This is a genomic window from Streptomyces sp. Ag109_O5-1 (genome assembly GCF_003814875.1).
Lineage (GTDB): Bacteria > Actinomycetota > Actinomycetes > Streptomycetales > Streptomycetaceae > Streptomyces > Streptomyces sasae.
The window spans coordinates 1,190,951-1,247,794 of sequence record NZ_RKQF01000001.1; the positions used below are offsets into that span (position 1 = coordinate 1,190,951).

Here is a 56,844-nt window from a genome sequence, read left to right on the forward strand (position 1 = left end):
TGCCTGGTCGATCCTGAACTCCAACACCAACGGCAACGTCTCCACCCTCGCCCACGGCAATACCGCGGCGCTGGGCACCAACCGGTGGCACACCCTGGCGCTGACCTTCTCCGGCACCACCCTGACCGCCGTCGTCGACGGTTCCACGGTCGGTTCCGTCAGCGACCGCACCTGGGCCGGCGGTCAGGCGGGCTACGCGACCAGTCAGGGCGAGACGGCACAGTTCGACAACCTGTCCCTCACCCCCGGCAGCGGCGGACCCGGCGGCGGCACGACCGCCGCGATCGTCGGGGCCGCCTCCGGCCGGTGCGTGGACGTGCCGAACCAGTCGCAGACGTCCGGCACCCAGGTGGAGCTGTGGGACTGCAACGGCGGCAGCAACCAGCAGTGGACGAGCACCTCGGCCGGTGAACTGCGGGTCTACGGCAGCGCCTGCCTGGACGCCTCGGGCGGCGGCACCAGTCCCGGCACCAAGGTCGACATCTGGACCTGCGACGGCGGCAGCAACCAGAAGTGGACGCTCAACGCCGACGGAACGATCACCGGTGCCCAGTCCGGCCTGTGCCTGGACGCCACCGGCGCGGGAACGGCCAACGGCACCCTGCTGGAGCTGTGGACCTGCAGCGGCGGCAGCAACCAGAAGTGGGCGCGCAACTGATCCGGTGACCGCTGAGATCCGAGACCACCCACCCCGTCAATGATGCTGAGAGGCCCGCATGACCTCCTCCCCCCATCCGATCAGCCGGCGCCGGCTGCTGGCGGCGACCGGCGCGGCCACGGTCCTCGGCCTGCTGCGGTTCGCCCCCGAGGCCGCCGCGACCGACGGCCCCGCGAGCTACACCGCGAGCTGGTCCTCCGTGGACCAGCACCCCCCGGCTCCGGCCTGGTTCAAGGACGCCAAGTTCGGCATCTACTACCACTGGGGCGTCTTCAGCGTCCCCGCGTTCGGCAACGAGTGGTACCCGCGCAACATGTACGTGGGCGGCTCGGCCGAGAACCGGCACCACATCGACACCTACGGCGACCCCTCGGCATGGCCGTACAACAACTTCATCGACGGAGCCCGCGACAAGGCGGGCAACTTCGTGCAGTTCGCCCCCAAGCTCGCCTCGCAGGGCGGCCACTGGGACCCGGACGCCTGGGCGCGGCTGTTCAAGGCCGCGGGCGCGCGGTTCGCAGGACCGGTCGCCGAGCACCACGACGGCTTCTCCATGTGGAACAGCCGCGCCAACCCGTGGAACTCCGTCCGGCACGGCCCAGGACTCGACCTGGTGGGGCTGCACGCGCAGGCCATCCGCGGGCAGGGCCTGAAGTTCATGGCGTCCCTGCACCACGCCTACCACTTCAACGGCTACTACGACCACGTGCCGTCGCAGTCGGACCCGGCCCTGCGCATCCTTTTCGGCCAGCAGGGCTCGGCCGCGGAGAACAAGCTCTGGTACGACAAACTGGTCGAGGTCATCGACACCTACCAGCCCGACCTGCTCTGGCAGGACTTCGACCTGAACCTGGTGCAGGAGTCCTACCGGCTCCAGTTCCTCGCGCACTACTACAACCAGGCCGTCTCCTGGAACAAGGACGTGGCCGCGACCTACAAGGACGGCCTCGACAACAAGGGCGAGGTCTTCGACTTCGAGCGCGGCGGCCCGGCAGGACTGCTCACCCCGTACTGGCTGACCGACGACAGCATCTCCTCCTCCAGCTGGTGCTACACGGCGGGCATCGGCTACTACTCGACGCAGGCACTGCTGCACTCGCTGATCGACCGCGTCAGCAAGGGCGGCACCATGCTGCTGAACATCGCCCCGATGGCCGACGGCACCATCCCCTCCGGACAGCAGTCGATCCTGCTCGCCATGGGGGACTGGCTCGGCCGCTTCGGAGAGGCGGTCTACGGCACCCGCTCCTGGACCAGTTACGGCGAGGGCCCCACGCCGATGGGCGGAGGCTCGTTCAGCGGCCCGGTGGCCGGCACTCCGAAGGACATCCGGTTCACCCGCAGCCAGGACAACAAGGTGCTCTACGCCACCACGCTGGGCTGGCAGGGCGGTACCACGACCATCACGACGCTGAACTCCAACCGGATCAACCTCAGCAGCCTGACCGGCGCCCAACTGCTGAACAACACCACCGGCACCTACCTCAACCTGCCCACCCCGACGCAGGACGGCACCGGCCTGCACCTGGCCATGCCCTCGTCGAACCCGCCGTTCAGCGCACTGGCGTACACGGTCAAGCTCACCTTCTCCGGCGAGATTCCCGTCCTGGGCGCACCGGGCGGCTCGACGACCTGGGTGAAGATCGCCAACGTGACCAGCGGGCTGGTGCTCGACAGCGGGGGCAATGTCGTCTCCGGTTCCAACCTCAAGCAGTGGAACTACGACGGCAGCGCCAACCTGCAGTGGCAGCTGATCGACCTCGGCAACGGCTACTACCGCATCATCAACCGCGCCAACGGCATGGCCGCCGACAGCTGGGGCAACTCCGCCAACGGCGCTCCCGCCCGGCAGGAGACGTGGAACGGCGGCAACAACCAGCAGTGGTCGCTGGTCGGCGTCGGCGGTGACCGCTACCAGATCGTCAACCGCGGCACCGGCACCGCGCTCGACGGCAGCGGCAGCACCGCGGTGGGCTCGACCGCGGTGCTGTGGACGCCGAACTCCAGCACCAACAACGCATGGACCATCACCGGCGTGTGACCGCCCCGGCGACCGACGCGCCCTGTCCACCCCTCCCCCCACCACGGAAGAAGGAGTGCATGAAACGCACACCATTCTTGACGTCCATCGCGGCTGCGTTACTTCTCGTCCTGTCGGCTGCGGGCTCCTCGTTCAGCAGCGGCCTCGGGACGCCCGCGTCGGCCACGACCACCGGCGCCCTCCAGGCGACCGCCGGCTGCGGCAAGGCCCCGGCCCTGACCAGCGGCACCCACACGATCCAGAGCGGCGGCCAGACACGCAGTTACATCCTGCGCGTCCCCGCCGGGTACGACAACAACCACCCCTACCGGCTGATCTTCGGCTTCCACTGGCGGGGCGGCACGGCAGGCGACGTCGATTCGGGCGGAACGGACGGGTACAACTGGTCCTACTACGGCCTGCGGCGCCTGGCGGACAACGCGAACAACGGCACGATCTTCGTCGCCCCCCAGGGCAACGGCAACGGCTGGGCCAACCCCGGCGGCCAGGACGTGGCCTTCGTCGACGCCATGGTCAGCCAGCTGGAAGCAGGTCTGTGCGTCGACACCACCCAGTTGTTCTCCGCCGGCTTCAGCTACGGCGGTGCGATGTCCTACGCCCTCGCCTGCTCCCGGGCGACGGTCTTCCGTGCGGTCGCGGTCTACTCCGGCGCGAACCTCAGCGGGTGCAACGGCGGCAATCAGCCCATCGCCTACATGGGTCTGCACGGCCTCAGGGACAACGTGCTGCCCATCGCGTCGGGACGGGAACTGCGCGACACCTTCGTCCGGACGAACGGCTGCACCGCGCAGAACCCGCCCGAGCCGGCCTACGGAAGCCTGACGCACATCATCACCACCTACTCCGGATGCCGGTCCGGATACCCCGTCGTCTGGGCCGCGTTCGACGGAGCGGGCCATGACCCCGGTCCCATAGACGGTTCCACCGGTGACGGCTGGCGCACCTGGACGTCGGCAGCCGTGTGGCAGTTCTTCACGCAGTTCGGCTCGAACCAGCCGCCGCCACCGCCCTCCGGCAACCAGGAGATCGTCGGGCAGCAGTCGGGGCGCTGCCTCGACATCAACAACTCCACGACGGCCAACGGCACGCAGGCACAACTGTGGGACTGCAACGGCGGCTCCAACCAACGGTGGACATACGCCACCGGAAAGCAGCTGACGGTCTACGGCAACAAGTGCCTGGGCGTCGGCCAGTCCGCGGGCAACGGCACCCCCGCGGCGATCTGGGACTGCACCGGGCAGCCGGACCAGCAATGGAACGTCAATCCCGACGGCACGATCACCGCAGCGCAGTCGGGGCTCTGCCTGGACGCCAACGGCCAGGGGACCGTGAACGGGACGAAAGTCCAGCTGTGGAACTGCACGGGCGGTGCGAACCAGCACTGGCAGCTCCAGAACTGACCCGCCGGGGCCAGGCACGACCCCATGCCGGCCTGGCCCCGTGCCGTGCTGCCGAAACACGGCACCGGGGTGGGGGAGCATCTGCTCAGCCTCCACCCGTCTTCTGACGGGATCGGCCTGCGTTCTGGCAACCATGCCGTGCGATCTCGTGCCGCCCGTCCCCGTCCTGTTCGCCTGCCTGCTGCTGGCGGGCTGCCGTGGACGTTCGCCGTCGACATCCCCGCCCCGCACCACCGGCGGACGACCGTCCGGCGCGGTGGCTTCACCAGCCCCGACGGCGCCGAGGCAGCGCTGCGGACGTTCCTGGAGGGTGAGGCGGGCGGGTTCAACGCCGACCCGAACCAGACCGTCGCCGGCTACCTGAACACCTGGCTGGCGGCGAAGGCACCGGCGCTCAAGCCGACGACCATGGCCCGCTACCGGGACTACGTCCACAACGATCTCGTCCCCGCCTTCGGCAGCCTCCGCCTGGACGACCTCCGGCACCGGCACATCAGCGCCTTCGTCACCGGCCGGCTCGCCGCCGGCCGCGGCCGCACCACCCTCTACCGGTGCTCCAGCGCACTGGGGGATGCCGTCCGCCAGCACCGCCTCGCCCACAACCCCGCCAGCCCACCGGCCCTGCGCCGACCGCTCGCGCCGGAACGCCGGATCTGGACCGCCGACGAGGCGGTCCGCTTCCTCCGGCACTGCCACCAGGCCGACCCGGACATGGCCGACCTGTTCGAGTTCCTCATCGGCTCCGGCCTGCGCAAGGGCGAGGCGCTCGGCCTGCACTGGGACGACGTCCACCTGACCGAGCGCGTTCTCTACGTGCGGTGCACGCTCTCCGCGATCGACACCAACCACCTCGTGATCACCGCACCCAAGACCCTCTCCAGCAAGAACTGGGTGGCCATCTCACCCCGCGTCGCGTCCGCTCTCCGACGCCGGGCCCGCGCCACAGACCGCACCCACAGATGCCCAGGCGATCCGTTCGCCGGACTCGTCTTCTGCCGACCCGACGGCCGGCCGCCGCGACCGCACTCCGTCCTCGACCGGCTCCGGCAACTGTCCGAGGAAGCCGACGTTCCCCGAGTGACCGTTCACGATCTGCGGCACCTGGCCGCCACCCTCACCATCACCGCGGCGTGCCGCTCACCGTGGTCTCCAAGACCCTGCGCCGCTCCACTCTGTCGACCACGGCCAACATCTACAGCCACCTCACCCGGCAGGCCGACCGCCGGGCCCCGCTGGCGCGGCTGCGATCACCGCGCGACCACATCCACCGGCTCCGCAAGGCCCTCAACCGACTGCGCTCCCTCACACCGCCGCCCTTCAGCGCCACCGCAGACCGGCCCCAACTCCGGCCTGCGACCATACTGCGACCACCAGCCCTCTCAGAACACGAAAAGCCGCCCTCCCGCAAACGAGAGAACGGCCTCCGACCTGCATCAAAGCTGGTCGGGACGACAGGATTTGAACCTGCGCCCCCTTGACCCCCAGGAGTAGGGCAGCACGCCGCTTCGCCCCGTTATCGGTGATATAGCGGATCGCGTCGACGACGCGCCGTCGGGGCCACTTCTCCGGGGCCCCGCCCTTGGAGGTCTGGCAGGCGGGGGTGGGCAGGAGCCGTTCCAGGAGGGCCCATTCGAGGTCGCTGGTGTCGGAGGGGTAGCGGTATCGGGGCAGCAGCATGACGGGGTGCCGGGCCGCGACCTGAAGGGGAGCCAACTGCGGAGCGGTCGCGGCCCGTCGCCTTTCCAGGGGGTTCACTCCAGGTTGGCGAGAAGGTGCAGGGTGGACTCGATCGCGCCCATCTGCGCCATGACCGTGCGGATGCAGGGATCGTCAGGCTTCTTCTTCTGGTGCGGCAGTAGGATCCCGGCGATGAAGTTCTCCACCCGGTGGTGGACCGACTCGAAGAACGCCCGCTCGTTGCCGATCCAGACCTCCGGCGCGTCCTCCAGCATTCCGTAACCCCACGTCTTGTCCCAGGTCACCGGCGGGAGCCCCTTCGCCGCGGCGACCTGGCGCAGGTGGGCGAGCCCGGTGTGGACCTGCGCACGAGTGCGCTCGGTGGCCGCCGTCAGCTGGACGGTCGTCAGACCGGCGGGACGAGCCTCCATCAGGGCGGACAGGACGGCTTCAGCGTGGACGTGAGCGGGAACGCCCCGCCCCATCGCTACTCGCCCGAGCCCTTCAGCAGCTTCTGAAGCTGCTCGTCGAGGTCGACCTCGCCGCGGGTGACCGCGTTCTCGATCCAGTCGGCCGACGCCCGCACCCGCGCAAGTCCCCGCCCGATCGTCTCCCGCTCGCCGTCGTCGTAGTGCTCGCCGCGCAGGTTCGGCACGATCCTTCCGGCGGTGACAGTGAACTGAGTGCAGGCCGCGACCAGGTCCATGAACTGGGTGTTGTGCGCCATCTGCCGCAGCTGGTCCAGCTGCGGCGCGGCTTCCTTCCTGCCCGTACTGGACCTGCTGGCGGAACTGGTCGAACTGCGCCTCATTCACGGCATGCCTGGCCGTGTCGTCGGCCATGGCCTTCGAGGCGACGGCGGGGCGGCGCAGGAAGTCGGTGGCCACCCGCGCGGCCACCTGGTCATCGGCGGCCAGTTCGTGGATCGCGTCCACCTTCTCCTGGACGCTCTCGGGGGTGTCGACCTTCCAGCCGACGATCCGCTTCGCGCTGTCATGCGTCCAGCGCGCGGGCCCGCCGCGCGGGTTGGGCGGGGGTTGTCGACCGCCTCGAACCGTTCCTGCTCCTCGGGGATGGAGGAGAGGATCTTGTGGATGGTGTGGGAGACACACGCCCGCCGGCATTCCTTCGGCCAGCGCGAGGCCACCCACCGGTAGTTCCGGACGGTCGAATAGGCCAGGCCGATGTCCTCGGCGAACATCCGGATCGCCTCGCTGACGGTGAACAACTCCTCGCTCCCCGACGGGTTCGTGCCCCCGTAGGAGCGCATCGGCTCGATCTCCAGGCCAGCGTCCCCAAGCTGCCACTGGACACCGCTCATCGTCTCGACCCAGTCCCGCCCCTGCTTGACCAGCTCGTCGTAGCGCTGCCGGGTCACACTGCCGACCATCCCGGTCATCCGGACGCCCCCCCACGAGCCCCGGGTGCGGCACCTGACCTTGCCGTCAACTCGCCCTGGGCATTCGTCACTTCGCACCATCCGACCGCCTCGCCCGACAGAGAAGGGCGTATCGGCCCGGCGCCCGAAGCGGCCCAGCTTCCATCAGACGCGCAGGCTCACGACTCGCCGGACCGTGCGCGCCGCGTATGCCAGGCTCGTTTACGGCACGCGGGAGAGCAGTACGTTGCTGAGGCAGGATGCTCGACCCCCACCGTCCACGACGCCCCACACTCCGGGCAACTGGACGTCACGTCGGCCTTCACCGCCTCGGTCCTCGACCGCACACGCCGCATCCGCCGCCCATGCCTCGACCGGCAAGAGGACGAACAGAACACCGCCGTCGCCCTCGCCGTCGGCATCAGCGGACCACCGCATCCGCGACACAGTCGCGGCCCGGAGTCGTCGGCTGCGAGTACGATCAGTCTCAGCCGGGGCACCCCCTCCTCCATGGCGCCACCATAAAACCAGCCGGCTTCGGCTACCCGGTGGTGAGCGCCTTGCTATAGACCGTGGAACTGCGCTGGACCGTCATGCCAATCCGCTCGTACAGCGACAGCGCACCGGTGTTCGAGTGCGTCCACAGCGTGCAGGTCTGCTTCCCTTGCCGGTAGAAGGCGTGGAACGCTGCCTGCAGCAGCATGCGAGCGATCCCTCGGTTGCGGTGGTCGCGTCGTACCGCGACGCGCTCGACGTACCCTTCGTCGTTGCCCGGGACGTCCAGCGACAGCACCGCGCCGACCATCTGATCGCCAGCAAACGCGACCGGTGATGCCGCAGGGGCGAACGTTGCTCGTTCGACGGTATGCCGGGCCCATTCCGCGTAGGTCTTTCGCCGCTGCTGCCACTCGTCGAACGCGTCCTCGGTGACCTGGTATGCCGCTTGCTCGTCACCGGGCCGAAACAACCGGACCGTGATACCGCCCTGCGGCTCAGGCACCTCTGGTTCGACAGGCATCGCGATCTCCAGCAGCCACTCAGTGACAAGCCGGCGGTACCCACTGGACCGCAGGAGCGCGCCGGCCGCGTGATCGCTGTCGGAGACCGTCTGGGCAAGCGAATTGCTTCCCAGCTGCCGGGCCCGCGCCTCGGCCCAGGCGAGCAGCGAACTTCCAAGGCCCCGCCCCCGGTGATCGGGGTGCACGTGGACCGTAGCCCGCCGGCCCTTCACCCACCCCCAGCCGGCCAGCCCTCCCGCAGAGTCGGGCACGAGCACCGTGTCGGACTTGAGCTTCAGGCCAGGCAAGCTGAGATCAGCGGCGATGCGATCGGAGCCAGTCACTGCACGGCCGTACAGCTCGTACTCGCACGCTGTGACCAAACGGTGAACTGCGTGGGCGTCAGCAGTGGTAGCCGATCGACTGCGGTAACCGATCGGCAACAGCATCGAGGAAGGAACAGACATGGGGTGAACCCTGCGCCATCCGTTCTTCCATGTCGACCGACAGACGGAGCTCAATATGTACAACGCTCAACTTCTTACGCCACGCTCTTACCGGTAGCAATGGTCTGCCCTCATGGATGTGCCCAGCGACGTGATCGCGGCCATGCGCCCGCCCGCCGGTTGGTTCGTCCTTGCCGGCCCGTGGTCAGCCCTCGGACGACAACGGCTCAGCACATCAGGTCCGCCTTGGAGATGCGGCCGTGGACGCCCTTGACGGTGTCGACCACCTGGGAGACGTGGAAGTCGGCGGCCGCGCTGAGGTAGGCCAGGCCGACGGGGCCGGGGACGGCGAACCGGTGGGTGAGGAGGGTGAGTGCGTCGCGTACAGCGTTGCGCAGGGCCTCGTCGAGGTCGCGGTCGAGGCCCAGCACGATGTGCTCGGACGGCGTTTCCGCGAACGGTGCGCGCAGCCGGGCGGCCAGAGAGCGGGTGGCCGGGTCCGTGTGGAGCGTGAGGCGGAGGGTGGCGCGCAGGGGGGCCTCGAAGGCGGTGAGGGCGACTTCGCCGTCGCCCTGGGAGAAGTGCGGGTCGCCGACGTAGAAGAGGGCCCCGGGGACCTGGACGGGGAGGAAGAGCCGGGCGCCGGTGCCGAGGTGGCGGACGTCGATGTTCCCGCCGTGCGGGCCGGGCGGGACGGAGTGAACGGGGGATTCGGTGGCCGGGGCGACGCCCATGATGCCGAGGAAGGGGCGGAGAGAGAAGCCGAGTTGGCGGCCGTCGCCGACCGGGAGCCGGCCCCGGCCGTCGTCTCCGACGGTCGCGATGATGCTGGCCGGCTCGCCCTGGGGGGTCTGCGGATATTCGCCGGGGAGGGCGCCCTTGCCGTGCCGGTTGCTGATCACCCCGTAGGGAGCCCGGCGGAGCAGGGTCAGGACTTCGACCTCCAGTACGTCACCGGGCCGTGCGTCGTGCAGTGCCACGGGTCCGGTGACGACGTGCGGGCCATGTGTCTGCGGCAGGTGTTCGCGTGCGGAGGCGGCCAGTTCGACCGCGTCGTTAAGCAGGCCGTTCGCGGCGATACCGGCCGCCCCGAAGAAGGCGGCCGGATCGCGGCCCTGGTCTTCGAGGATGCCCTCGTGGCTGATGGTGTCGAAGGTGACGGTCTCGCCCGAGCGGACGGTCAGCGCCGGTTCGGCGGTGGCGTTGGGCAGCAGGCCCCAGTGCACCCGGGACGGGTCGGCGGCCAGGTAGTGGTCACCGTCCAGGGGGCCGAGTCCGGGTTGGAGGAGCTTCACTTCAGGGCCTCCCGCAGGGCCCCGGCGGTGAGGGTGAATCCGAAGCACTGGCGGACGTTGTAGAGGGTGGCGTCCATGCAGTACGCGGGCGAGGTGGTGGCCACCGCGTCCTGGACCATGACGACGTCGTAGCCGAGGTTCGCGGCGTCCATGAGGGTGGCCAGGACGCACTGGTCGGCGTTGACGCCGGCGAACAGCACGGTGTCGACCCGCAGGTTGCGCAACACGCTGTCCAGTTCGGTGTCCTGGAAGCCGCTCATCCGGTACTTGGAGACATGGAGGTCGCCGTCCGCGGTCTCCAGTTCGGCGACGATCGCGGCCGAGGGGCTGCCCTGCTCCAGTACCCTGCCGCCCGGGAGCGGGGCGCCGATGCCGCCGCCGGTGCCGTCCGGGTCGTAGACGTGCAGGACGCCGGGCGGGAGGTTGGCCCGGTCGGGGCGGTTGCCCCAGTTGAGCCAGATGACGGGGACGCCCGCGGCGCGCAGCGGAGGCAGCAGGCCGGCGATGACGGGGACGGGGGCGCGCGCGGGGGCCACGTCCACGCCGATGGAGGCGAGCCAGCCGTCGGGCGAGCAGAAGTCGTTCTGCATGTCGACGACGATCAGCGCGGTCGCGGCAAGGTCGGCGGTCACGGCCTGTGGCAGTGCCTCGACGGTGACGGGGTGCGGGTCGCGGTGGGGGCGGGCCAGTACGACGGTCTTGCCGTGCGCCCGCCAGGCGTTGCGGGAGTTGGGCCCGATCAGGCCGTGGGCCTCAGGCATGCGCGGGGTTCCTCGAATCGGTGACGAAGTCCAGCAGGGCTCGGTCGGTGCCCCGGGCGCCCAGCACGCACAGGCCCACGGGCAGCGAGCGCACCCGCAGCAGCGGGGCGACGACCGCCGGGAGTCCGGCCAGGGAGGCGAGGCAGGTCAGCCGGAGGGTGGCGGCACGGACGGCCTCCACCTCCTCGGGCGGCGCGTCGGCGAGAGGGGCGGGGCCACTCGTGGCGGGCAGCAGCAGGGCGGTCCCGGGCGGAAGTACGGCGTCCAGCGCCTTCCGCGCGTCGGACAGGACCTGTTCCGCCCGCGCCCGCTCGGCCGCGCTCACCCGGCGTCCGTTCTCGAAGCGTGCCGCGACGTCCGGGGCGAGCGCGCCCGGGTGACGGGTGATCCACGCGCCGTGCTGCTCCCAGGCTTCGGCGGCCTGGACTGTGCGGAAGGCGGCGAACCACTCCTCCAGGTGTTCGGCGGCTCCGGTGCGGGCAGGCGCCAGGGGCAGCGCCGTACGCAGGGTCAGTGCCCGGCAGGCGGCCTCGAAGGAGGCTCGGACCTCGGGTTCCGCGAGCGGCACCAGTTCCTCGTCCACCATGCATTGGGTGATCGGCGCGGTGGTGTCGCCCGGCGTCAGCAGCGCCTCGGCCGCCGTCCGCAGCAGGACGGGGTCGTGGGCCAGGAGTCCGGCGGTGTCGAAGGAGGGGGCCAGCGCCAGCAGGCCCCCGTCGGGGGTGGCGCCGTGGGTGGGCCGCCAGCCGTACAGGCCGCAGTAGGAGGCGGGCACACGGATCGAGCCGGCGGTGTCGGTGGCCAGCCCCAGGTCCGCCCAGCCGCGGGCCACGGCGGCGGCAGGGCCGCTGCTGGAGCCGCCGGTGATCCGGCCGGGTGCGGCGGGGTTGGCGGGGGTGCCGTAGTGCGGGTTGGTGCCGGCGAGGCTGAAGGCGAGTTCGTCGGTCTGGGCGATGCCGGTGAGTTCGGCGCCCGCGTCGAGCAGCCGCCGTACGGCGTCGGCGTGAGCGGTTTCCGGGCGGGCCTCGGCCAGCCAGGCGGGGTTGCCCGCGCCGACGCGCTGTCCCGCCACCGCGAACAGGTCCTTCACCGCGAGGCGGACATGGGACAGCGGGCCCTGTCCGCTGGACGCCACGAGCGGCCCGTCGGCCACCCGCCACACCGCCGGGTCAGGGCGGTCGTCCGGCGCCGGCGCGGATACGGCGCTCACGTGCGCGGCGGCGATCCGCCACCCGGCGTCGGTGTGCCGCCACACCTGGGTCTGGAGTCCGCGCCCCCCGTCCTGCCGCCGGGTCTCGGCGGTGACGACCGCGACCCGCGCGGCCGGCCGGACCACGTGTACCCGCTCCACGACCCGCGCCGGAGCCCCGCCCCTCCCCCGCCGGAAGCCGGCGATGGCGGCGTGGCCCACCAGCACGGTGTCGCCCTCGGCGCGCAGGGTGTCCGGTGCGTCCAGGAACCAGTGGTCCAGGCCGGTCAGGTCGTTGACGGCGAGGGCTTGTTCGTATGCCCAGAAGGCGGCGAGGAGGTCCGCGTTCACGGCGTTCCCGCTCGCAGGACGGCCAGGTCCGGCTCGTCCAGCGTCGTCACCGGCCCGCGTTCGATGAGGTCGGCGAAGCCTTCGTCGGGGGACATGACGGTGAGGGTGTAAAGGCGATCGGTGGCGGACGTGTTGACGATGCGGTGTTTGGACCCGGCGGGCAGAACCAGTACGTCGCCGGGGGCGAGGTCGCGTTCGTGCTCGTCGCTGGCGGCGCGGCCGTGGCCGGCGAGCACGACGAACGTCTCGACGGACTCGGGGTGCCAGTTGAGGGGCTGGGCGCCGCCCGGTTCCCAGACCTCGAAGACGACGGTGGTGGGCGAGCCGTCCCGGGGGCCGGTGAGCACGGCGAGCTTGACGGTGTCGCCGGCGGTGATGTGGTGGGCGGTGATGTCACGCAGCGGGGTGTGCAGCGGGGCGTCGGTCATCGCGGGCTCTCTCAGGAGGTCAAGGGGCGGTCGGGCAGGAAGCGCGCGCATTCGCGCAACGCGGCGGCGGCCGCCGAGACGGACGCGTCGACGAGCTTGCGGCCGAGTTCGGGCGTGGCTCCCGTGGGATCGCCGATGAGGCCGTTGCCGGTGGCGAAGTCGTCGCTGGTCCAGCCGAAGGACACCGGCTTGCCGAAGCCGATGTGCTCGTACGAGGTGAGATGTTCGGGGACGCTGCGGCGCGCCTGTGTCATGTCCACCAGGTCCGGGTGGAGGTGGAGCATGGCGGCGGTTTCCTTGAGTCCGCCGTGCACGCCCATCCCGAACTCCGCGGCCGGGGACGTGCCGCCCTGGTCGGCGGGGAGGGACGCGTGCAGCAGGAAGGTGCGCAGGCCGTGGCGGGTGCGCAGTTCGCGCAGGGCGACGCCGAGCAGGGCGCTGTTGCCGCCGTGCGCGTTGAGGAAGGCCAGTCTGCGTACGGGGCCTGCGGCCAGGGAGCGGCCGAGGTCGTCGAGGACGGACAGCAGGGTGCGGGCGCTGAGCCACAGCGTGCCCGGGGACCAGGCGTGTTCGTCGGACTTGGTGTAGGCGAGGCCCGGCAGCAGCGTGATGTCGCAGCTCTCCCCCGCGAGCCGGGCGGCGCCCTCGGCGACCGCCTCGGCCATGTAGTAGTCGGTGGCGACGGGCAGATGGGGCCCGTGCTGCTCGATCGCGCCGACCGGCAGCACGGCGACGGTGTCCTCGCCGAACCGCTCGATCTCCGGGCCGCTGAGGTCGATGAACCGGGTGAAGGTCACGGCGTCTCCTCGGAAGCGGCGGGGATCTTGCCGGGGTTGAGCAGACCGAGCGGGTCGACGGTACGGGCCGTCTCCCGTACGAGGTCAAGGCGGCGGTCGACGTACCAGTTGTGCGGGCTGTGCACACGGACGCCCAGCGCCTGAAGGGCGGCGATGCCGTCGTAGACGGTCTGTTCGTCCTGGTAGCGGGCCATGAGCATGCCGACCGTGCCGGAGCGCATGCCCTCCAGGTGGAGCAGGGTGTCCGGGAAGACCTTCCGGATCTCGGTGGTGTCGCCAAGCAGGACGTCGCCGCCGATCTCCAGGTGGAACCAGCCGTCCTCGGCCTTCATCAGGTGGTAGGTGGGGTGGTTGAAGGACATCGAGCTGATCAGCGCGGGGCCGTCCGGTGCGGGCCGGATGTCGAGGACGCTGCCGCCGTGCGACTGGACGATCGCCCGTGCCTCGTCGACGGCCTCCTCCTCGATGATCGCGCGCACACTCAGGGCCGTCGGGTCCAGCGCCGGGTCGGGCCGGTAGACCCCCACGAGGCCGGCCTCGTCCAGCGAGGCCAGGCGCGGTGCCGGTTCGAGGCGTACGAGCGCCGACAGCGCGGCGGTGGCGGACGCCCAGTCGGCGAAGGCCGCGAACAGGCCGGTCCAGGTGCGGGCCCGCTGGAGCCGTACGGTCGCGGTGGCGATGATCCCGGTGGTGCCGTAGGCGTGGATGTACGGCAGTGCCTCCGCGTCCCGGACGGTGAAGGGCTCGGCGTCCGCCGTGCAGGGCACCACCGTCAACTCCTGCACGAAACCGTCGCTGTTGGTCTTGTGCACGAGAGAGCCGGTGCCGCCGCTTCCGCCGGAGAGGAAACCGCCGACCGTGGTGCCGAAGGTGGACGGGAACATCCACAACTCCTGGCCGAGGGTGCGGGCGTGGCCTTCGAGGTCGGACATCCTCGCCCCGGCCTCGGCGCGGATCCAGCCGTCGCCGGCGTCGAGGATCCGGCCGCAGCCGGTGAGGTCGAGCACGGCACCGTCGTGGAGCGGGATCGCCTGGCCGTAGTTGCCGGTGCCCTTGCCACGCGGGGTGAGGGGGATGCGGTGGCGGTGGGCCAGGGCCAGGATGCCCGGGATCTGGTCGTGCGCGGAGGGGCGCACGACGGCCTCGGCGTGTCCGGCGGGAAGGCGCGCGGACAGGATCGGCGACATGTGCGCCCAGTCGCAGGAGGCCTTCTCCCGTGCCGCCAGGTCACGGATCACCCCGTCGGTGCCGAGGAGTTCGATGGCCTCGGCGCAGAATTCCTCGATGCCTGGCGTGGGCCGGCGTTCCGTCATGCCCGGAGCCCGTCCGTCGGGGACGAGTTCGGTGAGTGCGGTCAGGTTCGCGGTCGTCATCACTTCAGTCCTATCGAGGGGTCGATGAACTCGTCGGTCGCCAGGTCCTGTGCGGTCAGTCCCGCCTTGACCTTGGCGCCGCTCTGCTCGACGAGGGGGGTGAAGGTCTTCAGGGCGGAGGCGACGCGCTTGGTGTCGAAGCTCCCGACGCTTCCGTCGGCCTCGTTGCCGAGGATGCCGAGCTTGACCATCTGCTTCGCGGCGAAGGTGCCGGTGCCCTCGGAGTAGACCCAGCCGGTGTTGTACTGCTGGACCAGGTCGGCGATGAGCTTGACGGTCGCCGACGGCTTGGCCGCGAAGTCGGCGGCCGACTGCTGCAGGACGGGGACGAGCTTCTTCAGGCAGGGGCTGAGGGACGTCAACTCGCCGCTGCGCACCGAGAGGGCTTCGGGGTAGACGTTGTAGCCGACGTCCGCGAGGAGCTGGTACCTGATCGGCTTCTTCCAGGCCGACACCTCGTGCTGGTAGATGTACGGCTCGGCGGTGGCGAAGCCCTGCTGGGCGATGCCCGGGTTGGACACGAAGCGGGCGGGCGCGCCGTCGTAACTCCCGTCCAGCTGGCTCTTCTTGATCAGGCCTTTGGAGACCAGCAGCGAGGCGTAGGTGCTGCCGTTGACGTAGACGACCTTCGCGTTCGACTTTCCGATGTCCGCGATCGTCTTCCAGTCGGGGTGGGTGGCGGGGTCCCACATCAGGACCTGCGGGCTCTTCTTCATCAGTGCCGCGACGGCCGTGACCGGCTGCTTGGCGGACGCCGTGATCGCCACGTCGGTGGTGACCGTGCCGAGGGTGATGCTCTTGTCGACGTACATCTGCGAGGGGACGGTCTGGTAGCCGATGGCGGAGCCGCCGGCCCGGATCTGGATGTCGACGCCGGTGTCCTTGCCGCCGATGACCAGCGGTCCGGTGATCCGCTTCTTGTCGCTGTCGACGGTGTAGCCGGGGCCGACGAGGTTGTAGAGGGGGCCGTGTTCGGCCTCGGGCTCCCAGTCGACCTGGACGACGACCGTCTTGGGGCAGACGCCGGCCAGGTTCTGCGCGGCGGGAGCCGCCTGGAGCTTGTCGGCGGAGCCGGTGGAGGCCGTGGAGCCACCGCCACAGGCGGTGACCGATACCAGGGCGATTGCTGAGGAAACGCCCGCGATGGCGGCGCGTCTGGCGCAAGAGGGCATGACTGAACTCCCTGACGGACGGGCGGGGACGAGGGAAAGGCGGGGGCGGCCTACGGCCGATCGGCCGAGGCGTGCCAGGAGCCCACGGCGAGTCGCGCCACGAGGGTGAAGACGGCGAAGACCACGACGCCGAAGAGCGAGGCGAGGATGATCGCGGCGAACAGGTCCTCGGACTGCAACCGGGAGCGGTAGACGTCGAGCAGGGTGCCGATGCCGGGTTCGCCCTGCTTGAAGAACATGTCGCCGACGATCGCACCGATCACGGACAGGCCGGACGAGGTGCGCAGACCGGTGAAGACCGAGGGGAGGGCGGCGGGCAGTTCGAGCTTGCGCAGCCGGGCCCACTGGCTGGCCCGCTGGAGGGTGAACAGGTCGTGGTGGGCACGGTCGACCGACTGGATGCCGAACAAGGTGTTGGCGATCATCGGGAAGAGGGCGATCAGGACACAGACGACCACCCGGCTGGTGAAGCCGAAGCCGAACCAGAGGCCGATCAGCGGCACGATCGCGAGGATCGGCACGGTCTGCAGGACGACCGCGTACGGGTACAGCGAGCGCTCCAGCCAGCGGGCCCTGCTCATCAGCACCGCCGCCGTCACCCCCAGCACGGAGGCGATGAGCAGCCCGACGAGCGCGACCTGCGCCGTGAGCCACAGGGCCTGGAGCATCGGCTGCAGATGGGTCCAGTCGAGGAAGGACACGGTCAGCACCTGCTGCGGGGGCGGGACGAGGAAGCGCCGGTCGGGGCTGAGCAGCAGATAGCTCGCGGCGTACCAGACGCCGATGGCCGCGCCGAGCGAGCCGAGCGGGGTGAGCACGGTGGCGGGCCGGATCCGGCGCGGGCGGGCCTGCCGCGCGGTCTTCGTCAACTCCGATGCCGTTACGGCCACTTCGGCCGGGGCGGTGATGTCGGCGCTCACTGGAACCCTCCACGCAGTGCCGCGGAGACCTCGCCGGCGATTCGGCCGAACTCGGGGTCGTAACGCAGCTCGGCCGGGCGGGGATGGGGGAAGGGGACGTCGAAGGAGGCGGTGATCCGCCCGGGGCGTGCCGACATCACGACGACCCGGCCGGCCAGGAAGACGGCTTCGGTCACCGAGTGGGTGATGAACAGGGCGGCGAAGCCGGTCTCGGCGTAGATGCGCTGGAGTTCCTCCTGCATGCGCAGGCGGGTCATCTCGTCGAGGGCGCCGAACGGTTCGTCGAGGAGGAACAGCGAGGGCCGGGTCATGAGGGCCCGGGCCAGGGACACGCGCATCCGCATGCCTCCGGACAACTGCCCCGGCAACTGCTTCTCGAAGCCCTCAAGGCCGACCAGCCGAAGGGCGTCCAGCGCCCGCTCGCGCCGTTCGGCCTTCGGGGTTCCGGTGAGTTCCGCGGGGAGTTCGACGTTGGCGAGGACGGTACGCCAGGGCAGCAGGGTCGGGTCCTGGAACACGTAGCCGACCGAGTCGGTGGGGGCGTGGACGGTGCCGCCGGAAGCGGTGTCCAGGCCGGAGGCGAGGCGGAGCAGGGTGGATTTGCCGCAGCCCGAGGGGCCGACGACGGCGACGAACTCACCTATGGCGATGGAGAGTTCGAGGCCGGTCAGGGCGGTGGTCCCGTTGGCGAAGTGTTTGTCGACGCTCTCGAATCGCAGCGTCGCGTCGAGCGTCTCTTCGGCGATGGTCGGCACATCAGCTCCCTTCAGTGCCACAGTACGGAATGTTGATAGCATGAACATTGATTATTTCCGGCCAGTGTCACGGCGGTATCCATTCGTCAGGACCGGGCGGTGGGCCGGTCTCAGTAGAGTTCGCGGACCACCGACGTACGGCTGACCAGCCGCCCGCCGGCGAAGACGAGCCGCTCGGGACAGGACGCGCCGAGCACCTCCGACACGGTCTGCGCACGCACCGCCAGAAGATCGGCGACAGCGCCCTCGCACGGTCCTGCCGCAGGCAGGCCGAGGACGGCGCGGGCGCCCGCGGTGACCGCGTGCAGTGCCTCGTCCGGGGCGAGATGACCGGCCGTGACCAGCAGGGACGCGGTCTCCAGAGGATCCGCGCGGCCCACGGGGTTGAACGGGTCCCTGATGTTGTCAGCACCGGCCGCGACCTTCACGCCGGCGTCCAGCAGCGCGCGTACGGCGGTGAGGCCGCGCGGGGTGGACGACGGGTGGCCGCGGCCCTGGAGGTAGAGGTTCGTGAGCGGGAGGGCGACCACGCCGATCCCGGCGGCCGCGACCTCCTTGGCCGTACGCGCCGCCTCGTCCGGTTCCACCGCGCCCAGGCTGACGCAGTGACTCGCGGTGACGCCCGGGACGAAGCCACGCTTCCGCACGGCACGGGCGAGCAGGCGCAGGTCCCCCGCACCCGGATCGAGGGTCTCGTCCGCATGCAGGTCGACCCCGACATGGTGCTCCGCGGCGATGCGCAGGGTGCGTTCCACGGACGCGGCCGGGTGGGCGGACAGGTGGGGGCAGCCGCCCAGCAGGTCCGCGCCGAGGTCGAGCGCCTGGTGCAGCAGCTCGTCCGGGGCGTCGATGTGCAGGACGGCGATCTGGAGCCGTACCCGCCCCCGGAGCTGGCTGCGCAGCCGGAGAAGGGCGCGCAGGCCGCGCAGCGGATCACCGGTGCTGTGACTGCCGTCGTCCGTCAGGAGATCCACGTGGGTCCTGACGGCCGTCACACCGTTCGCACAGAGCTCGTCGACGGCCCGCCCGGCGCGCTGGAACACGTCCTCCTCGGTGACCCGCGCGGCGTACGCGCGCCAGGCGGTGACGGCCGAGGGCAGGTCTCCGGGCAGGGCGCCCGCCAGGTCCCAGGTCAGGGCCTTGTCCAGGTGGGCATGCGGTTCCGCGGGGGCGGGCAGGAGCAGATACCCGGTCAGGTCGAGTTCCTGGGGGCCGGGGGGAAGCAGGCCGGGTGGGGCGACCCGGGCGACGAGACCGCTGTCCGGGTCGAGCAGGAGGTCACGGACGTCTCCGTCGGGCAGCCGCGCGCCGCGTAGCAGCAGAGGCGGCATGTCAGCGGTCCGTTCCGTGCGGCGCGGTGAGCACCGCGAAACCGTCGAAGTCATGACGGCGTACGGGGACGCCGAACATGTCGGTGGAGGCGTACGGGAGGGTGCGGCCGTCCCGTACGGCCGCGAACGCCTCGGCGACCCGGCCCACGAAGTCCGCCGACTCCCGGTGCCGCAGGTTGTGGCCGAGCAGCGCGGTGGTGACGGGCAACTCCGCGAGGCGGCGTGTCGAGCCGGCGAAGGCGGCGACGTCGGCGCCCGGCACATGGGCGAAGAAGGTACCGCTGATCAGCGTGTCCCCGGCCAGCAGCAGCCCGGTCTCCGGCTCCCACAGGCAGATGCCGTCCGGAGAGTGCCCGGGGGTGTGGAGGACCTTCAGGCTCCGGCCGCCCAGGCCGAGGACGTCTCCTTCCTGCAGCAGGCGGGTCGGGCGTACGGCTTCGACGCGCCAGTGGGCCAGGTCGGGGACCGGCCGCACCTCGACGCGGGAGTCCGTCAGGAAGAAACCGCCGGCGTCCAGGGCGTGGAACTCCTCGTACCGCTTGCGCAGGTCGTGCGCGAGGTGCCCGTACGCCTCCAGCCACTCGTACGGGGCCGGAGTCGTGTGCAGGGCGGCTCCGTCGGCGTGTACGGCGATGTCCTCGGCGTACGCGGCCAGGGAGGCGTTGCCGCCGCGGTGGTCGAAGTGATGGTGCGAGTTGACGACCAGCAGCGGCAGCCTGGTCAGCCGCCGCACCTGCTCGCCGATGTCGGCGATGCCCATTCCCGTGTCGTAGAGCAGGGCCGTTTCGTCGCCGAGCAGGAGGTAGCTGTTGACGTGGCCGGGCTCGCCGATCACGAAGGCACCCGGGCCGGTCTCGGCGACCTGGAACCAGTCGGGGCCGCTCACGCGGCACCGAGCGCGTGGTAGCGGCGGTCATGGTGCACGAGCGCGGTCGGTCCGCCGGTTCCGGTCACCACGTCCTCGACGGCCGCGACGATCAGGTGGTGGTCCCCGGCCGGGAGGTCACGTACGACGCGGCACAGCACCGTGTACGAGCTGTGCGCGAGCAGCAGCGGCAGCCCGCCGCACTCCTCGGCCGACCACTCCAGGTCCGCGAACCGGTCGGCGGTGCGGTCGGCGAAGCGCCGGGAGACGTGCTCGCCGCCGGAGTGCAGGATGTTCAGCGCGAACCTGCGGCCGCCGAGCAGCGCGGGCAGCGAACGGCCGCCGCGGCCCACCCCGATGGCCAGCAGTTGCGGTTCGCGGCTCAGACTCATCACGGCGGTGCTGGTGAAGCCGACCGGGCGCCCCTCGGAGGTCAGGGCGGTGACGACACAGACACCCCCGGCCAGAGCGGCCATGGCGTCCAGGAAGGCGGAGTCCGGCGGGCAGGCGACAAAACGGTCGGAGGTGGCCGCGGCCATGGGGGCTCCCTTGGAACTGGGCGGGACGAGGAGGCACGTACGACCCGTGCGACTCGATGGACTCGGTGGAACTCGACGACACCTAGAATGTTCGTGCCATCAACATTGAGGCTAGGACCTCGGTGTTTCACCGGCGTAAAATCTCTCCCTGGCCGCCTCCGGGACCTTTAACGGCCCGCCGACCTCGCCCCTTAGGATTCCTGCCATGGCAGCCCAACCCGCCCGCAGCACGTCGCCCGCCACCGGGGACACGGACGCGTTTCTGCGCGCCGAACTCGGCAGCGCGATCCGCAAGTTGCGCAAGGAGCGGGGCCTGACCCTCGTCCAGCTGGCCGAGCGCGCCACGCTCTCCCACCCGTTCCTCAGCCAGCTGGAGCGGGGGCTGACCCGCCCGAGCATGTCATCGCTGCACCGCATCGCCCGCGCCCTCGGCACCACCCAGCAGGCACTCATGACCGTGGCGGCGGTGCAGCATCCCGGCACCTCGGCCGGCTCCGTCCACCTGGTGCGCTCGGGCGAGGGCCTGCCCGTGGCCAACCGTGGCGGCACGGCGCGCATGCTCGGGGCCCCCTCCTACTCCGCCCACCCCGTGGAGTACACCGGGGTCGGGGAGCGGTTCGACGAGTACTACGACCACCCTGGTGACGAGTTCGTCTACGTCGTGGCCGGCGAGATCGAGATCGACCTGCAGACCGCGGAGGGGCCCCGTCTCCACGTCCTCGGACCGGGAGACAGCATCTACTACCCTGGCGGAACTCCCCACCGTTGGCGCGCCGTCGGTGACGGTTCACGGGTACGGCTCCTCACCGTCCAGAACGCGACGGGCGAAGCCGACCGGCATCCGTGACGCAGACATGGCCGAACGGGTCACAGGTGTCCGACCGCAGGGCATCCGGCTGAGGGAGGCGGACGACCCGTGTCGCCTCGGTTCGGCTCGCCGCAGCGAGGCGTGGAGGATCCTTGCGCAGAAACTCCGCGAGGCTGTGGGTAGCCGTGTTGCGGTCCGTCGCGGCAACAGCGGGTCCAGGTGGTTCATGCCGTTGCCCGACTCGTAGACGCCGTACAGCACCCTCCGTTCGATATGACATGAACGGCTCAGACACAGCTTCTGACAGCACAATGGAGGGCGTGGCTACGGTGCAGACGGCAACACCGCGTGCTAGCTGACGCCCTCTGAGTGGGCGTTTAGTGATGATTGGTAAGGATGTGTCCACTTTAAGGTCTGCGGCTTTCGTGAGGCTTTGACCTGTAGGAGCGCATTCGCGCGCTCCGAGGTGGCGATCGGACCGCCCGTTTGGTTCGCACGTGCCGCTCAAGTTCCGTCTGGTTTAGCAATGGGATGGAAGACCCCTACCAGTAGAGATCTTCCAGGTATTTCATGCCATGACATTGGCAATAAAGTCAGGCAAAGTGCTGCAAAACGGTCGGTGCAAATCAACATCAAACGCCCACTGAGAGCGCGGGCGCACAGCATGCGATGGCCCCGGACGCAGAACGAAGCGTGCGGGGGGTCTCAGTAGCCTCGGTCGATCCACTCTGGAGATGCAGGGCTTCGGTGCCGATGGCGGTCGACTCGCCGTGGCCGGTGCGGACCACTGTCTCGGGCGGCAGGACCGGCAGCCGGTCCCGGATGGAGCGGATGACGGCCGGGAAGTGGGAGTACGACCGCCCGGTTGCCCCGGGGCCGCCGGCGAACAGGGTGTCGCCCGTGAACACCGTGCCCAGTTCCGGGGCATGCAGTGAGACGGCACCCGGTGTGTGACCGGGGGTGTGAAGCACCGGTACCGCCGTTCCAGCACTGGGCTGGCGGGCTGGCTGCGGTCGATCGCGATCGAGCTGGGCGGCCGTCCCGCCGCACGGCTGTGCCGCCGCCTGCGGCTGACCGCGGGCCGGACGTGGCTGCTCAGGCTGCTGACGGCGCCGGCAGTGCCGGACCGTGCCCCGCGAGTGCTGGGGGTGGACGAGTTCGCCTTCCGCAAAGGCTGTACCTACGGCACCGTGCTGGTCGACGTCGGCGTCGAGGCCGGCCGGGTCGTGGACGTACTGCCCGACCGTACCTCCGAGACGTTCGCGGCCTGGCTCAAGGACCATCCCGGCGCGGAGATCATCTGCCGGGACCGGGCGACCGCCTACACCAAGGCGGTCAGGGAAGCCGCCCCCAACGCCCGAAGTCGCCGATAGATGGCACCTGTTACAGAACCTGTCCGCCGCGGTGGAGAAGACCTGCCACCAGCACCGCGACTGCCTTCGCAAACGAGCCGAGGAGGAGTCGGCGGCCGAAGTGCCCGAGGTGACCCCGATGCTGTTACCGCCCACGGAACTGCCCCGCACACAGATCATCGAGCGCACCCGCCACCGCTACGAGGACATCCACCGCCTGCTGGAGAAGCGCTGGACGATCAGCGCGATCGCCCGACGCCTTTAACCGCGACCGCAAGACCGTCCGCCGCTTCCGCGAGACCAACCTCGACCAGCTGCTCGCCTCCGCTCGCGAACGCCGCCCCGACGGTGTCCTGGAGCCGTTCAAGGCATACCTCAGCGCCCGCTTCACCGAGGCGCAGGGCCAGGTCAGCGGCACCCGGCTGCTCCTGGAGATCCAGGCCCGCGGTTACCGGGGCAGCCGCCAGGTCGTCCGCAAACACCTCGCCGCCCTGCGCGCGGGCACCGCAGAACCGGTCCGGGCAGACATCCCCAGCCCGCGCAAGGTCACCTCCGGCCCCGTGAGACCCACACCGACAGCCAAAACGAGCGCCTCCATCAGGTTCGTCTCGCCTGCCCGGACATCACCCGGGCCTGCGACCTCGCTAGGGCGTTCGCCGAACTGGTCCGCCACCAGCGCGGATACCTCCTGCTGGAGTGGATCCCGCAGGCCGAACATGACGCACCAAAGCCCATGAAGGGCTTCGCCGGCTTCCTCCGCCAGGACCTCGACGCCGTCACCGCCGGACTCACCCTGCCCTGGAGCTCCGGGGTCGTCGAGGGACACGTAAATAGGGTTAAAACGCTCAAGAGGGCTATGTATGGCCGAGCCTCGTTCGGTCTCCTCCGCACTCGCATCCTCACTCAGCCGTCGATGCACCTTCAGCGGGCTTCCGGTGCGGAGGAAGGTTGAGCTGTTCATGCAGGAGTGCCGCAGCCTGGAGGTCATTGGTGACCATCACCTGAGCCAACCTGCCCGCGACTGCGATCACGGTGCCCCAGGCTGAAGCGTCTAGATAGACCTCGTCCGGGGCACCACGACCTACTTCTTCCTGCACGGTCGAGTAGACCTTGCCCAACTCCTTCATGAGCGCGACTTCCTCCTCCGTCCGCAGGCTCTTACCCAGCCACGGCGCGGGATCGTCTGCGTTGCAGAAGTCGTCGAACAGAACAGTGACCACGTAGTCCAGGCCGGCCCGGCTGCCGCTCGGCCAACCAGCCCCGCGCGACCAGGCGTTTCGCCTTCGACCGCAGCGCCTCCACCTTGGCCGGCACCGCGTCCAGGCCGAACAAGGTGGCCAACTCCTCGCAGGTCAGCGGCCCTTGACGGAGCCGGTGCCGGTCCGCCAGGGCCTCAAGGATGCGCTGATAGTCCACCGACAGCACCGACCAGGCCAGTCCCTCACGCCACACCGGCACCTGCGACTTCGCCTTCGCCGCCTGTCCGGGCGTCGAGCGCACGTCCGCGTCCCGCGGGCCGGGCGCGGCATCCATTGACGGTCGGCGCGATCACGCCGAGCAGTCCGGCGCTGGCCAGGGTGGCGACAGCAGTGGTGCCCCGAGCCGGCTCCCCGGTCGTCGTGGAACTCGGCCCGGGCACCGGCGCCTTCACCCACGCACTCCAGCGGCGCCTCGCGGGACGCGGTCGTTACATCGCGGTCGAGGTCAATCCGCGGTTCGCACAGCGCCTGGCCGCGCTCCCTCCGGCGGTCGAGGTCGTGGACGCGAACGCCACCGACCTCGCCGTGGTCCTGGCGCAGCGGGGCCTCAGCCAGACCGATGTGGTGGTCAGTGGACTTCTGGACCTAGAGTTCGACGACAGGGAACTCGCGGCCAGCAAGGTCGGCACGGGTGAATCCGATGAGCTGGCGCACGGGGCGGGTGACCGAGGCGACCAGTTCGGTGAGGTGGCGCGGTCGTCACCGGGTGGGGGATGTCCGCTGCCGCCGCCTCCCTGACTGCCCGGACGGGCGGCTCCACGAAGGTCTACGGTCACCGGCGCGGAGTCAGCCAGCCGCGCTCCTGGGCGAGCAGCGCGATCTGGAAGTGGTTGCGCGCACCCAACGCCGTGCCGATGTCGCTGATGTCCTTCTGCACGGTGCGCCGGCTCACCCCCAGCGTGCGGGCGATCGAATCCTGCTTCATGCCGACCGAGAGCAGCCGCAGGACCTCGCGTGCCCGCGGGTTCGGCGTGTCGGAGGCGGGCGCCGGCGGCACTGGGCGTCCCTCCTGTCCCCAGGGCACCCCGTGCGCCCACAGGCTCTCGAACAGCGCTGCCAGCACGTGCAGCAGCGTCGGGGAGTGCACCAGCAGTGAGCCGGCCGCCGCGTCTTCCCGCCGCAGAGGCATGATCGCGGTGGTGCCGTCGAAGATCACCAGCTTCATCGGCAGGCCGCTGGACAGTCGCACCTCGCCACCGATCTCCACGCCGCGCCGCACGGTCTCCAGCGATATCTCGTCGGTGAGGGTGTCGCTGTCGTACACCGACCGGAAGCGGACCCCCGTGCGGATCGCCGCCGCCTGTACGGCCAGCCTGTCCGGCACCCCGTCGACCGCCGCCACGTACGGCGGCATCACCAGGTGCAGCACCTCGCGCCGGGCCGCTCTCAGCTGATGGGCGTAGCGAGCGGTGACCCGTTCCTCGGTGTCGAGGATCTCGAACTGGTCCGAAGCGAAACGGTGGTTGGTCACCGAGATGTGCATCTCGTGCAGCAGCTCGGCGTGGGTCTCCAGACTCGCCAGCTCCTCGCGGCGGCGGGCCAGGAGGCTGCCGAGCGCCGGGCGTGGCGGGCTGGCGCTCCAGCGGTCCGCGTGTCCACTGGCGCGGACGGCGAGCAGTTCGGACTCCAGCAGCCGAAGGGCCTGGGCGGCATCGGACGTCGACGCGCCCAGGGCCGCCGCCGCCTCGGCGGGGGCCGTCTCCGGGTGCGCGACCAGGTACTCCAGGACTCGCCCGGCCAGCGGCGGCAACCCCAGGCCACTCCAGGGCACCTGCGGGATCTGCGGCTCCGCGGCCATCGGGCGGCCCCTGCTGTCGTTCGCCGGGTGAAATTGGGGTGATCTTAACCCCGTACCGCGCGCTCCGGACCGGCGAGGGAGCGTTCCCACGCCGTCACGACCGGGTCCGTAAACCTGCCCCAACCACATCATTCCTGGGCCAACTATCGTCCGGCAGACCGCTGCCGCGTCGCGCGAAAGTGCAACTGCGCTCAGCCGCACCGGCATTTCCTTGTCCCCGTCGGCACACCCGTCCCAAGGTGATCAGCAACTCCCTGCCGCGCACCCCGGTACACCGCCACACCAACCCGATCGGCCAGGCGTTTCGCGGCGGCGGGAACCGGCAGGAGCTGCCCCCGCCGGGCAGACCCGCACCCGCGCCGCCCCGAAGTCCCCGCGCGCAAGGAGCATGTTGATGCACCGACACGTAAGACAGGCAGCCGCCGCGCTGGCCCTGCTGGTCCCCCTGGTGGCGGCCGGCCCAGCCGTCGCCGCGCCCGCCGGCGCCCCCGCACCGCCCGCGCCCGCGCACCACAGCCTGACGCTCGCGGACGGCTCGAAGGTGGTCTGGGCCGACGACGGCACCGGCACCCTCACCGACCCGCAGGGCCGCACCCGCGCCTTCCCGGTGCCGCGCTCGGCCGGCCGCACCGGACTCGGGGCCACGATCACCCCCTCCACCACCGCGCTCACCGCCCGCGCCGCGGCCGCCCGCGGTGCCTCCTACACCCTCGGCACGAAGCAGGGCGCCGCCGCGCAGCAGGCACCCGTACAGCCGATGAACACCGGCCCCGTGAAGCTGCCCGCCGCGGCGAAGGCGGCGCTGCGGCAGGACGCCCGCAGGGCTCCCCAGCCCGGCCCGGCCACCGGCCTGCCCGCCAACGACGGCCTCAGCACGTCCTTCCAGTCCTACCTCAACGCCCAGGGCGTGGATGCCGCCGGCGCCTTCGCTGACGCGGCCGCCTACCTGCACGCCCTGCCCGGCGCCGGACAGATCGTCACCAACGTCTCCATCGGCGATCTCACCGACCAGTCGATGGCCGACGGCGGCGACGACTACGTACGGGTGTACGGTCCCACCACCGTCGTCAAGAACGGCCGGCGCTACCTCGACGAGCCGTCGATGCCGCTCATCCCCACCTACACGGCTGACAACGAGGGCAAGTTGAACCCCCTCGGCTCGACCGAGGGGCAGGATCCGAACCTCGGCGAGGTGCTCCTCGACTTCTCGATGATGGCCCCGCTCCCGCACGACCGGCAGCGCCCCGGCGCCACCGGCAGCGGCGCCACCGACCTGCTCGGCATAGCCCCCGGCGCCCAGTACCGTCTCGTCGTGCCGCAGGAGGCCAGCTACGAGGGCATCACCGCCGCGCTGAAGGCCGCCGCGAACCAGAAGCCCCGGCCGGACGTCATCACCGCCAGCCTCGGTTTCGGCACCGACGAGCAGATCGGCTTCCCCGGCCGCTACCTGGAGGACGACCCGACGATCCGGGCCACCCTGGCCTCCATCGTGAAGTCCGGCATCGCCGTGGTCGTCTCCTCCAACGACGGCACCCGGCTCGCCCTGCCCGTCTCCGTCGGCCCCGACGGCGGCAGCACCCCCACCGACACCACCACCAAGGCGAGCGCCCAGACCGACATCGACGACGTGGAGCCCACCAGCACGCCCTCGAAGGTGGTCGACAGCGGTGTCATCGCGGCCGGTGCCACCACCACCGACGACACACTGAGCTCCGCCGACACCCGGCAGGGCGTCTACCCGACGACCCGCTACAACGGTTCGGCCGCCTACTCGTCCGGTTTCGGCACCCGCATCGACCTCGCCGCTCCCGGTGACGACCTGCCGTCCCTCATGCACGTCTGCACTTCCAGCCCCTGCAAGGCGCAGGATGTGGAGGTCGTGCTGAACGGCGGCACCTCTGCCTCAGCCCCTGAGATCGCCGCCGCGGTGGCCGACGTGCTTCAGGCCGCCAAGGCCACCCACCAGAGCCTGACCCCGCGCCAGGTCCGCGACCTGCTCGTCTCCACGGGCAACTCCATCGCACAGCCCCCGCAGGCCGATCAGCCGCTCACCATGGGAACCCAGCTCGACGTGACCCGCGCCGTGGAAAGGGTCCTCGCCAAGACCTACCGCATCGCGCCCCGGCCCGTGCGGCTCTCGGTGGCCCAGCGGCAGCTGCTGCCCACGCAGTACGGGACCGCCTTCACCGAGTCCACCGACCCCACGGCGATCGACCTGGCAGGGCCCGCGGACGGCAACGGGATGCCGACCGGCCAGAACGCCGTCTCGCCGATCACGCTCGGCCTGGACATGACCGGGGATCTCAGTGGCCTGACCTACCGGGTCAGGGTCGGCGACAAGGGCGTGTTCACCGCCAGGACGCCGAGCCTGCGCCTCATGCCCGCCCAGCTGCTGGGCGCCGCCGGGCTGCCGCTCGCCTCCGACACCACCCGCAGCGTGCCCGTCACCTTCCAGGCGCTGCGGGGCGGCAAGGTGGTCGGCGAACTCTCGCAGCGTCTGACCTTCCTCGCCGGCGACGGCACCTACGCCCAGGCGCTCGCCCCGGCGGCCGCCGGTACTGCCCCGCTCGGCCGGTCCGTCAGCGTCTCCTATGACCTCACCGGCCTCCGCGGCGCGGACAGCCCGCGCCTGGTGCTCTCCTCCGTCGGCCACTACTCCCCCAGCGCTGCGGTGGACGACTTCAACGTCCAGTGGTCCACGCCGCTCACCCGGACCAGGGGCACCGTGACGATCCCCGCCTCCGCCTTCACCGCGGGCGGCGCCGGACTCTACGGCGTCGGCATCCGGCAGGCCGATCTCTACGGAGTGCTCCCCGTCTACGGCGACTTCCGCGCCCTGCGCATCGGGCCTGCCGCCGACGAACGGCCCGATGCCCCGCTGCTGACCACGCAGGGCCACACCCGTGCGCACGCCGCCGACACCGCCCGTAGCGCGCCGAGGGTGACCGTGAACTGGGACGCGACCGGTGTGCACGGCGCGGACGGCGCCGAGTTCGAGGTGATGTCGCCCGGCCCCACGCTGTACGGCTCGCTGAACACGGTCACCAACCAGAACGGCAGCCGCCGCGACGACGACGGCTTCAACCATCCGTCCACGCTCACCGTCAGGCTGCCCGCGGTGAAGGGCCACACCGTACTGGACCTGTCGGCGCTCAAGCTGCCGACCGGGCTGCAGTACCCGGTGCGGGTGCTCGCCACCCGGCACGGCTCGCCGATCGGCCAGGCGTCCCCGACGTCCTTCCTGCAGTACCGCGACGGCGACCAGGTCCCCGGCACCGTGGAGAGCTTCACCGTCTCCGGCGGCAAGGCGCTGGTCTCCACCGACACCTTCACCCTGACGGGCGGCGACGAGGTGTACCACCTGGACCGTTCCGCCACCACCGGCTACGACCTCACCACCGGCACCGCCGGTGACTCCTTCGCCGAGTCCACCGACGGGCAGACGATGCAGGAGGTGCTCGGTACCGACCCGGCCAGCGGCCACGCCCTGATCATCCACACCCCGTTCGCCGGTTCGGACGCCCGGATCGACGTGGAGAACCCCGCGACCGGCGCCCCGGTGAAGATCACCGCGCTCTCCGACCTGATCAGCGGCACCGCCTACCTTGAGGGCGGCACCGTGGACACGGCCCGTCACCGCGGCCTGGTCACCACCTACGAGCCGGACAGCGGCCTCAGCCGGGTCTGGCCGGTCGACATGAGTACCGGACAGGTCGGTAAGTCGCTGGCGCTCAACCCGAACAACCTGTACCGCTCCTACAACAACGTCTCGGTGGACGCCTCCACCGGCGAGGTGTTCGTCGCCACCGCCGGAACGATGGGACCGTGTCTGGGCGGCCGCGTCTCCTACGGCGCGGTCGGCGTGGACTTCGGCACCGGCACCGTCACCCCCGTCACCTCGCTGCCGCAGTGCGTCTCGGCGTTGCTGCCCGACGGCCGGGGCGACAAGGTCTACGCCGCCGTCGGCGCCGCCCAGCCCAATCCCGAGGGCGGCGATTTCCCCACCAGCACCTGGCTGACCGCCGACCAGAAGACGCTCACGCCGTCCGCCACGGTCGACACCGGCACCCGCGGCCCGGTCTGGCCGACCCTGGACAGCACCCACCAGGTCGCCGTGGAGGCGAGCCTCTACGAGAGCGAAGTCGAGACCGACAACAACGCCATGAGCGAGATCACGGTGCTGAACCCGGCGACCGGCGAGGTGCTGGCGCGCCACGCGGTGGCCAACCTCGTGATCTCCACCGTCGCCGGCTCCAACTTCGAGTTCACCGGCCGCCAGGGACTCTTCCTGGATCCGCACGCCCGCACGGGGTGGGTCGTGAACGGCTGGGGCACGGGGCTGGAGCAGTTCTCCTACTGACGTCCGAACCAGGGCGAGTTGCGAAACCCCCGACGGGCCCTCGCCCTTCGAGCGGACGACGCCGCTTCCAGGACACGCCGGGGCGGGAGCACGGCCCCGCCCCGGCCCGAGACGCACACCGGTGCCCGCGCCCGCGAGGTCCCGCCGTACCGGCGGCCACGTGTCTGACGTCATCGCGGGCGCGATGGCAGCCGCCGGACTCAGGCAGGTCCTGACTCCCCGTCCGGTCACGGACGGGGACCGGTTTCTCGGGCGCGTCCGTGACGATGCCAGATCCGGCGGCCGCCGCGTCGTCCCCAACTGCTCTGGTCCAGCTGCCGTAGGAGCCTCGGCCCTGCGCGTGTCCACACACGCGACAGCCAGGTAATCCAGATTTCAATTACTTGCTTTTCCTTGTGCCGATGATCAGATTCGGCCCATCAGTGATCCAGGAGTGAGTGTGCATTCTCTGTTCACGCGAAAATCGGGCGCTTGGGCGGCGGCAGTCCTCGCCGCCGCGCTGACCGCCCCCGGGACGGCCCACGGAGCGACTCCTCGTCCGGCCCCGCACGCCGTCGGCGACGGGTCCCCCGGAACGCGGGGCCTGCCGGTCACGGTGACGCTGATCACCGGCGACAGGGTGACGGCGATTCAGGAGCCTGACGGATCGGTGTCGGTGGACGGCGTCTCAGGCGTGACGGGAGCGGACGCCTCGGCGCGCGTCGTGGTCGAGGGCCGGGACACCTTCGTGTATCCCGACAGCGCCATGCCCTACATCGCGGCGGGACGGCTCGACAAGCAGCTCTTCGACATCACCCAGTTGACAGCCCAGGGTTACGACGACGCCCACATGAGCGCCCTCCCGTTGATCGTCACGCACGCTCCGGCCGGGAGCGGTGCCCCCGGCGGGCGGCTGCGGTCCGACGGTCCGCTGCCGGGAGCGAGAACGACCCTGGCTCTCCCGTCCGTCCACGGAGAGGCCGTCGAGGCTCGGCGGTCGACGGCACCCGTCTTCTGGGACGCCCTGACCGGCGACGGCGGACGGGCCGCCCTGCGGACGGCGGGGAGGATCGACGCGGCTTCCGGCGGAACGACCGGACCCTCCTTCGCGGCGGGTGTCGACAAGGTGTGGCTCGACGGCAGGGCGCGGGCGGACCTCGCGGACACCACGGCGCAGATAGGCGCCCCCGCGGCGTGGAAAGCGGGGGCGACCGGCGCGGGCGTCCGGGTGGCGGTGCTCGACACGGGCGTGGACGCCACACATCCGGATCTGGCCGGCCGCATCGTGGGGGCCCGTAGCTTCGTCGAGGGAGAGGACGTCGCCGACCGCAACGGACATGGGACGCACACCGCGTCCACGGTGGCCGGAACGGGAGCCGCCTCCGGCGGCAAGGAACGCGGAGTCGCCCCCGGCGCAGACCTGATAGTCGGCAAGGTCCTGGACGACAGCGGATCGGGCCCCATATCGGGCATCATCGCCGGCATGGAGTGGGCGGCACGGACCGAGCACGCCAAGGTCATCAACATGAGCCTGGGCACGCCGGCGTGGCACACCCAGGACGACCCGCTGAGTCAAGCGGTCGACCAGCTCAGTGCGGAGACCGGCGCCCTCTTCGTCATCGCCGCGGGCAACTCCGGGAACAACCCGTACAGCGTCAGCGCACCGGGAACGGCGGACGCCGCCCTCACCGTCGGTGCGGTGGACGCCGCCGACCACCTCGCGGACTTCTCCAGCGCGGGACCGCGGATGAACGACGACGCTCTCAAGCCCGACCTCACCGCTCCGGGGGTGGACGTACTGGCCGCCCGCTCGCAGCTGATGAGCTCGGGCGAAGGCTACTACCGTACGGACAGCGGCACTTCGATGGCCGCACCGCATGCCGCCGGGGCAGCGGTGCTGCTGGCCCAGAAGCATCCGACCTGGACCGGCCGGCGGATCAAGGACGCCCTGATGAGCACCAGCGCCCGAACCCCCGGCTACAGCCCCTACCAGGCCGGCACCGGCCGACTCGACGTGGGCGCCGCCTACCTGCAGGACCAGGTCGTCGCGAGCGGGTCTGTCGACGCAGGGCTCGTCCCCTGGTCGAAGGACCGGAAGCCGAAGCCGGTGAAGCGGCAGATCACCTACACCAACACGACCGGGCACCCGGTCACCCTGCGCCTCCAGGTGGACCGCGCAGACACGCCCGCAGGGGTGTTCACCCTCGCGGCCGACCGGGTCACGGTGCCGGCGCGCGGAACCTCGACGGTGACCCTCGTGGCAGATCCCCGGGGGCTGCGGCCGGGACAGTACGCCGCCCAGGTCACCGCCGGCTTCGCGGGCGGCACCGTGCACACCGCCGCGGGCCTGTCCGTCGAGTCCGAGAAGTACGGTCTGACGGTTCACCTCAAGGACCGGGCGGGCAAGCCCGTCAGCGGCGACGTCGAGATCACGGGAGCCGACGGGAAGACCACGATCATGTGGGTCCCGAACGGCACTCTCACCAGCCGCTTGGCCCCCGGCTCCTACACCGTCGTCTCCACCTTGGACGTGACGGGCCGCAACGGACCGCACTCCCTGGGATACGCCGTACTCGCCGCTCCCGAGCTGAAGCTGACGTCCGACATGAACGTCGACCTGGACGCGTCACGCATCCGCCGGATCAAGGTGGCCACGCCCAAGCCGACTTCGGTCACCACCGCCAGGATCGACCTCTACCGTTCCTTCACCTCCAGCCTGCCGACGCCCGCCGACGACCGGGCGCTGCACGAGATCCTCATGCCCTCACCCGCGTACGACAGCCTCTGGGCGCTTCCCAGCAAGGGCGAGGTGACCCAGGGCTGCTTCGTCTTCACCACCAGGATCCGCGCCAAGCAGACGCCGCTGAACATCACCTACGACGGGCACCGTCTGGATGACGCATTGCTGGTTCAGCCGGGATCCGCGTCGTTCCACGACGGCTCCACACACGTGGACGCGGTCTTCGCCGGCAACGGCGCGCCCGCCGACTACACCGGCCTGCACGCCCGCGGCAAAGCCGTCGTCGTCCGCCGCAGTGACGAGGTGACGCCGGCAGACCAGGCGGCCGCGGCGCATGCGGCGTCGGCGGCCATGCTCCTCGTCGTCAACGAGGGCAACGGCCGTGGGTACGACTGGTACGGCGATCCGGACCAGAGGACACCCGGCCCGCTCCCGGTCGCCTCGGTCGCCCAGGACGACGGAGAACGCCTGATCCGCACCCTCACAGCCACCGGAAAGAGGGGGACCGGTCTGGCAGTCGAAGCCCATCCCGCACCGGCGTACCTGTACGACCTGGCCGACTATCATCGGGGAGGAGTGCCGCAGGACCCCTCGCCGGACACGGACCCCGGCAGCCTCGCCCGCATCGACAACACCTTCTCCGCGCCCGCCGGCAAGCAGATCCTCGAGAGCCGGGAAGACAGCCCGTCGTACGAATACTGGCCTGCCGCCTACCCCTACTCCGTGTACGGGGGAACGCGCGTTCCTCCCTTCCCGCGGGAACCGGTGGCTACCCGGCACCGCACCGACTGGGTCTCCGCCAAAAACGGCGTCAAATGGCAGCAGTACGCGTCCATCGACGGATGGGCGACCTTCACCGACATCACGAGCTACCGGCCGCGCAGCGTCCACGGCGAGCACTGGTTCGGCCCCGTCACCCGGCCGCGGATGCTCAGCTTCGAGGTCCCGCACCGTGTCGGAGACGCCATGGGCGGCACACTCGCGGGATTCGGCGACGGGGGGTCCGCCCACAGCGGTGACACGGGCCTGATGTCCCGGAGCTTCGCGCTCTACCAGGGCGACAGGCTCCTGATGCGGAACGGCCCGCGGCCCGACTTCGGGGTCGGCGACCTCGCACCCCAAAAGCTGTCGTACCGGCTCGTCGCCGACACGCAGGGGAACACCGACCTGACCCCCTACTCCTCGACCACGCACACGGAGTGGACGTTCGTCTCCGGCAGCGTCGATGATCAGGCCATCCCTCTGGCCCAACTCGACTACGGAACGGACCTGGACGGCAGGGGGCGTGCGGCACGCCCCTCGGACTTCTCGGTCGACCCCGTCGTGGTCGGAAGCGACGCCGCGAAGGACGCCGTCACAGCGGTCGCACTGGAGGTGTCGTACGACGACGGCGCCTCCTGGCACCGGCAAGTCCTGAAGGACGACCGGGGCTCATGGCGGACCCGGCTCCACGCCCCGGCCCGGGCGACCTACGTGTCCATCCGTGTCACGGCCGAGCAGCGAAACGGCGGCGGTGTCCGGCAGACCATCAACCGGGCCTTCGGCCTCAGGTGACCTTCACGAGCGGCCGGGGCCCACGCCTACGACGGCATCCGGGCACCGGCCGCTCCAGAGGTCCACACGAAACGCACGGATGCCCGTGCCGGCGGGCCGGTGTCAGCGCGTGCAGACGAAGCTCGACGCGCTGTCCGGATCGCCGGCTCGATACCTGGGCCAATCCGGATACTCACAAGTGGACGAGTGCGGTCCTGGGCCGTATCGATCACGATCGGGTTCGTAGGAGCCTGCCCTCCTTCGACCCAGCGCTCGAGCGCGGAGAGCGAGTCCGAAGCAGCGGCGAACGCCGGGGGGCGAAGTGTCGCCGCGGCGGGCCAGGGTGATGAAGCGGGGGGTCTGCCGCACGATCGGGTGACAGCTTGGCCTGCCCCACGGTTTGGGTTCCAGCTGCGGTGGCTAACTGGCAGCGTGGGTGGTGTCTTGTGAGAGTAGTTCGTACTCGATGGGGGTGCGGTAGCACAGTCCGCTCACGCCGCCCTGGAGCACGCCCTGACCTGCGAGCATACGGGCCTGTATGGCGATGAGGACCTCACCCTCGGCGCCTACCTGAGCGAGTGGATCCGCACCAAGGAGGAGTCACTCAAGCCCACCACGTTCGTCCGCTACCGCGACTACGTCCGCTCCGATCTCATCCCCTCCTTCGGAGGCGTCGCGGTCCAGGATCTTCGCCCGCGGCACATCGTCGCCTGGCAGGAGGCCGAACTCGCTCGCGGCCGGGGCGCACAACCGTCTACCGGATAGGCGCCACCCTCTCCAGCGCGCTCGGCTCCGCGATGCGCGCGCGGCTGATCGCGGACAACCCGTGCCGGCACGGGTTGCTGTCGCGGCCGGCGGCTCAGAAGCGGATCTGCTGGAACCCCACCCAGGCGGCCGCGTTCCTGTGCCACAACCACACCCACTACGGCGATCAACTGCCGACCTGTTCGAGCTGCTGCTCGGCACCGGCATGCGCCGCGGCGAGGCCCTCGGCCTCCACTGGACAGACGTCCGCCTTCCGGAGAAGACCTTGCTGGTGCGCTGGAACCTCACGGCCGTCAACAACAACCGGCTCTACCTCAGCCACCCCAAGACCAGGGCGAGCCGGAACTGGGTGAGCCTGTCCTCGCGTGTGGCCGACGCTTCAACGCAGATCCGTGCACCAACCACTGGTTCCCAGGCCAACGTCTCCGATACCTCGGCCCAGTTGGAGGAGTAGACACTTGTGCCAGCGCTCGGGACATCTGGCCCAGGCCCCCGCCCGCCCCGATCGAAAGCACGCTGCCGACTGAGCATTGCGGCGTGGGAGCCTCGCGCGGACGCGCGTGACAGAGCCCAGGCTGCAGCTGCTGGGCGTGTATCTCGCGGCGTACAGCGATCCGGACTCGGGAGCGGGACTGCGTGAATACGACCGGGTCGTGCACGACCGCGGCATGCCCGAGCACGGCCTATCTCTGGTTCTACACGACCTCGCGGACAACGGTGTCCTCAAGACGTGGCAGATCTCCCTGACTCGGGGGACCTGCAATGGACGCTTTCACCGGGGATACGGTGAGCGTCCAGACCCTGCGGGCCGAGGCCGCCCTACGGGAGGTCCGAAGCATCACGGATCCCTGGTACCCGGCGCACCCCCGCCCCGGTCACGTCCGATGGAGTGGTGTACCGACGGCCACTCCACGAGACGGGCCCCGCCGCCATCATCTGTCCGGGACGCACTAGAAAGTCACAGGTCAGAGCATGTACCCGCGCCACCGGCCTGCCATCTGTGGCGCACCTTGACTGGGTCAAGGTGCGCCACAGCCCCTTCAAAGTGCACTGGTCCCCAAGCGGTCCCCAAGAATGATCAAAGGGCCACTTCAGATCTCCTCTGAAATGGCCCCTGACCTGCGACTTCGTAAAGTCGGGACGACAGGATTTGAACCTGCGACCCCTTGACCCCCAGTCAAGTGCGCTACCAAGCTGCGCCACGTCCCGGTGCCGTTTGACCTGGGGTTTCCCTGATCGAAACGTGCAAGGAAACAATACCGCACTCCGTCAGGTGGTCGCGCACGCCTTTTACATGGGGCGGAGCGACGGCTTGACCTCAAGTTTGGTCGAGGTTGCACGATCGTCGGTATGACGATCACCGAGCACCCCATGGACACCTACGCCGCTCTGCCCGCCCTGATGAGCCTCATGACCGGCGACGAGAAGCACGGCCCGGCAGCCACCTCCACGCTCGACGTGCTGTGGGTGCTCTACGACCGGGTGCTCCGGGTCACGCCCGGCCGGTTCGACGATCCGGCCCGGGACCGGTTCCTGCTCAGCAAGGGGCACGGGCCGATGGCGTACTACGCGGTGCTCGCCGCCAAGGGCTTCGTGCCCGAGAAGTGGCTGCCGGGCTTCGGCTCGTACGACTCCCCGCTCGGCCACCACCCCGACCGGACCCTCGTCCCGGGCGCCGAGATCGGCAGCGGCTCGCTGGGGCACGGGCTGCCGATCGCTGTCGGGGAGGCCCTGGGGCTGCGCATCCAGGGGCTGGACGAGCCGCGGGTGTGGGTGCTGATCGGGGACGCCGAACTGGACGAGGGCAGCAACCACGAGGCGATCGCCTTCGCCGGGCCCGCCGGGCTGGAGCGGCTGCACACCGTCGTCGTCGACAACTCCTCGGCCCGGCACGCCCGGCCCGGCGGGATCGCCGCCCGCTTCGGGGCGGCCGGCTGGTCGGCGGTGACCGTCGACGGCCGTGACCACGAGGCGCTGTACGCCGCGTTCACCGCCCCGCATCCGGGCCGCCCGCATGTGGTGGTCGCCCGCGTCGAACCCAAGTCGGCCTGACCACAGCCCCACGACGCCAGAAAGGCAGTCATCTCCATGGACACCATGCGTGACCGTTTCGTCCCCGTCGTCTCCCGGCTTCTCGACGAGGACCCGCGGGTCGCGGTCGTTCTCGCCGAGATCGGCGCGGCCACCCTGGAGGAGGCGCGGCGCCGTCACCCCGACCGGGTGATCAACGTCGGCATCCGCGAGCAGCTCCTGGTCGGGGCGGCGGCCGGGCTCGCGCTGACCGGGCTGCGGCCGGTCGTGCACACCTTCGCCAGCTTCCTCGTCGAGCGGCCCTTCGAGCAGGTCAAGCTGGACCTCGGCCACCAGGACGCCGGCGCGGTGCTGGTCAGCGCGGCCGCCTCCTTCGACTGGCCGGCCGGCGGCTACACACACATGGCGCCCGGCGATGTGGCCCTGCTGGACACCCTGGACGGCTGGACCGTGCATGTGCCCGGGCATCCCGACGAGGCGGAGACGCTGCTGCGGCACGCGGTCGCCGCGGGCGACGACAAGGTGTACGTGCGTCTCTCCCTGCAGTCGAACCGGCGGCCGCTGCCGGTCGACGGGCGGCGCTTCCACACAATCCGCGAGGGCCGCGCCGGTGTGATCGTCGCCGTCGGACCGATGCTGGACGCCGTCCTGGAGGCCACCGATGGCCTGGACGCCACCGTCCTGTACGCGACAACCGTACGACCCTTCGACGCGGCCGCGCTGCGCCGGGCCACCGGGTCCGCGGGTACCGACGTCGTGCTGGTCGAGCCGTATCTGGCGGGGACCTCCACGGCCGCCGTGAGCGAGGCGCTCGCCGACGTGCCGCACCGGGTGCTCGGGCTGGGCGTGGGACGGCACGAACTGCGGCGCTACGGCACGGTCGAGGAGCATGTGGCCGCGCACGGTCTGGACGCGGGAAGCCTGCGGGAGCGGATCAGCCGGTTCGTGACGGTGCCGATGCGGGTGTGACGGGTACAGTGCCGCTCCCGGCGTGATCGGCACGCTGCCGGTGTCGGCGGGATCAGCTCTCGTCCGGCAGCCCCAGCTCCGGGTAGGAGTCCAGGAGCCGGGGCGGCGCCGCCTGTCTCCAGGAGTCGGCAAGGATGTCCCTCAGTTCGGCCTCGTCCTCCAGCTCGGCGAGCCGCACCCGGACCCAGGCGAACTGGGCCTCGTGGTCGGCGATCCAGAACTTGCCGGGCTCGGCGAGCACCAGTTCGTCGCGTTCCTCCTTGGGACAGCGCACGGCGATGGAGGTCTCGTCCTCGGGCAGTGTGGCGAACATCTTCCCGGCGACCCGGAAGGTGGGCATGCTCCAGGCGGTCTTTTCGGTGGTGTCCGGCAGGGACAGGGCGACACGGCGTACGTCTTCGGCTTCCGGCATGCCACGAACCGTAGTCCCTGCCACTGACAGTCAGCAGGTCAGAGCTCCGACCTGCTTGTAGTACAGGGTCGTCGGGCGGAGCAGCCCGGCGGGGTCGGCCGCGTAGTCGGGAATCACCCCGGCACGGGTCCAGCCGGCCGTGCGGTAGAGGTGCTCGGCGGGACTGTCCGTCTCGGTGTCGAGGTGGAGCAGGGTGATCCCGGCGGCGGCCGCGGCCTCCTCCGCGACGGTCAGCAGCGCGCGTCCGACGCCCTGGCCGCGGGCATCCCGGTGGACCATCAGTTTCACCAGCTCGGCGCGGTGCCGGCTGTTGGGTTTACCGGGGAAGGCGAAGGCGAGGCCGACGGTCCCGACCACCCGGTCACGGCCGTCCAGGGCAGCCCAGACGGCGAGGTGTCCGGCGGCGACGGCGGCCACCCGTCCCTCCCACCAGGCGACGGCCTGCGCCTGGTCGAAGGGCACGAGGAAACCGATGGACGCCCCGCCGCTCACGGTGTCGGCCAGCAGCTCCGCCAACTCCCCCACCCGGTCCGACAGTTGCTCCACGCTCAGGCGCAGTGCCCTCACGGCCGCACCACCACCAGCACATACCGCGCCTCCCCCGTCCCGGCACACCGGAACCGCGTCGGCCCCCACACCCGCAGCCGCAGACAGTCACCGACGTCCAGGAGATGCTCGACGTCCTGCGCGGTCACGGCGATCCTCCCGTCGAGGACCCAGATGTGCTGCTCCAGGCCGGGTACGGGCGGCCGGTCGTAGGCGATGTCCGCGCCCGCCGCGAGCCGGCCCTCGACGAGCTCGCCGCGCAGTCCGCCGTGCGGCGGCGACACGGACCGCCGTACGAAACCGGAGGCGCGGTCCTCCCACACCTGCTGTTCGGCCGCGCGCAGCACGGGGGCGGGTTCCGCCTCGACCTCGCTGAGCAGCTGGGACATGGTCCGGCCGTAGACGTTGCAGAGCCGGTTGAGGAGTGCGGCCGTGGGGCTGGTCTCGGCCCGTTCGGCCCGGGACAGGGTGGACCTGCTCACCCCGCTGCGGTCCGCCAACTCGCCCAGGGACCAGCCGTGTTCGGCCCGCAGTTCGGCGAGGCGGCTACCGAGACGGGCATCGACGGGGTCGGGAACGACGACGTCTTCATGTCTCATATCCGGGACGATATCCCTGATGTGAGACGTGCGTGTTAAGGACGGCTCACGGCCGGGCCGCCTCGCCCAGCGCCTCCAGCACCGGACGGATCAGCGGGTGGTCCTCGGCTCCGCGCCGTACGGCCGCGAAGACACGGCGGGTCGGGGCGACGCCGTCGACGGGGCGTACGACCACGCCGGTCAGATCCATACCGCGCAGCGCCGAGCGCGGGACGAGCGCCACGCCCGCATCGGCCGCGGCCAGGGCCACCACGGCACGGAAGTCGTCGGAGGAGTGTTCGAGGCGGGGCTGGAAGCCGGCGCTCTCGCAGGCCAGGACGACCACGTCGTGGCAGGGGTTGCCGGGGTACGGGCCGATCCAGGTGTCCTTGGCGAGCTCGGCGAGGGGGACTTCGGCGGACTCCGCCAGTCGGTGGCGGAGCGGGACGACCGCGTCGAAGGGCTCGGCGTACAGGGGCGCGTGGGTGAGCCTGGGGTCGTCGGCGGGCGGGGCACCCCGGTACTCGACGGCGACCGCGACATCGACCTGCCGGTCCAGGACCATCGGAAGGCTGGCGTCGCCCTCGGCGTCCTGGACGCGGATCCGTATGCCGGGTGCGGTGCGGGCGAGACGGGCCACGGCGGGGGCGACCACCTGCGCGATGCCGGTCGCGAAGGCGGCGACGGTGACCGTGCCGGCCTCGCCGGAGCTGTAGGCGGCCAACTCGGCCTCGGCGCGCTCCAGCTGGGCGAGGACCGCGTTGGTGTGGCCGAGCAGGATCTCGCCGGCCGGGGTCAGCCGTACGCCCTTCGCGCCGCGTTCGACCAGGCGGTGGCCGGTCTCCTGCTCCAGGGCGGCCAGCTGCTGGGAGACCGCCGAGGGCGTCAGATACAGCGCGGCGGCAGCCGCCGTCACCGTGCGGTGGTCGGCCACCGCACGGAGGATGTGGAGCCGCCGCGCCTCGATCATGGGGTTGATTATTGCAATATGTCGGGGCCACCCACCCGACCGGTCCCACTCGGCCCGCCGGTGCCGGTCAGCCCACCGGTCCCATACGGGCTGCCGGTGCCGGTCAGCCCGCCGGTCCTACCCAGTCCACCGACCCGACCCCGGCCGACCCCACCCGGCCCGCCGGTGCCGGTCAGCCCGCCGGTCCTGCCCAGCCCACCGATCCGACCCGGGTCGTCCAGCCCGCCGGTCCCGGCCGACGGTCCGGTCCTGCTCAGCCGGTCAGTTCCGTCCGGGCAGCGATGAAGGCGTCGACCGCCCGGTCGACGTCGGCCGTCGAGTGCGCCGCGGACAGCTGTACGCGGATCCGGGCCTGGCCCTGCGGGACCACCGGGTACGAGAAGCCGATCACATAGACGCCCCGCTCCAGCAGCAGCTCGGCCATCCGGGACGCCTGTGCCGCGTCGCCGATCATCACGGGGGCGATGGCGTGGTCGCCCGGGAGGATGTCGAAGCCCTCCTCGGTCATCCGGCGGCGGAACAGGGCGGTGTTCTCGGCGAGCCGGACGCGCAGGTCGTCGGCCGACTCCAGCAGGTCGAGCACCTTGAGCGAGGCCGCCGCGATCACCGGGGCGAGGGTGTTGGAGAAGAGGTACGGGCGGGAGCGCTGGCGGAGCAGGGCGACGATCTCGGCGCGGGCCGCGACATAGCCGCCGGAGGCCCCGCCGAGGGCCTTGCCGAGGGTGCCGGTGACGATGTCGACGCGGTCCATGACGTCGTGCAGCTCGGGGGTGCCGCGGCCGGACGGGCCGACGAAGCCGACGGCGTGCGAGTCGTCGACCATGACCATCGCGTCGTAGCGGTCGGCGAGGTCGCAGATCTCGCCGAGCGGCGCGACATAACCGTCCATGGAGAAGACCCCGTCGGTGACGACCAGCCTGCGCCGGGCGGTCTGCGCCTCCTTCAACTGCCGTTCCAGGTCGGCCAGGTCACGGTTGGCGTAACGCATGCGGCGGGCCTTGGAGAGACGGATGCCGTCGATGATCGAGGCGTGGTTGAGGGCGTCGGAGATCACCGCGTCCTCCTCGCCGAGCAGGGTCTCGAAGACTCCGCCGTTGGCGTCGAAGCAGGAGGAGTAGAGGATCGTGTCCTCCTGGCCGAGGAATGCGGAGAGGCGGGCCTCCAGTTCCTTGTGGACCTCCTGGGTGCCGCAGATGAAGCGGACGGAGGCCATGCCGTAGCCCCAACGGTCCAGCGCCTCGTGGGCGGCGGTGACCACCTCGGGGTGGTCGGCGAGGCCCAGGTAGTTGTTGGCGCAGAAGTTGAGGACCTCGCCGGGGCGGCCGCCGGCGGTCACGGCGACGGTCGCGGACTGCGGCGTGCCGATCACGCGCTCCGGCTTGTGCAGTCCGGCGGCGCGGATCTCGTCGAGGGTGGCGCGCAGGTCGTCGCGCACGGAGTCGAACATCATCAGTCCCTAAGGAGATTCGGAGGGTCCGGATTCAGATGGTCCAGTCGAGGATGACCTTGCCGCCGCGGCCGCTCGCCGCGTCGGCGAACGCCGCCTCGAAGTCGCGGTACCCGTAGCGGCCGGTGATCACGGGTGCGAGGTCAAGGCCGCCTTCCAGCAGCACCGACATGGCATACCAGGTCTCGAACATCTCCCGGCCGTAGATGCCCTTGACGGTGATCATCGAGGTGACGATCCGGGCCCAGTCGACGGGGAACTCCTGGGCGGGCAGGCCGAGCATGGCGATACGGCCGCCGTGCGTCATGTTGGCGATCATGTCCCGCATCGCCTCGGGGCGGCCGGACATCTCCAGGCCGATGTCGAAGCCCTCGCGCAGGCCCAGTTCCCGCTGTCCGTCGGCGATCTGCGCCTGCGACACGTTCAGGGCGAGGCTCACGCCGATCTTGCGGGCGAGGTCGAGGCGTTCCTCGCTGACGTCGGTGATCACGACGTGGCGCGCACCCGCGTGCCGGGCCACGGCGGCCGCCATCAGGCCGATCGGGCCGGCCCCCGTGATCAGGACGTCCTCGCCGACGAGCGGGAAGGTGAGGGCGGTGTGCACGGCGTTGCCGAACGGGTCGAAGATCGCGGCCACGTCGAGCTCGACGGGGACCCGGTGCACCCACACATTGGTGGCGGGCAGCACCACGTACTCGGCGAACGCGCCGTCGCGGCCGACGCCGAGGCCGACCGTGGCCCGGCACAGGTGGCGCCGCCCGGCCTGGCAGTTGCGGCACTTGCCGCAGACGAGGTGTCCCTCGCCGCTGACCCGGTCGCCGACCTTGACATCCGCGACATCGCGGCCGGTCCCGACGACCTCGCCGACGAACTCGTGCCCGACCACCAGCGGGGTGGTGACGGCCTGCTGGGCCCAGCCGTCCCAGGCACGGATGTGCAGATCGGTGCCGCAGATGCCGGTGCGCAGCACCTTGATCAGTACGTCACCCGGTCCGACCGCGGGCTCCGGCACGTCAGCGAGCCACAGCCCGGGTTCCGCCTTCTCCTTGACCAGCGCCTTCAACGCTACGGCTCCTGTGCGTGAGGTCCCGGCCGCGGGCACGCCGAAGCGGCCCGCGGCCGGGCATGGGGGGTGGAATCGCACAGCAATCTGCCGTACCCGGGCACCTCAGGTCCATCGAGGTTTTCTTAAGCGCCGCCACAGCTCCGCTTCACGCCTGATCTTGGACGCTGAAAGTCCTGGTGGAGGCGGGGGACCCGGGCAGGGCACCGTGTCGAGGATGCCTTCCGCTTCGCCCGTCCGGCCGACGGCCGGGTGCAGTACGGCCGGGGACGCGCGGGGCTCCGCCGGGTGCCTGGGAGGGCTTGATGTGTCCGGGGGTCCGCGCCGGCGACCGGACCGCTACCGGGCCGATTGGCTGTCCCCTCTTCACAGCAGCGGGAGACCGTCGGCCTCGCGTCGCTCGATACGGGCCACCAGCTCCGCCGCCGAGGACTTGATGGTCTCCAGACCAGGCCGGCCCCAGGGCCGCGGCTCCACGTCGACCACGCACACCGTGCCGAGCACCGTTCCCGTGCTGTCGATGAGCGGGGCGCCCAGATAGGAACGAATACCGAACTCGTCGACGACCGGGTTGCCCGCGAACCGCGGGTAGTCGCTGACGTCCTCCAGGACCAGCGCCTTGCGGCGGACCACCACATGGGGGCAGAAACCATGGTCGCGGGCCAGCTCCCGGCCCAGCACCGGCGTACTGCCGTCGGGCTTCACCACGGGCGCCACGGCCGGCAGGTGCAGGCCGGCGAAGAACTGCCGGTTCTCGTCGATGAAGTTGACCATGGCGTACGGCGTCCGGGCGGCCTCGGCGAGCCGGTCGGCGTAGGCGTCGAGCTCGGGGTCGGGATGTTCGCCCAGGCGGAGTTGGCCGAGGCGCCGGATGCGCACGGGCGCCTCCTTGTCCTCCGGCGTGAGGAGCAGACGACCGGCCGGGCGCGCCGGGTCGTACCTCATGGGCAGGCTCCGTCGCTGTGGACGTGGGTCATATACGGGCTCCGTGTGGGGTGTGTGAGGTTCACATGTGGGCGCCGTGGCTCGGTGCGGAGACCGGGGCGTGGGCGATGAGATGACGGACGAGGGTGAGCAGGGTCTGGACGCCGGAGCTGGAGATACGGGCGTCACAGCGGACCACCGGGATCTCCGGGTCGAGGTCGATGGCGGCGCGCACCTCCTCGGGGTCGTAGCGGTAGGAGCCGTCGAACTCGTTGATGGCGACGATGAAGCCCAGGCCGCGCTCCTCGAAGAAGTCGACGGCCGCGAAGCAGTCCTCCAGGCGGCGGGTGTCGGCGAGGATGACCGCGCCGAGCGCGCCCTCGGACAGCTCGTCCCACATGAACCAGAACCGCTCCTGTCCGGGCGTGCCGAACAGGTAGAGCACGTGTTCCGCGTCCAGGGTGATGCGGCCGAAGTCCATCGCCACGGTCGTCTCGACCTTGTTCTCGATCCCGTCGAGGTTGTCGGTCGCGGCGCTGACCGTGGTGAGGAGTTCCTCCGTGGACAACGGCGCGATCTCGCTGACCGCGCCCACGAAGGTGGTCTTGCCGACCCCGAACCCACCGGCCACCAGGATTTTCAGCGCGGTGGGGAAGGGGTCAGAGCTGTCGTCGTAGTCCATCGAGCACTGCCTCCAGAAGGGACCGGTCAGTGGGGTTGTGGTGGAAGACGGGGGGCTTGGCGGTCAGCGCCCCGCAGTCGACGAGGTCGGAGAGCAGCACCTTGGTGACCACGGCCGGCAGCTTGAGGTGCGCCGCGATCTCGGCGACCGAGACGGGTGCGCGGCACAGATCGAGCGCCTGCGCGTGCTCGGGGCCGAGGTAACCGAGGGGCACGGACCCCGTGGCCATCACCTGCGACATCAGGTCGAGGGCGATGCTGGGCTCGGTGCGGCCGTTGCTGATCGTGAACGGGCGCACCAGGCGTCCGGCCGCGTCGTCCAGCCACGGCCCGTCGCCGGCTGCGGCCACCCTCAAGGCCTCATCGCCGTGGGTTCGACGGCGTGCTGTCGGGGCGCGGTGACGAGGTACGGGCGGACGCTCTTCACCAGCATCGCCATCTCGTAGCCGAGGACGGCGGCGTCGGCCTCCCGGCCGGCCAGTACGGCGAGGCAGGTGCCGGAGCCGGCGGTGGTGACGAACAGCAGCGTCGAGTCGAGTTCGACGACGACCTGGCGGACGTCCCCGCCGTCGCCGAACCGGACGCCCGCGCTGCGGCCGAGCGAGTACAGGCCGGAGGCGAGCGCGGCCATGTGGTCGGCGCTGTCCGGGTCGAGGCCGTGGACGGACTTCACCAGCCCGTCGCAGGACAGGAGCACCGCGCTGGTGGTGTGCGGTACGCGCTGCACTAGGCCGCTCATCAGCCAGTCGAGGTCGGATACCTGGGCGGTCGGCGCATCGCTCGCCATGGTGGATCGACTCCTTGAGTTACGAAGGTCTGCGGGAGCGCTGGGGGTGGGGGTGGAGGTGGAAACGGTGCTGGTCATCCGGCCGGGGCGCTCCCGTCGGGCCGGTGGGTGTAGTCGGAGGTGTGCACCTGGCGCAGGGCCGGGGAGGGGGATGGTGCGAGGGTGTGGGGCTGGGGGTGCGAGTGGGGGTCGGCCGGGTCCCTGTGTGCCTGGCTCGCATATGCGGAGGCCATAGGGTCTGAGGCCAGGTGGTCCGTGGTGTGGTGGTCTGGGATCAGGTCCGGACCCGTGTGCTGCGCGGCCCGGTACTCCGGCCCCATGTGCTCCGGGCCCATGTGCTCCGGTGCGAGGGGATCCAGGGCGGACCGGCCCAGGGTCGATCCGCCCGGGGGCGACTGGTCTGGGATCGTGTAGTCCGGGACTATGTGCCCGCCATCCACACGGGGAGCGTCCCTGTGGGCCACGCCCATGTGTGCGGTCTCCATGTGCGTGGCATCCGCATGGGTGGCATGGGATGTGCTGGTCGCCTCGTCGATACCCGGGCCGGCTGCCCTCATGTCGTGGGGGGCCATGTCGGCCAGGCCCATACCGGCCAGCCCGGTGTAGCGGGACTCACCATGTGCCCCGTTCATGGGCTCGGCGGCTGCCGGCTCCGTCTGGTCGGCCTCCAGGTGTTGTTGGGCCTCGGCGAGGCCGATGCCGCGTTGGAAGGCGGCCATCAGGCCGGGGTCGTGTCCGACCGGGGTCTCGTTGTCCTGGCGGGGTGCCGGGCCGCCGCGGAGCTGGGGGACGATGTGCTCCTGGGCGCGGCGGCGCGGCAGTTGGGGTTTGCCCATGGTGCCGCGAACGGCGCCGACGCGCGGGACGGGTGCGTTGCCCGCGTGTTCGGCGACCACCGGCCGGTCCTCGGGCCGGATGCCGGGCAGCGCCTCGGCGGGGTTGGCCCGGCTCTCCTGGGCGCCGCGCACCGGAAGCGGCGCGGGTGCGCCTCCGTGCTGTGCGTGTCGTCGCCGCCCACCGGCGGCGGGTGTGGCCGGACCGCTCTGCTGTGCGGGCCGCCGGCCGGCGGGAGCGGCTCCCTGCTCGCCGCTGTCCGCGTCGGGGCCGGCGGCTCCGCCCCGGAGGCCGTCCAGTGCCCCGGTGTCGTGGGACGGCGCGGCGGCCCCGCCCCCCGGCGCCCCCGGTGCTCCGGCAACCGCCCCCGGGTCACGCGGCTGCGGTACGGCCCCGGACGTGCCCGGTGCCGTACCGAGCAGGCCCTGAGGGACGACGAGGACGGCCTGGACGCCGCCGTAGATGTTGGTCTGGAGGCGGACGTTGATGCCGTGGCGGCGGGCCAGCTGGGAGACGACGAAGAGGCCGATGCGGCCGTCGGCCAGCAGGCTGGCCACGTTGACCTGGTCGGGGTCGGCTAGCAGGGCGTTCATCTTGGACTGTTCGCCGACCGGCATGCCGAGTCCGCGGTCCTCGACCTCGACCGCGAGGCCGGAGGTGACGAGGTTGGCGCGGAGCAGCACCTGGGTGTGCGGGGCGGAGAACACGGTGGCGTTCTCGACGAGTTCGGCGAGGAGGTGGATGACGTCGGCTACGGCGTGGCCGCGCAGTTCGCCGTCGATCGGGGGGACGAGTTTGACCCGGGAGTACTGCTCGACCTCGGCGATGGCGGAGCGCAGCACCTCGGTCATGGAGACCGGGTTGCTCCACTGCCGCCGGGAGACGGCGCCGCCGAGCACGGCGAGGTTCTCGGCGTGTCGCCGGATGCGGGTGGCCAGGTGGTCGACGTGGAAGAGGCCCTTGAGGAGGTCCGGGTCCTCGATCTCGTTCTCCAGTTCGTCGAGGATCGAGATTTCCCGGTGCACGAGAGACTGAAGCCGCCGCGCCAGGTTGACGAAGACCTCCAGCTTCTGTTCGCTGCCGGCCTGGCTGGAGAGCTGGGCGGCCTGCACGACGGCGGTGACGGCGCCGTCGTGCGCGCGGGAGAGGTCGGCGGCGAGCAGTTCGAAGTCGTCGGCGTCCGCGGGCGGTCCGCCGCGCGGCTTGCGCTGGGGCGGGGTGTCGCCGCGGCGCAGCGCGTCGACGAGGGCGAGCAGATCGGCCTCGCCGCGGGCGGCGTTGCGGCGCAGCCCGGCGACGCGGTCGCTGACCGAGCGGGCGGCCCGGCCCGCGGCCACGGCGGCGATCACGATGCCCGCGGCCGTCACCGAGACCGCTCCGGCGAGCACGGCCAGCAGGGTGAGGCTGGGCCGTGCCCCGGTGGAGCGGACGGTGAACAGGACGGCCGCGCAGCCGCTGAGCGCCACCGCGACCGGCGGCAGCACGGCGAGGCGCATCAGCTGAGGCCGTATGTGGGTCTCGGGCAGCGCGGGAACGGGGCGGGCGACCGGACGTCCGTGCCGGCCGCCCTCACGGCGGTCGGCACGGGCGGCCGGTGCACGGAGGTGAGACATCTGCGTCCTCGTACTGGTCCGTCGGGCCTGGATTTCTCGCGCGGGCCGCGCGAGGTGGGCATGCGCCATCGCGGTGCCGGCCGAGGGGACCGCAAAAGAATTCGGCCCCGCGTCGTCCGACGGACACTCACAGTAGTCGCCAAGGCATCATGTGCGGTGGGCAGTTGACAAAGTCACCCGGAGATGGTCCCGCTCTGGTATGAGCCGTCGTACGAAAGACCGATAACCCCCTCGGCATCTCGCCCTCGAACCGCCCTCGTCCGGTCCGACCTGCTCAAAAACGGTCGCACATTGAAGGCGAGGGCCGGGGCGCCCGATGCTCTCAACCCGCGCGCCAACCGCCCGTCCGTGCGCCCTGGCCGTCCCGGCAGGACACCCGCACGGCCCACACGACCTCCCGATCACCCCCCAAAACATCACCCAGAGTGATGTCGGTGGCCTCGGCCGCCGTTCGCCGTCCCGCAGGGGTCGCCGTCGTGGACGTCGATGCCCGTCACCGCGTCGATACCCGTCACCGCGTCGGTCGCGGCCCGGGTCAGGTCCGGGTCGCTGAGGACGTCCGTGCTGTCGATGAACTGGTCCACCGCGCCGACCGTCGCCAAATCGCGCAGGTCCGGGTCCTTGATGCGGGCGGTGAGGGCACGGGTGAAGCGGTCGGCGCGCAGCACCTGGAAGGGTCTGGAGTGGTAGGGGCGCGTGGCGGCGTCGACGCGGTCGGTGAGCTCCAGTTCGTTGTGCAGATGGGCGACGATCCCGTAGGCGTGGACCAGGTGCCGCTCACGTACGTGCCAGTCCGTTGCGGCGAGCACGGAGGTGAGGACAGAGGTGAGCCGAGGGGCCGCGGGGGTACGGGCGAAGGCGCTGCCGAGCCATTTGCCGTAGGGCGGGTAGCGCCGGTTCATGAGCAGGCAGAGCCGCATGAGGTCGCGGACCAGACGGCCGGCCTCGACGGCGGAGCCCAGTTCGTCGCCGACCTCGCCGCAGCGGCCGACGAAGGCCTCCTTCTGGGCGATGCGCCGCCACTGGCAGGCGAGGACATGGAGCCAGAGGTCATGGGGGTACCAGCGCAGTGCGGTCCGTGCCGGGGTGAGGGTGTGGAGGCCGTCGTGGAAGACGGCGCCGCCGGTGACCTCGGCGAGGAGCTGGGTGGGGGTGGCGAGCCACTGTGCCGGGGTGACGCCGGAGGCCGGGTCGAAGCCGAGTGCGGCGCGGAACCAGGAGGAGACGGCGGTCACCTCGACACGGTGGTGCACCGGGCCGTCGGTGATCTGCATGACCCGGACGTCCGGGTCCCCCGTGGCGGCGAAGTGCGTGGGCCAGCCGTGGAAGGTCTTCGGGAGATGCTGGGCGAGCATGTGCCGGATACGGGCGGCATGGCGCGGCACGTCGTGGGGGTGGAGGAAGAGCTGGAGGCGCGGCCCCCATTCGTGGTCGGCGGAGCGTTCGGTGTCGTAGCCGAGGACTTCGGAGCCCGGGCCGATCCGGGCCGCCGTGTGGGGTATCCCGGGGGCGGCCTCCTCCAGCAGCGAACGTACGGCCTCGGTGTAGAAGCGCCGGGACAGCTCAAGTCCCGGTAAAAAAGCAGGGGTTGGCATATGTGCATGGCTCATGCCCATGCCCCTGCCCAGGTTGTGCAGGGGCATGCACGCCAATTTCACGGCACCGCCACAACGGCGGCGCCCTTACTTCACAAGATCGTCCGCCTCCGGCGTCACCGCTCCGCCGGCGAGGTCGAGGGTCTCCGGCCCGGCCTCGCTCCGCGGCTGGACGGTGCGGCGCCACGGCCGGGCGATCGGTGCCGACGCCTCACGCCACCACCGGTCGGCGGGCAGTTTCCCGGACGCCTCGAAGGGCTCACCGGGACGCGGCAGCGCCACCGCCTGGCCCGCCTCGTCGCCCGCGTCCTTCGTCCACTCCCCCGGCTCGGCCCAGGCGTGCGGGGCGAGGTTGAAGGTGCCCCAGTGGATCGGCAGCAGCACCCCGTGCGGGCCGCCGCCCTGCAGGTCGAGGTGGGCGCGCACACCCTCCTCGGGTGTCATGTGTATGTCCGGCCAGAAGTCGCTGTACGCGCCGATCTGGATCATCGTCAGGTCGAACGGCCCGTGGTCGGCGCCGATGTCCTTGAAGCCCTCGAAGTAGCCGGTGTCACCGCTGTGGTAGATCCGGTGCTCCTCGCCCGCGACGACCCAGGAGGCCCAGAGGGTGTGCTGGGTGTTGCGCAGCCCGCGGCCGCAGAAGTGGCGGGCGGGGGTGGCCGTCAGGGTCAGTCCGCCGACCCTGGTCTCCTCGTGCCAGTCCAGCTCACGCAGCCGGTCGGCGGGGACGCCCCACTGTTCGAGGTGGGCGCCGACGCCGAGCGGCACGGCGAACAGGGTGTCCGTGCCGGCCAGCGCCTTGATGGTGGGCAGGTCGAGGTGGTCGTAGTGGTCGTGCGAGATGACCACCACGTCGACCGGGCCGAGCGCGGCCAGCGGCAGCGGTACCGGGTGCAGCCGCTTGGGCCCGGCGAACGGGAACGGGGAACAGCGCTCGCCCCAGACGGGGTCGAACAGCACGCGGTGCCCGTCGATCTCGGCGAGCACGCTGGAGTGCCCCGTCCACGTCACCCGCAGCCCGCTCGCCGCGGGGCGGGCGAGGTCGGCCACGGTCGTGGCATGAACCGGGATGGTGCCTCTGGGGGCGCGGCGGGGTCGCTGCTCCTTGTCGAAGTAGAGTTTCGCGAACTCCAGCATCGAGCCCGAGGGCCGGGTACGGGCGGTGCCCCCGGGGTTCTGGAAGACACCGTCCTTGAAGTGCGGTGAGCCCTGGATGCGGGCCAGGCGCTCGCCGCCGGGGTCCGCGCCGAAGGCAGCGGGCCGCAGCGCTCGGAGCCCGGCGCTCAGGGAACTCGAACCGGTCACGGTACCTCCAGTGGTATTGCCGAGGTTCTCCATTATGGTCGGCCCCTCGGACAACCGGCGTTGACACCGGACCATTCCCCTCCGAATACTGACCCACTGTTCAGTAATACCCCGCCACACACCCCTCGCAGGAGCCACCATGGCCGCTCCCCTGATGTCCCTCGTCTGGACCGACCACGTCACCGGCCGCCAGGGCTTCCTGGTCGTCGACCGGCTGGTGCGCGGTGTGGCCAGCGGCGGTCTGCGGATGCGGCCGGGCTGCACGCTGGAGGAGGTCACCGGGCTCGCGCGCGGCATGACGATGAAGGAGGCCCTGCACTACAACCCCGCGGGCCGCTACATCCCCCTGGGCGGCGCCAAGGGCGGCATCGACTGCGATCCGCAGGACCCGGGATCGTATGCGCTCCTCGTGCGCTACCTGCGCGCCATGCGGCCGTACATCGAGAGCTTCTGGACCACCGGCGAGGACCTCGGGCTCACCCAGGACCTGGTGGACCGGGCGGCCGCCGAGGCTGGGCTGGTCTCGTCCGTCCAGGCCGTGTATCCGCTGCTGGACGACGAGACGGCCGCCCGGCGACGGCTGGCCGACGCCTTCGCGGTCGAGGTCGACGGGATCGGTCTCGACGAGCTGGCCGGCGGCTGCGGGGTGGCCGAGTCGGCGCTCACGGCCCTGGACCGGGCCGGGGTCCCGTATGCGGGGACACGGGTCGCCGTACAGGGGCTGGGCACCATGGGCGGGGCCACGGCGCGGTTCCTCGCCCGCGCGGGGCTGACGGTCGTGGCCGTCGCCGACGTCAAGGGCACGGTCGCCAACCCGGCGGGCCTGGACGTGGAGGCGCTGCTGCGCGCGCGGGACACGTACGGCACCGTCGACCGTGCGGTGCTGCGCCCCGGCGATCTCGAGCTGCCGGGCGACGCCTGGCTGGCCGCCGACGCGGAGGTGCTGGTGCCGGCGGCGGTGTCGTACGCGATCGACGCGGCCAACGAGCACCGGGTCACCGCCCGCTGGATCGTGGAGGCGGCCAACATGCCGGTGCTGCCCGAGGCGGAGGAACGGCTCGCCGCGCGCGGGGTGACCGTGCTGCCGGACGTGGTGGTCAACTCGGGGACCAACGCCTGGTGGTGGTGGACCCTCTTCGGCGACATCGGCCCGGACGCCGACGAGGCGTTCGCCCACACCCGCCGCTCGATGCGGGCCCTGGTGGAGCTGATGCTGGACCGCGCGGACGGCGACGGCACGACCCCGCGTGCCGCCGCCCACGCCCTGGTGACCGACCGGCTGCCGGTGATCGCGGAGCGGTTCGGCTGGTACCGGTGACCGCAGGGGCGCTCAGCGGCGCCCCAGGACAGCGGCGAGAAGCGACGCGCTCAGCGCCGTGAGGGCGGTGCTCTGCCAGCCGACGGCGTCGAGCAGGGGTGCGGCGACGGCCGTACCGAGGGCGCCGACGGTGAAGTACACCGCCAGGTAGATGCTGCTGAGGCTGCCGGAGCGGGCGGGGTCGAGGGCGATGACGCGGCTCTGGTTGGCGGCCTGGGCGGCGAAGCAGCCGGCGTCGAAGAGGGCGAGTCCGAGGGCGGTGACCGGCGGGGTGCCCAGGCCGGTGGCCAGCAGGGCCGTGCCGGCCGCGGCGGCAAGCATGGCGGCGGTGATCACGGTGTGCGGGCCGTACCGGTCGGTGAGGCGCCCGGCGAACGGGAGCGCGGCGAAGCCGAGGAGTCCGGCCAGGCTGTAGAGGCCGATGGCGGTCGGACCGAGGGAGTGCGGCGGCTGGGCCAGGACAAGGGTGAGGGCGATCCAGACGAGGTTGAAGGCGAAGTACCAGAGCCCGCCGGTGGCGACCGCGCGGCGCAGCCCCGGCTGGTGCAGGAGCAGCGGCGGAAGTGCCTTGAGGGTGGCGCGGTAGCCGCTGTCGGTGTGCGGCCGCTGCCGGGGCAGGAGCGTGGCGGCGGCGAGCGCGCCGAGCAGGGCGAGGGCCGCGAAGACGAGGAGCATCCGGCGCCAGCCGAGAGCGTCGGTGAGGGCGCCTCCGGCCAGTCTGCTGAGCAGGATGCCGGCCGACATGCCGGCGGCCACGACGGCGACGCCGGTTCCGCCGCGGCCCGGCGGAGCGTGCCGGCCGGCGATGTTACCGGCCTGTGCCGCGACACTGGCCGCGGCGCCTATCAGCAGGTAGGCGGCCAGGAGGAGCACGGGGCCGCGCGCGGCGGCGGCGAGGGTGAGGGCGGCGGCCAGTGCGGTGAGCTGGGCGGTGAGCAGGCGGTTGGGGGCGAGGTGGTCGGTGAGCGGGAGCAGCAGGGCGAAGCCGGTCATGCAGCCGGTGAGCGCGGCGGTGGGCACCAGGCCGATCACGGAGAGAGGCACGCCCAGGTCGGCGGCGACCGCGGCGAGCGCGGGCTGGACGGAGTAGTTGTTGGCTATCGCCGTCCCGGCGATGACGGCCAGCAGGAGCGTGCCGCCCCGGGGCAGCGGCTGGCTCACGGCCGGGTGTCGCGGCTGAGGACTACGGCGTAACGGCACTCGGCGTCGGTCGTGTTGGCGAAGACGCGCTCGGCCGGCGCGCCGAGTTCGATGGTGTCACCGGCGTCGAGTTCGTGGACCGTCTCGCCGTCGTGGAAGGTGAGGCGGCCGTCCAGGACCCAGACGAGCTGTCGTACGAAGGCGAAGGCGGCGGCCGGGTACGGCACCCGGGCGCCGGCGGGCAGCCTGATCTCGGCGATCTCCGTGGGGAAGCGCGGGCCGGTGATCTGGCGGCGCCGGTAGCCGGTGCCGGGGTCGCGCCACTCGGCCGCGTCGGCGCCGCGCCGTACCCCCACCGGTGCCTCGGTCTCCTCCGGCACACCTTCGGCGAGGGCGAGCAGCGAGGCGACGCTGAGCTGGAAGGCGGCGGAGAGCTTGCCGAGGACGACGGCGGTCGGGCTGCTCTCGCCGCGCTCGATCCGGCTGATCATCGCCGGGGAGACACCGGAGGCGTCCGCGAGCTGGGCCAGGGTCCAGCGGCGACGCTCCCGTTCAGTGCGGACACGGGCCGCGATCCGTGCCACCAGGGGGTCAACCGGAGGATCTACTATGTTGGACATGAATCCAATATACGAGAGAAGCGATGTGGTGACGGTCCGCCCGGCCCGCCCCGGTGACGCGGAGGCGGTCCGCGCGATCCGCAACCACGCGATCGAGCACTCGACGGCCCTGTGGACCGACACCCCGCAGTCCCCCGCCGAGGCAGCGGTGTGGTTCGCCGCGCACCTCGGACGGGGCTCTGCGCTGGTGGCCGAAGTGGCGGGCGAGGTGGCCGGGTTCGCGGCCTACGGCCCGTGGCGGGAGCTGACCGGCTACCGGCACACGGTGGAGGACTCGGTCTACGTCCGCGAGGGCCGGCAGGGACTGGGTATCGGCTCCGCGCTGCTGGCCGCCCTCATCGCCTCGGCGCGTGAGGCGGGACACCATGTCGTGATCGCGGGCATCGAGGCGGAGAACACCGCGTCCGTCCGGCTGCACGAGCGGTTCGGTTTCGAGCACGTCGGCACGGTCCGGGAGGTGGGCACCAAGTTCGACCGCTGGCTGGACCTGACGCTCATGCGGCTGCCGCTGGGCCGAGACGGCGACGCGGGCGGTATGACAACCGATTAGGGTGACCGCGTGGCGAGAGTGCGGTTGAGTGTGGCCGAGCGGCGCGAGGAACTGCTGCGGGCCGCCATCGAACAGATCGAGGCGCGGGGCGTGGCGGCGGTACGGATCGCCGATGTCGCGTCGGCCCTCGGCGTGAGCAACGCGCTGGTGCTGTACCACTTCTCGACGAAGGAGAAGCTGGTCGCCGCCGCCTTCGCCCGTGCCGCCGAGGACGACCTGACGCATCTGCGCAAGCTGCTGGGCCGCCGTACGTCGGCGTCGCGCCGGCTGCGGGCGGCGGTGCGCTGGTACGCGCCGACCGGGCAGGCCAAGGGCTGGCGGCTGTGGATCGAGGGCTGGGCGGTGGCACTGCGCGAGCCCGCGCTGCGGGATGTCACCAGGGGCCTGGACCAGCAGTGGAAGGCGGCGATCGCCGAGGTCATCGCCGAGGGGGTGGCCGCCGGCGAGTTCCGGTGCCCCGACCCGGCGGCCGCGGCCCTGCGGCTCACCGCGCTGCTCGACGGGCTGGCCGTCCAGCTCACGTCCTACCCGGGCTCCGTACCGCGCTCCCGGGCACAGGAGTGGGTGGACGAGGCGCTGGCACGCGAACTGGGGCTGCCCGAGGAGCAGTAAGGGACGGCCCGCAAGGAGGCCGCCCCTTACCCGCCTCAGGCCACGGCGGCGATCCGCATCTTGATGTCGTCCGGGGAGAGCGCCCCCTTGGCCGTCACATGGTCGCCCGACGACTCGCCGCGCAGCCGCCGCCCGATCCACGGGACCAGGTACTCACGGGCCCAGTGCACATCGTCGCGGCGGACCTCCAGGGTGCCGCGGGGCGGCAGCGCCGGCCACGGCTGGTCCGGGTCGGCCGGTACCTCGACGCCGAGCACCTGACCGGCGCGCAGCGCCACGCGCGTGTGCCCCTCGGGCGAGAGATGCAGCCGGTCGTCGTCCCAGGCCCGCCGGTCCTGCACGGTCTTGAGGGACCACAGATCCAGGACCGGACAGCCGTACCGGTCGGCGATGGCCCGGACATGTCCGTTGTACGTGGCGATCTTGCCGCGCATGTGCTTGAGGACGGGCACGTCCCGGGTGTCGAATCCGGTGGTCACCATGACCGTGCCGACGGCCTCGGTCAGTCGGACCACGGCCCGCTCGAACCGCTCGGCCACCTCGTCCGGGTCGGTCCCGGGGCGGATGATGTCGTTGCCGCCCGCACAGAAGGAGACCAGATCCGGGGCGAGTTCCAGGGCCTGCGGCACCTGGTCCGCCACGATCTGGTCGAGCAGCTTCCCGCGCACGGCCAGGTTGGAGTACTCGAAGTCGCCCTCGGGCCGCCGGTCCGACAGCAGTACCGCGAACCGGTCGGCCCAGCCCACGAACGCCCCGTCGGGTCCTGGGTCGCCGACGCCCTCGGTGAAGCTGTCCCCCAGCGCCACGTACGACCCGATCACTGATGCATTGTCACTCTTCGAATCGTCTGCCACATCGGACCATGATTCACCTTCGGCTGTGACCTACGCGACCGTAATAAGGGGTTGACGATCGGTGAGATAAGACACTTTTAAATACTTTGCCAAGCCTGGAATAAGGCTCTGATCACCGGCGTTGACGGTTTGATCGCCAGACTCGGAAGTCGCTGATCCGAAAATGGCTCCAGGTGGTCCGGAACGCGAAGTGCCCACTCGTATACGGCCCCGGGTCGGTGTAGTCGAACACCAGCCGGCCGTTGTTCCACCACCGTACGGTCCGGCCGTCGGAGACGATCCGGACGCGGTTGGGCCGGTTCGCGACGAGCAGCGGCTCGGTGTAGTCGTAGATCAGCGGCCGGACGCCGGGCTCGCCGACATAGCGGCGCAGCCGGGTGGTGGTGTTGTAGTTGGCGCCGAAGCCGACGTAATAGGTCTTCAGGTAGTCGTAGTCGGCGAGCGCGCCGGTGCGAGAGGTGGCGAACAGGTCGTCCGGGGAGCGCACATCGGTGGCGTTCCAGAAGTTGTTGAGGTCGGAGACGCGGTCGTCGGCGCCGCCGGCCGACACCGGGGTCGCGGTGTACTCCAGGACGTACGGCCCTTCGAGCCGGCGCCGGAACCAGACGGTCGCGCCGGCGGGCACATCGACCTCCAGCGTCCCGCGCGCCGCGGTGACCGTGCCGCCCTGTTCCAACTCCACGAACCACTGGCCGAGGCCGTGGCGGAAGTCGTCGGCGGCGATCAGACCATGGTGCGGGGCGGCGGTCGCGGGTGCGGCGGGAGCGAGGGCCGCGAGGGCGGTTCCGGCGGCCAGGACTCCGAAGGCTCGGCGAGTGGTCGTCATACGACGGGTTCCTTCCGGTGCGGCACGGCGAAGGAGCGGCAGAAAGCGCTTGCAGCTACGGAGGTCACTGTGCTGCCTCACCGCCCTCGCTGTCGATGCCCCGGACACATCCGCCACAGGTAAGCAACGCACCGAAGGCCGGACCCGGGGATCGGGGGTCCGGCCTTCGGAGTGCGTGTCGGGCCAGGAGCGGCGCCGGCG

The 56,844-nt window shown here is 71.1% G+C and carries 50 protein-coding genes, 2 tRNA genes and 6 pseudogenes (1 of these 58 running past the window's edge); 18 read left to right on the plus strand and 40 right to left on the minus strand.

Annotation, left to right across the window (positions count from 1 at the left end; all coding sequences use genetic code 11):
- The 4 genes and pseudogenes from EDD90_RS05415 to xerC all read left to right on the plus strand — a co-directional run.
- On the plus strand, positions 1-658 hold the 3' portion of the coding sequence (locus tag EDD90_RS05415; RefSeq protein ID WP_123972004.1) for a ricin-type beta-trefoil lectin domain protein. It extends 1,751 nt beyond the left edge of the window; 658 of the gene's 2,409 nt are visible here — the last part of the coding sequence; its start codon lies off the left edge, out of view; its stop codon occupies positions 656-658.
- 58 nt (positions 659-716) lie between these two features.
- Positions 717-2,699: an alpha-L-fucosidase gene (locus tag EDD90_RS05420; protein ID WP_123972005.1), complete on the plus strand. Its 1,983-nt coding sequence runs from the start codon at positions 717-719 to the stop codon at positions 2,697-2,699.
- A 59-nt stretch (positions 2,700-2,758) separates the two neighbouring features.
- Positions 2,759-4,099 carry a ricin-type beta-trefoil lectin domain protein gene (locus EDD90_RS05425; protein ID WP_123972006.1) on the plus strand — a complete coding sequence of 447 codons (1,341 nt, stop codon included), beginning with the start codon at positions 2,759-2,761 and terminating at the stop codon, positions 4,097-4,099.
- 408 nt (positions 4,100-4,507) lie between these two features.
- Positions 4,508-5,152: pseudogene (xerC, locus tag EDD90_RS58855) on the plus strand (tyrosine recombinase XerC); the annotation flags it as partial.
- Positions 5,153-5,539: 387 nt separating this feature from the next.
- Here xerC and EDD90_RS55120 read toward each other — a convergent pair.
- The 18 genes and pseudogenes from EDD90_RS55120 to EDD90_RS05510 all read right to left on the minus strand — a co-directional run bounded on the left by EDD90_RS55120 (position 5,540) and on the right by EDD90_RS05510 (position 20,374).
- Positions 5,540-5,612: transfer RNA gene (locus EDD90_RS55120), tRNA-OTHER, on the minus strand.
- A pseudogene (locus EDD90_RS56800) lies at positions 5,609-5,776 on the minus strand (transposase); the annotation flags it as partial. The pseudogene EDD90_RS56800 and the gene EDD90_RS55120, both read right to left, overlap by 4 nt.
- A 74-nt stretch (positions 5,777-5,850) precedes the next feature.
- Entirely contained in the window at positions 5,851-6,207 is a 357-nt protein-coding gene (locus tag EDD90_RS56805; protein WP_185149696.1) for a RacP protein, read from the minus strand.
- Positions 6,208-6,263: 56 nt separating this feature from the next.
- Positions 6,264-6,587, minus strand: a complete 324-nt coding sequence (locus EDD90_RS56810) for a DUF6192 family protein (protein ID WP_185149697.1) — start codon at positions 6,585-6,587, stop codon at positions 6,264-6,266.
- Positions 6,588-6,597: 10 nt separating this feature from the next.
- Positions 6,598-7,256, minus strand: a pseudogene (locus EDD90_RS58860) (DUF6192 family protein); the annotation flags it as partial.
- Positions 7,257-7,695: 439 nt separating this feature from the next.
- Positions 7,696-8,619 carry a GNAT family N-acetyltransferase gene (locus EDD90_RS05450; RefSeq protein WP_123972010.1) on the minus strand — a complete coding sequence of 308 codons (924 nt, stop codon included), beginning with the start codon at positions 8,617-8,619 and terminating at the stop codon, positions 7,696-7,698.
- A gap of 206 nt (positions 8,620-8,825) precedes the next feature.
- Entirely contained in the window at positions 8,826-9,893 is a 1,068-nt protein-coding gene (locus tag EDD90_RS05455; protein WP_123972011.1) for an acetamidase/formamidase family protein, read from the minus strand.
- Positions 9,890-10,654, minus strand: a complete 765-nt coding sequence (locus EDD90_RS05460) for a cysteine hydrolase family protein (protein ID WP_123972012.1) — start codon at positions 10,652-10,654, stop codon at positions 9,890-9,892. Before EDD90_RS05460 ends, EDD90_RS05455 begins: the two co-directional genes overlap by 4 nt.
- Positions 10,647-12,194: an amidase gene (locus EDD90_RS05465; protein ID WP_123972013.1), complete on the minus strand. Its 1,548-nt coding sequence runs from the start codon at positions 12,192-12,194 to the stop codon at positions 10,647-10,649. The genes EDD90_RS05460 and EDD90_RS05465 overlap by 8 nt, the downstream gene beginning before the upstream one ends.
- Positions 12,191-12,622 carry a cupin domain-containing protein gene (locus EDD90_RS05470; protein ID WP_101401812.1) on the minus strand — a complete coding sequence of 144 codons (432 nt, stop codon included), beginning with the start codon at positions 12,620-12,622 and terminating at the stop codon, positions 12,191-12,193. Before EDD90_RS05470 ends, EDD90_RS05465 begins: the two co-directional genes overlap by 4 nt.
- Before the next feature lie 11 nt (positions 12,623-12,633).
- Entirely contained in the window at positions 12,634-13,419 is a 786-nt protein-coding gene (locus EDD90_RS05475; protein ID WP_185148946.1) for a creatininase family protein, read from the minus strand.
- On the minus strand, positions 13,416-14,792 hold the full coding sequence (locus EDD90_RS05480) for an FAD-binding oxidoreductase (protein WP_221305066.1): 1,377 nt from the start codon (positions 14,790-14,792) through the stop codon (positions 13,416-13,418). Before EDD90_RS05480 ends, EDD90_RS05475 begins: the two co-directional genes overlap by 4 nt.
- Complete coding sequence (locus EDD90_RS05485; protein ID WP_123972014.1) at positions 14,792-15,964, minus strand: ABC transporter substrate-binding protein; 1,173 nt, start codon at positions 15,962-15,964, stop codon at positions 14,792-14,794. The genes EDD90_RS05480 and EDD90_RS05485 overlap by 1 nt, the downstream gene beginning before the upstream one ends.
- 50 nt (positions 15,965-16,014) lie before the next feature.
- Positions 16,015-16,884, minus strand: a complete 870-nt coding sequence (locus EDD90_RS05490) for an ABC transporter permease (RefSeq protein WP_123972015.1) — start codon at positions 16,882-16,884, stop codon at positions 16,015-16,017.
- Complete coding sequence (locus EDD90_RS05495) at positions 16,881-17,639, minus strand: ABC transporter ATP-binding protein (protein WP_260327652.1); 759 nt, start codon at positions 17,637-17,639, stop codon at positions 16,881-16,883. Before EDD90_RS05495 ends, EDD90_RS05490 begins: the two co-directional genes overlap by 4 nt.
- 110 nt (positions 17,640-17,749) lie before the next feature.
- A complete protein-coding gene (locus EDD90_RS05500) occupies positions 17,750-18,970 on the minus strand; it encodes an amidohydrolase family protein (protein ID WP_123972017.1) in 1,221 nt (406 codons plus the stop codon).
- A 1-nt stretch (position 18,971) separates the two neighbouring features.
- Positions 18,972-19,856: an MBL fold metallo-hydrolase gene (locus EDD90_RS05505; RefSeq protein ID WP_123972018.1), complete on the minus strand. Its 885-nt coding sequence runs from the start codon at positions 19,854-19,856 to the stop codon at positions 18,972-18,974.
- Positions 19,853-20,374, minus strand: a complete 522-nt coding sequence (locus EDD90_RS05510; protein WP_123972019.1) for a flavin reductase family protein — start codon at positions 20,372-20,374, stop codon at positions 19,853-19,855. Before EDD90_RS05510 ends, EDD90_RS05505 begins: the two co-directional genes overlap by 4 nt.
- 205 nt (positions 20,375-20,579) lie before the next feature.
- Between EDD90_RS05510 and EDD90_RS05515 the strand changes: the two genes are divergently transcribed.
- Positions 20,580-21,221 (plus strand): helix-turn-helix domain-containing protein, encoded by a 642-nt coding sequence (locus EDD90_RS05515; RefSeq protein WP_123972020.1) that lies wholly within the window; start codon positions 20,580-20,582, stop codon positions 21,219-21,221.
- A 666-nt stretch (positions 21,222-21,887) separates the two neighbouring features.
- On the opposite strand, the pseudogene EDD90_RS05520 reads toward EDD90_RS05515, so the two are convergent.
- Positions 21,888-22,162, minus strand: a pseudogene (locus EDD90_RS05520) (MBL fold metallo-hydrolase); the annotation flags it as partial.
- Between the two features lie 168 nt (positions 22,163-22,330).
- Here EDD90_RS05520 and EDD90_RS55135 point away from each other — a divergent pair.
- The 3 genes from EDD90_RS55135 to EDD90_RS58865 all read left to right on the plus strand — a co-directional run bounded on the left by EDD90_RS55135 (position 22,331) and on the right by EDD90_RS58865 (position 23,486).
- Positions 22,331-22,555, plus strand: coding sequence for a transposase (locus EDD90_RS55135; protein ID WP_185148947.1), 225 nt, complete (start codon positions 22,331-22,333; stop codon positions 22,553-22,555).
- Between the two features lie 31 nt (positions 22,556-22,586).
- Complete coding sequence (locus EDD90_RS05530) at positions 22,587-22,799, plus strand: hypothetical protein (protein WP_123972022.1); 213 nt, start codon at positions 22,587-22,589, stop codon at positions 22,797-22,799.
- Between the two features lie 105 nt (positions 22,800-22,904).
- Entirely contained in the window at positions 22,905-23,486 is a 582-nt protein-coding gene (locus tag EDD90_RS58865; RefSeq protein ID WP_221305181.1) for a transposase, read from the plus strand.
- Here the strand turns inward: EDD90_RS58865 and EDD90_RS05540 are convergent.
- Positions 23,434-23,661 carry a hypothetical protein gene (locus EDD90_RS05540; RefSeq protein ID WP_221305067.1) on the minus strand — a complete coding sequence of 76 codons (228 nt, stop codon included), beginning with the start codon at positions 23,659-23,661 and terminating at the stop codon, positions 23,434-23,436. The genes EDD90_RS58865 and EDD90_RS05540 overlap by 53 nt on opposite strands.
- Positions 23,662-23,692: 31 nt before the next feature.
- Positions 23,693-24,019: pseudogene (locus EDD90_RS05545) on the minus strand (hypothetical protein); the annotation flags it as partial.
- Positions 24,020-24,123: 104 nt separating this feature from the next.
- Here EDD90_RS05545 and EDD90_RS05550 point away from each other — a divergent pair.
- Positions 24,124-24,531 (plus strand): hypothetical protein, encoded by a 408-nt coding sequence (locus EDD90_RS05550; RefSeq protein WP_123972024.1) that lies wholly within the window; start codon positions 24,124-24,126, stop codon positions 24,529-24,531.
- A gap of 34 nt (positions 24,532-24,565) precedes the next feature.
- On the opposite strand, the gene EDD90_RS05555 is transcribed toward EDD90_RS05550, so the two are convergent.
- A complete protein-coding gene (locus tag EDD90_RS05555; protein WP_123972025.1) occupies positions 24,566-25,591 on the minus strand; it encodes a LuxR C-terminal-related transcriptional regulator in 1,026 nt (341 codons plus the stop codon).
- A gap of 394 nt (positions 25,592-25,985) precedes the next feature.
- Between EDD90_RS05555 and EDD90_RS05560 the strand changes: the two genes are divergently transcribed.
- The 4 genes from EDD90_RS05560 to EDD90_RS05580 all read left to right on the plus strand — a co-directional run bounded on the left by EDD90_RS05560 (position 25,986) and on the right by EDD90_RS05580 (position 35,422).
- Positions 25,986-29,951, plus strand: coding sequence for a S8 family serine peptidase (locus EDD90_RS05560; RefSeq protein WP_185148948.1), 3,966 nt, complete (start codon positions 25,986-25,988; stop codon positions 29,949-29,951).
- Positions 29,952-30,390: 439 nt separating this feature from the next.
- The gene (locus EDD90_RS05565; RefSeq protein ID WP_260327653.1) at positions 30,391-34,224 is read left to right on the plus strand and encodes a S8 family serine peptidase; all 3,834 of its coding nucleotides are present in this window, start codon (positions 30,391-30,393) and stop codon (positions 34,222-34,224) included.
- A gap of 513 nt (positions 34,225-34,737) precedes the next feature.
- Positions 34,738-34,968: an N-terminal phage integrase SAM-like domain-containing protein gene (locus EDD90_RS58870; RefSeq protein ID WP_398928440.1), complete on the plus strand. Its 231-nt coding sequence runs from the start codon at positions 34,738-34,740 to the stop codon at positions 34,966-34,968.
- 139 nt (positions 34,969-35,107) lie between these two features.
- Positions 35,108-35,422: a tyrosine-type recombinase/integrase gene (locus tag EDD90_RS05580; protein WP_123972027.1), complete on the plus strand. Its 315-nt coding sequence runs from the start codon at positions 35,108-35,110 to the stop codon at positions 35,420-35,422.
- A gap of 681 nt (positions 35,423-36,103) precedes the next feature.
- Here the strand turns inward: EDD90_RS05580 and EDD90_RS05585 are convergent.
- Positions 36,104-36,177, minus strand: a tRNA-Pro gene (locus tag EDD90_RS05585).
- 141 nt (positions 36,178-36,318) lie between these two features.
- On the opposite strand from EDD90_RS05585, the gene EDD90_RS05590 reads away from it, so the two are divergent.
- Both EDD90_RS05590 and EDD90_RS05595 read left to right on the plus strand, forming a co-directional pair.
- Positions 36,319-37,020 carry a transketolase gene (locus EDD90_RS05590; protein ID WP_123972028.1) on the plus strand — a complete coding sequence of 234 codons (702 nt, stop codon included), beginning with the start codon at positions 36,319-36,321 and terminating at the stop codon, positions 37,018-37,020.
- Positions 37,021-37,056: 36 nt separating this feature from the next.
- On the plus strand, positions 37,057-37,968 hold the full coding sequence (locus EDD90_RS05595) for a transketolase family protein (protein ID WP_123972029.1): 912 nt from the start codon (positions 37,057-37,059) through the stop codon (positions 37,966-37,968).
- 52 nt (positions 37,969-38,020) lie between these two features.
- Here EDD90_RS05595 and EDD90_RS05600 read toward each other — a convergent pair whose 3' ends face one another.
- From EDD90_RS05600 to EDD90_RS05660, 13 genes and pseudogenes are all read right to left on the minus strand, one after another.
- A complete protein-coding gene (locus EDD90_RS05600) occupies positions 38,021-38,380 on the minus strand; it encodes an MmcQ/YjbR family DNA-binding protein (RefSeq protein ID WP_123972030.1) in 360 nt (119 codons plus the stop codon).
- A 30-nt stretch (positions 38,381-38,410) separates the two neighbouring features.
- Positions 38,411-38,947 carry a GNAT family N-acetyltransferase gene (locus EDD90_RS05605; protein WP_123972031.1) on the minus strand — a complete coding sequence of 179 codons (537 nt, stop codon included), beginning with the start codon at positions 38,945-38,947 and terminating at the stop codon, positions 38,411-38,413.
- Positions 38,944-39,525, minus strand: a complete 582-nt coding sequence (locus EDD90_RS05610; protein WP_123972032.1) for a helix-turn-helix domain-containing protein — start codon at positions 39,523-39,525, stop codon at positions 38,944-38,946. The genes EDD90_RS05605 and EDD90_RS05610 overlap by 4 nt, the downstream gene beginning before the upstream one ends.
- 46 nt (positions 39,526-39,571) lie before the next feature.
- Positions 39,572-40,474 (minus strand): LysR family transcriptional regulator, encoded by a 903-nt coding sequence (locus EDD90_RS05615; protein ID WP_123972033.1) that lies wholly within the window; start codon positions 40,472-40,474, stop codon positions 39,572-39,574.
- A gap of 253 nt (positions 40,475-40,727) precedes the next feature.
- A complete protein-coding gene (locus EDD90_RS05620) occupies positions 40,728-41,921 on the minus strand; it encodes a glycine C-acetyltransferase (protein WP_123980928.1) in 1,194 nt (397 codons plus the stop codon).
- Between the two features lie 34 nt (positions 41,922-41,955).
- Positions 41,956-42,984 carry an L-threonine 3-dehydrogenase gene (tdh, locus tag EDD90_RS05625; RefSeq protein WP_123972034.1) on the minus strand — a complete coding sequence of 343 codons (1,029 nt, stop codon included), beginning with the start codon at positions 42,982-42,984 and terminating at the stop codon, positions 41,956-41,958.
- Positions 42,985-43,350: 366 nt separating this feature from the next.
- Positions 43,351-43,929, minus strand: a complete 579-nt coding sequence (locus EDD90_RS05630) for a GAF domain-containing protein (RefSeq protein ID WP_123972035.1) — start codon at positions 43,927-43,929, stop codon at positions 43,351-43,353.
- Positions 43,930-43,990: 61 nt separating this feature from the next.
- Positions 43,991-44,590, minus strand: a complete 600-nt coding sequence (locus EDD90_RS05635) for an ATP/GTP-binding protein (RefSeq protein WP_123972036.1) — start codon at positions 44,588-44,590, stop codon at positions 43,991-43,993.
- Positions 44,568-44,939, minus strand: coding sequence for a DUF742 domain-containing protein (locus EDD90_RS05640; RefSeq protein ID WP_123972037.1), 372 nt, complete (start codon positions 44,937-44,939; stop codon positions 44,568-44,570). Before EDD90_RS05640 ends, EDD90_RS05635 begins: the two co-directional genes overlap by 23 nt.
- 2 nt (positions 44,940-44,941) lie before the next feature.
- Positions 44,942-45,376, minus strand: a complete 435-nt coding sequence (locus tag EDD90_RS05645) for a roadblock/LC7 domain-containing protein (RefSeq protein WP_046728213.1) — start codon at positions 45,374-45,376, stop codon at positions 44,942-44,944.
- A gap of 638 nt (positions 45,377-46,014) precedes the next feature.
- Positions 46,015-47,823 (minus strand): annotated as a pseudogene (locus EDD90_RS05650) (ATP-binding protein); the annotation flags it as partial.
- 416 nt (positions 47,824-48,239) lie between these two features.
- A complete protein-coding gene (locus tag EDD90_RS05655; protein ID WP_123980930.1) occupies positions 48,240-49,418 on the minus strand; it encodes a DUF4037 domain-containing protein in 1,179 nt (392 codons plus the stop codon).
- A gap of 87 nt (positions 49,419-49,505) precedes the next feature.
- Complete coding sequence (locus EDD90_RS05660; RefSeq protein ID WP_260327656.1) at positions 49,506-50,723, minus strand: MBL fold metallo-hydrolase; 1,218 nt, start codon at positions 50,721-50,723, stop codon at positions 49,506-49,508.
- A 139-nt stretch (positions 50,724-50,862) separates the two neighbouring features.
- Between EDD90_RS05660 and EDD90_RS05665 the strand changes: the two genes are divergently transcribed.
- Positions 50,863-52,041, plus strand: a complete 1,179-nt coding sequence (locus tag EDD90_RS05665) for a glutamate dehydrogenase (protein WP_123972039.1) — start codon at positions 50,863-50,865, stop codon at positions 52,039-52,041.
- A gap of 12 nt (positions 52,042-52,053) precedes the next feature.
- Here EDD90_RS05665 and EDD90_RS05670 read toward each other — a convergent pair whose 3' ends face one another.
- Positions 52,054-53,202 (minus strand): MFS transporter, encoded by a 1,149-nt coding sequence (locus EDD90_RS05670; RefSeq protein ID WP_123972040.1) that lies wholly within the window; start codon positions 53,200-53,202, stop codon positions 52,054-52,056.
- Positions 53,199-53,801, minus strand: a complete 603-nt coding sequence (locus EDD90_RS05675) for an XRE family transcriptional regulator (RefSeq protein ID WP_123972041.1) — start codon at positions 53,799-53,801, stop codon at positions 53,199-53,201. The genes EDD90_RS05670 and EDD90_RS05675 overlap by 4 nt, the downstream gene beginning before the upstream one ends.
- Here EDD90_RS05675 and EDD90_RS05680 point away from each other — a divergent pair.
- Both EDD90_RS05680 and EDD90_RS05685 read left to right on the plus strand, forming a co-directional pair.
- Complete coding sequence (locus tag EDD90_RS05680; RefSeq protein ID WP_123972042.1) at positions 53,800-54,351, plus strand: GNAT family N-acetyltransferase; 552 nt, start codon at positions 53,800-53,802, stop codon at positions 54,349-54,351. The two genes, EDD90_RS05675 and EDD90_RS05680, sit on opposite strands and share 2 nt — an antisense overlap.
- A gap of 9 nt (positions 54,352-54,360) precedes the next feature.
- Positions 54,361-54,963 (plus strand): TetR/AcrR family transcriptional regulator, encoded by a 603-nt coding sequence (locus EDD90_RS05685; protein WP_185148949.1) that lies wholly within the window; start codon positions 54,361-54,363, stop codon positions 54,961-54,963.
- Positions 54,964-54,998: 35 nt separating this feature from the next.
- On the opposite strand, the gene EDD90_RS05690 is transcribed toward EDD90_RS05685, so the two are convergent.
- Both EDD90_RS05690 and EDD90_RS05695 read right to left on the minus strand, forming a co-directional pair.
- Positions 54,999-55,784, minus strand: a complete 786-nt coding sequence (locus EDD90_RS05690; RefSeq protein ID WP_123972043.1) for an SGNH/GDSL hydrolase family protein — start codon at positions 55,782-55,784, stop codon at positions 54,999-55,001.
- 145 nt (positions 55,785-55,929) lie between these two features.
- Positions 55,930-56,643: a DUF6250 domain-containing protein gene (locus EDD90_RS05695; RefSeq protein ID WP_123972044.1), complete on the minus strand. Its 714-nt coding sequence runs from the start codon at positions 56,641-56,643 to the stop codon at positions 55,930-55,932.
- Positions 56,644-56,844: the final 201 nt, after the last annotated feature.

What these genes read in the sequence shown, in the direction of transcription:
- EDD90_RS05420 (WP_123972005.1), top strand. Translation starts at nt 717, where the DNA reads ATGACCTCCTCCCCCCATCCGATCAGCCGGCGCCGGCTGCTGGCGGCG.
- EDD90_RS05425 (WP_123972006.1), top strand. Translation starts at nt 2,759, where the DNA reads ATGAAACGCACACCATTCTTGACGTCCATCGCGGCTGCGTTACTTCTC.
- EDD90_RS56805 (WP_185149696.1), bottom strand. Translation starts at nt 6,207, where the DNA reads ATGGAGGCTCGTCCCGCCGGTCTGACGACCGTCCAGCTGACGGCGGCC.
- EDD90_RS56810 (WP_185149697.1), bottom strand. Translation starts at nt 6,587, where the DNA reads ATGAGGCGCAGTTCGACCAGTTCCGCCAGCAGGTCCAGTACGGGCAGG.
- EDD90_RS05450 (WP_123972010.1), bottom strand. Translation starts at nt 8,619, where the DNA reads ATGTCTGTTCCTTCCTCGATGCTGTTGCCGATCGGTTACCGCAGTCGA.
- EDD90_RS05460 (WP_123972012.1), bottom strand. Translation starts at nt 10,654, where the DNA reads ATGCCTGAGGCCCACGGCCTGATCGGGCCCAACTCCCGCAACGCCTGG.
- EDD90_RS05470 (WP_101401812.1), bottom strand. Translation starts at nt 12,622, where the DNA reads ATGACCGACGCCCCGCTGCACACCCCGCTGCGTGACATCACCGCCCAC.
- EDD90_RS05480 (WP_221305066.1), bottom strand. Translation starts at nt 14,792, where the DNA reads ATGACGACCGCGAACCTGACCGCACTCACCGAACTCGTCCCCGACGGA.
- EDD90_RS05485 (WP_123972014.1), bottom strand. Translation starts at nt 15,964, where the DNA reads ATGCCCTCTTGCGCCAGACGCGCCGCCATCGCGGGCGTTTCCTCAGCA.
- EDD90_RS05500 (WP_123972017.1), bottom strand. Translation starts at nt 18,970, where the DNA reads ATGCCGCCTCTGCTGCTACGCGGCGCGCGGCTGCCCGACGGAGACGTC.
- EDD90_RS05510 (WP_123972019.1), bottom strand. Translation starts at nt 20,374, where the DNA reads ATGGCCGCGGCCACCTCCGACCGTTTTGTCGCCTGCCCGCCGGACTCC.
- EDD90_RS05515 (WP_123972020.1), top strand. Translation starts at nt 20,580, where the DNA reads ATGGCAGCCCAACCCGCCCGCAGCACGTCGCCCGCCACCGGGGACACG.
- EDD90_RS05540 (WP_221305067.1), bottom strand. Translation starts at nt 23,661, where the DNA reads ATGAAGGAGTTGGGCAAGGTCTACTCGACCGTGCAGGAAGAAGTAGGT.
- EDD90_RS05555 (WP_123972025.1), bottom strand. Translation starts at nt 25,591, where the DNA reads ATGGCCGCGGAGCCGCAGATCCCGCAGGTGCCCTGGAGTGGCCTGGGG.
- EDD90_RS05560 (WP_185148948.1), top strand. Translation starts at nt 25,986, where the DNA reads ATGCACCGACACGTAAGACAGGCAGCCGCCGCGCTGGCCCTGCTGGTC.
- EDD90_RS05590 (WP_123972028.1), top strand. Translation starts at nt 36,319, where the DNA reads ATGACGATCACCGAGCACCCCATGGACACCTACGCCGCTCTGCCCGCC.
- EDD90_RS05595 (WP_123972029.1), top strand. Translation starts at nt 37,057, where the DNA reads ATGGACACCATGCGTGACCGTTTCGTCCCCGTCGTCTCCCGGCTTCTC.
- EDD90_RS05600 (WP_123972030.1), bottom strand. Translation starts at nt 38,380, where the DNA reads ATGCCGGAAGCCGAAGACGTACGCCGTGTCGCCCTGTCCCTGCCGGAC.
- EDD90_RS05610 (WP_123972032.1), bottom strand. Translation starts at nt 39,525, where the DNA reads ATGAGACATGAAGACGTCGTCGTTCCCGACCCCGTCGATGCCCGTCTC.
- EDD90_RS05615 (WP_123972033.1), bottom strand. Translation starts at nt 40,474, where the DNA reads ATGATCGAGGCGCGGCGGCTCCACATCCTCCGTGCGGTGGCCGACCAC.
- EDD90_RS05620 (WP_123980928.1), bottom strand. Translation starts at nt 41,921, where the DNA reads ATGTTCGACTCCGTGCGCGACGACCTGCGCGCCACCCTCGACGAGATC.
- EDD90_RS05630 (WP_123972035.1), bottom strand. Translation starts at nt 43,929, where the DNA reads ATGAGGTACGACCCGGCGCGCCCGGCCGGTCGTCTGCTCCTCACGCCG.
- EDD90_RS05635 (WP_123972036.1), bottom strand. Translation starts at nt 44,590, where the DNA reads ATGGACTACGACGACAGCTCTGACCCCTTCCCCACCGCGCTGAAAATC.
- EDD90_RS05645 (WP_046728213.1), bottom strand. Translation starts at nt 45,376, where the DNA reads ATGGCGAGCGATGCGCCGACCGCCCAGGTATCCGACCTCGACTGGCTG.
- EDD90_RS05655 (WP_123980930.1), bottom strand. Translation starts at nt 49,418, where the DNA reads ATGCCAACCCCTGCTTTTTTACCGGGACTTGAGCTGTCCCGGCGCTTC.
- EDD90_RS05665 (WP_123972039.1), top strand. Translation starts at nt 50,863, where the DNA reads ATGGCCGCTCCCCTGATGTCCCTCGTCTGGACCGACCACGTCACCGGC.
- EDD90_RS05680 (WP_123972042.1), top strand. Translation starts at nt 53,800, where the DNA reads ATGAATCCAATATACGAGAGAAGCGATGTGGTGACGGTCCGCCCGGCC.
- EDD90_RS05675 (WP_123972041.1), bottom strand. Translation starts at nt 53,801, where the DNA reads ATGTCCAACATAGTAGATCCTCCGGTTGACCCCCTGGTGGCACGGATC.
- EDD90_RS05695 (WP_123972044.1), bottom strand. Translation starts at nt 56,643, where the DNA reads ATGACGACCACTCGCCGAGCCTTCGGAGTCCTGGCCGCCGGAACCGCC.